Source organism: Symbiopectobacterium purcellii (assembly GCF_019797845.1).
GTDB classification, from domain to species: domain Bacteria; phylum Pseudomonadota; class Gammaproteobacteria; order Enterobacterales; family Enterobacteriaceae; genus Symbiopectobacterium; species Symbiopectobacterium purcellii.
Genome location: NZ_CP081864.1, coordinates 4,602,458 through 4,660,128, shown reverse-complemented (window position 1 = coordinate 4,660,128; position 57,671 = coordinate 4,602,458). Strand labels below are relative to the sequence as shown.

General features: G+C 52.5%; 51 protein-coding genes and 4 pseudogenes (2 of these 55 running past the window's edge). 37 read left to right on the top strand and 18 right to left on the bottom strand.

Annotation, left to right across the window (positions count from 1 at the left end; genetic code table 11):
- The 6 genes from K6K13_RS21735 to K6K13_RS21710 all read left to right on the top strand — a co-directional run.
- On the top strand, positions 1-24 hold the 3' end of the coding sequence (locus K6K13_RS21735; protein WP_222158805.1) for an alkaline phosphatase. The gene continues 1,722 nt to the left of window position 1, outside the view; the window shows 24 of its 1,746 coding nt (coding positions 1,723-1,746); the start codon falls outside the window, past its left edge; its stop codon occupies positions 22-24.
- A gap of 9 nt (positions 25-33) precedes the next feature.
- A complete protein-coding gene (locus tag K6K13_RS21730) occupies positions 34-522 on the top strand; it encodes a hypothetical protein (RefSeq protein ID WP_252120376.1) in 489 nt (162 codons plus the stop codon).
- 8 nt (positions 523-530) lie between these two features.
- Positions 531-1,220, top strand: coding sequence for an ABC transporter ATP-binding protein (locus tag K6K13_RS21725; protein ID WP_222158804.1), 690 nt, complete (start codon positions 531-533; stop codon positions 1,218-1,220).
- Positions 1,217-2,479, top strand: a complete 1,263-nt coding sequence (locus K6K13_RS21720; RefSeq protein WP_222158803.1) for an FtsX-like permease family protein — start codon at positions 1,217-1,219, stop codon at positions 2,477-2,479. Before K6K13_RS21725 ends, K6K13_RS21720 begins: the two co-directional genes overlap by 4 nt.
- Before the next feature lie 402 nt (positions 2,480-2,881).
- Complete coding sequence (locus K6K13_RS21715) at positions 2,882-3,742, top strand: omptin family outer membrane protease (RefSeq protein ID WP_222158802.1); 861 nt, start codon at positions 2,882-2,884, stop codon at positions 3,740-3,742.
- Positions 3,743-3,923: 181 nt separating this feature from the next.
- Positions 3,924-4,151: a YdgH/BhsA/McbA-like domain containing protein gene (locus tag K6K13_RS21710; protein WP_222158801.1), complete on the top strand. Its 228-nt coding sequence runs from the start codon at positions 3,924-3,926 to the stop codon at positions 4,149-4,151.
- Between the two features lie 255 nt (positions 4,152-4,406).
- Here K6K13_RS21710 and K6K13_RS21705 read toward each other — a convergent pair whose 3' ends face one another.
- Positions 4,407-6,731, bottom strand: a complete 2,325-nt coding sequence (locus tag K6K13_RS21705; protein ID WP_222158800.1) for a Tex family protein — start codon at positions 6,729-6,731, stop codon at positions 4,407-4,409.
- A 272-nt stretch (positions 6,732-7,003) separates the two neighbouring features.
- On the opposite strand from K6K13_RS21705, the pseudogene K6K13_RS21700 reads away from it, so the two are divergent.
- Positions 7,004-8,273: pseudogene (locus K6K13_RS21700) on the top strand (citrate synthase).
- A 56-nt stretch (positions 8,274-8,329) separates the two neighbouring features.
- On the opposite strand, the gene K6K13_RS23670 reads toward K6K13_RS21700, so the two are convergent.
- Complete coding sequence (locus K6K13_RS23670) at positions 8,330-8,656, bottom strand: hypothetical protein (RefSeq protein ID WP_350338164.1); 327 nt, start codon at positions 8,654-8,656, stop codon at positions 8,330-8,332.
- A 201-nt stretch (positions 8,657-8,857) separates the two neighbouring features.
- Positions 8,858-9,963, bottom strand: a pseudogene (locus K6K13_RS23665) (1-acyl-sn-glycerol-3-phosphate acyltransferase); the annotation flags it as partial.
- A gap of 1,030 nt (positions 9,964-10,993) precedes the next feature.
- Between K6K13_RS23665 and K6K13_RS21690 the strand changes: the two are divergent.
- Positions 10,994-11,746 (top strand): winged helix-turn-helix domain-containing protein, encoded by a 753-nt coding sequence (locus K6K13_RS21690; protein WP_222158799.1) that lies wholly within the window; start codon positions 10,994-10,996, stop codon positions 11,744-11,746.
- On the top strand, positions 11,733-12,206 hold the full coding sequence (locus K6K13_RS21685; protein WP_252120375.1) for a FidL: 474 nt from the start codon (positions 11,733-11,735) through the stop codon (positions 12,204-12,206). The genes K6K13_RS21690 and K6K13_RS21685 overlap by 14 nt, the downstream gene beginning before the upstream one ends.
- A gap of 60 nt (positions 12,207-12,266) precedes the next feature.
- Here the strand turns inward: K6K13_RS21685 and greB are convergent, their stop codons facing one another.
- Positions 12,267-12,749 carry a transcription elongation factor GreB gene (gene greB, locus K6K13_RS21680; protein WP_222158798.1) on the bottom strand — a complete coding sequence of 161 codons (483 nt, stop codon included), beginning with the start codon at positions 12,747-12,749 and terminating at the stop codon, positions 12,267-12,269.
- A 247-nt stretch (positions 12,750-12,996) separates the two neighbouring features.
- Here greB and ompR point away from each other — a divergent pair, with 247 nt between their 5' ends.
- Both ompR and envZ read left to right on the top strand, forming a co-directional pair.
- Positions 12,997-13,716, top strand: coding sequence for an osmolarity response regulator transcription factor OmpR (gene ompR / locus K6K13_RS21675; RefSeq protein WP_222158797.1), 720 nt, complete (start codon positions 12,997-12,999; stop codon positions 13,714-13,716).
- On the top strand, positions 13,713-15,086 hold the full coding sequence (envZ, locus tag K6K13_RS21670; protein WP_222158796.1) for a two-component system sensor histidine kinase EnvZ: 1,374 nt from the start codon (positions 13,713-13,715) through the stop codon (positions 15,084-15,086). The genes ompR and envZ overlap by 4 nt, the downstream gene beginning before the upstream one ends.
- A gap of 56 nt (positions 15,087-15,142) precedes the next feature.
- Here the strand turns inward: envZ and pckA are convergent, their stop codons facing one another.
- From pckA to K6K13_RS21645, 5 genes and pseudogenes are all read right to left on the bottom strand, one after another.
- Positions 15,143-16,780 carry a phosphoenolpyruvate carboxykinase (ATP) gene (pckA, locus tag K6K13_RS21665; protein ID WP_222158795.1) on the bottom strand — a complete coding sequence of 546 codons (1,638 nt, stop codon included), beginning with the start codon at positions 16,778-16,780 and terminating at the stop codon, positions 15,143-15,145.
- A gap of 215 nt (positions 16,781-16,995) precedes the next feature.
- On the bottom strand, positions 16,996-17,868 hold the full coding sequence (hslO, locus tag K6K13_RS21660) for an Hsp33 family molecular chaperone HslO (protein ID WP_222158794.1): 873 nt from the start codon (positions 17,866-17,868) through the stop codon (positions 16,996-16,998).
- 176 nt (positions 17,869-18,044) lie between these two features.
- Positions 18,045-18,446 (bottom strand): annotated as a pseudogene (gene hslR / locus K6K13_RS21655) (ribosome-associated heat shock protein Hsp15).
- A gap of 42 nt (positions 18,447-18,488) precedes the next feature.
- Positions 18,489-19,175, bottom strand: a complete 687-nt coding sequence (gene yrfG / locus K6K13_RS21650) for a GMP/IMP nucleotidase (RefSeq protein ID WP_222158793.1) — start codon at positions 19,173-19,175, stop codon at positions 18,489-18,491.
- A 107-nt stretch (positions 19,176-19,282) separates the two neighbouring features.
- Positions 19,283-21,433 carry an IgaA/UmoB family intracellular growth attenuator gene (locus K6K13_RS21645; RefSeq protein WP_222158792.1) on the bottom strand — a complete coding sequence of 717 codons (2,151 nt, stop codon included), beginning with the start codon at positions 21,431-21,433 and terminating at the stop codon, positions 19,283-19,285.
- A 452-nt stretch (positions 21,434-21,885) separates the two neighbouring features.
- Between K6K13_RS21645 and nudE the strand changes: the two genes are divergently transcribed.
- Entirely contained in the window at positions 21,886-22,458 is a 573-nt protein-coding gene (gene nudE / locus K6K13_RS21640; protein ID WP_222158791.1) for an ADP compounds hydrolase NudE, read from the top strand.
- A gap of 93 nt (positions 22,459-22,551) precedes the next feature.
- Here nudE and mrcA read toward each other — a convergent pair whose 3' ends face one another.
- Complete coding sequence (gene mrcA, locus K6K13_RS21635; RefSeq protein ID WP_222158790.1) at positions 22,552-25,101, bottom strand: peptidoglycan glycosyltransferase/peptidoglycan DD-transpeptidase MrcA; 2,550 nt, start codon at positions 25,099-25,101, stop codon at positions 22,552-22,554.
- 153 nt (positions 25,102-25,254) lie between these two features.
- Here mrcA and pilM point away from each other — a divergent pair, with 153 nt between their 5' ends.
- The 13 genes from pilM (at position 25,255) to K6K13_RS21570 (ending at position 36,261) form a co-directional block, all read left to right on the top strand.
- Positions 25,255-26,106, top strand: a complete 852-nt coding sequence (gene pilM / locus K6K13_RS21630; RefSeq protein ID WP_222158789.1) for a type IV pilus biogenesis protein PilM — start codon at positions 25,255-25,257, stop codon at positions 26,104-26,106.
- Positions 26,106-26,699: a PilN domain-containing protein gene (locus K6K13_RS21625; RefSeq protein WP_222158788.1), complete on the top strand. Its 594-nt coding sequence runs from the start codon at positions 26,106-26,108 to the stop codon at positions 26,697-26,699. Before pilM ends, K6K13_RS21625 begins: the two co-directional genes overlap by 1 nt.
- Positions 26,689-27,234: a hypothetical protein gene (locus K6K13_RS21620; RefSeq protein WP_222158787.1), complete on the top strand. Its 546-nt coding sequence runs from the start codon at positions 26,689-26,691 to the stop codon at positions 27,232-27,234. The genes K6K13_RS21625 and K6K13_RS21620 overlap by 11 nt, the downstream gene beginning before the upstream one ends.
- Entirely contained in the window at positions 27,231-27,608 is a 378-nt protein-coding gene (locus tag K6K13_RS21615; protein ID WP_222158786.1) for a HofP DNA utilization family protein, read from the top strand. The genes K6K13_RS21620 and K6K13_RS21615 overlap by 4 nt, the downstream gene beginning before the upstream one ends.
- 32 nt (positions 27,609-27,640) lie before the next feature.
- Positions 27,641-28,879: a DNA uptake porin HofQ gene (gene hofQ, locus K6K13_RS21610; RefSeq protein WP_434064588.1), complete on the top strand. Its 1,239-nt coding sequence runs from the start codon at positions 27,641-27,643 to the stop codon at positions 28,877-28,879.
- 336 nt (positions 28,880-29,215) lie between these two features.
- Positions 29,216-29,737 carry a shikimate kinase AroK gene (gene aroK / locus K6K13_RS21605; RefSeq protein ID WP_222158785.1) on the top strand — a complete coding sequence of 174 codons (522 nt, stop codon included), beginning with the start codon at positions 29,216-29,218 and terminating at the stop codon, positions 29,735-29,737.
- Positions 29,738-29,785: 48 nt separating this feature from the next.
- Positions 29,786-30,871: a 3-dehydroquinate synthase gene (gene aroB / locus K6K13_RS21600; RefSeq protein ID WP_222158784.1), complete on the top strand. Its 1,086-nt coding sequence runs from the start codon at positions 29,786-29,788 to the stop codon at positions 30,869-30,871.
- Between the two features lie 136 nt (positions 30,872-31,007).
- Positions 31,008-32,009, top strand: coding sequence for an SPOR domain-containing protein (locus K6K13_RS21595; RefSeq protein WP_222158783.1), 1,002 nt, complete (start codon positions 31,008-31,010; stop codon positions 32,007-32,009).
- Positions 32,010-32,089: 80 nt separating this feature from the next.
- Complete coding sequence (gene dam, locus K6K13_RS21590; RefSeq protein ID WP_222158782.1) at positions 32,090-32,914, top strand: adenine-specific DNA-methyltransferase; 825 nt, start codon at positions 32,090-32,092, stop codon at positions 32,912-32,914.
- Positions 32,915-32,968: 54 nt separating this feature from the next.
- Positions 32,969-33,646 carry a ribulose-phosphate 3-epimerase gene (rpe, locus tag K6K13_RS21585; protein WP_222158781.1) on the top strand — a complete coding sequence of 226 codons (678 nt, stop codon included), beginning with the start codon at positions 32,969-32,971 and terminating at the stop codon, positions 33,644-33,646.
- Positions 33,639-34,343 (top strand): phosphoglycolate phosphatase, encoded by a 705-nt coding sequence (locus K6K13_RS21580; protein ID WP_222158780.1) that lies wholly within the window; start codon positions 33,639-33,641, stop codon positions 34,341-34,343. Before rpe ends, K6K13_RS21580 begins: the two co-directional genes overlap by 8 nt.
- The gene (trpS, locus tag K6K13_RS21575; protein WP_222158779.1) at positions 34,340-35,344 is read left to right on the top strand and encodes a tryptophan--tRNA ligase; all 1,005 of its coding nucleotides are present in this window, start codon (positions 34,340-34,342) and stop codon (positions 35,342-35,344) included. The genes K6K13_RS21580 and trpS overlap by 4 nt, the downstream gene beginning before the upstream one ends.
- Positions 35,345-35,628: 284 nt before the next feature.
- The gene (locus K6K13_RS21570) at positions 35,629-36,261 is read left to right on the top strand and encodes a LysE family translocator (RefSeq protein WP_222158778.1); all 633 of its coding nucleotides are present in this window, start codon (positions 35,629-35,631) and stop codon (positions 36,259-36,261) included.
- A 59-nt stretch (positions 36,262-36,320) separates the two neighbouring features.
- Here the strand turns inward: K6K13_RS21570 and K6K13_RS21565 are convergent, their stop codons facing one another.
- The 5 genes from K6K13_RS21565 to K6K13_RS21545 all read right to left on the bottom strand — a co-directional run bounded on the left by K6K13_RS21565 (position 36,321) and on the right by K6K13_RS21545 (position 41,019).
- Positions 36,321-37,769: a M20 family metallopeptidase gene (locus K6K13_RS21565; RefSeq protein ID WP_222158777.1), complete on the bottom strand. Its 1,449-nt coding sequence runs from the start codon at positions 37,767-37,769 to the stop codon at positions 36,321-36,323.
- A gap of 109 nt (positions 37,770-37,878) precedes the next feature.
- Entirely contained in the window at positions 37,879-38,745 is an 867-nt protein-coding gene (locus K6K13_RS21560) for a transporter substrate-binding domain-containing protein (RefSeq protein ID WP_222158776.1), read from the bottom strand.
- A 68-nt stretch (positions 38,746-38,813) separates the two neighbouring features.
- On the bottom strand, positions 38,814-39,578 hold the full coding sequence (locus K6K13_RS21555; RefSeq protein ID WP_222158775.1) for an ABC transporter ATP-binding protein: 765 nt from the start codon (positions 39,576-39,578) through the stop codon (positions 38,814-38,816).
- Complete coding sequence (locus K6K13_RS21550) at positions 39,575-40,303, bottom strand: ABC transporter permease (RefSeq protein WP_222158774.1); 729 nt, start codon at positions 40,301-40,303, stop codon at positions 39,575-39,577. The genes K6K13_RS21555 and K6K13_RS21550 overlap by 4 nt, the downstream gene beginning before the upstream one ends.
- Positions 40,303-41,019: an ABC transporter permease gene (locus tag K6K13_RS21545; protein ID WP_350338143.1), complete on the bottom strand. Its 717-nt coding sequence runs from the start codon at positions 41,017-41,019 to the stop codon at positions 40,303-40,305. The genes K6K13_RS21550 and K6K13_RS21545 overlap by 1 nt, the downstream gene beginning before the upstream one ends.
- Before the next feature lie 724 nt (positions 41,020-41,743).
- On the opposite strand from K6K13_RS21545, the gene K6K13_RS21540 reads away from it, so the two are divergent.
- The 7 genes and pseudogenes from K6K13_RS21540 to ppiA all read left to right on the top strand — a co-directional run bounded on the left by K6K13_RS21540 (position 41,744) and on the right by ppiA (position 49,251).
- Positions 41,744-42,898: a mandelate racemase family protein gene (locus K6K13_RS21540; RefSeq protein WP_222158773.1), complete on the top strand. Its 1,155-nt coding sequence runs from the start codon at positions 41,744-41,746 to the stop codon at positions 42,896-42,898.
- Positions 42,899-43,122: 224 nt separating this feature from the next.
- A complete protein-coding gene (locus tag K6K13_RS21535; protein ID WP_222158772.1) occupies positions 43,123-44,733 on the top strand; it encodes an ABC transporter substrate-binding protein in 1,611 nt (536 codons plus the stop codon).
- 113 nt (positions 44,734-44,846) lie between these two features.
- A pseudogene (locus K6K13_RS21530) lies at positions 44,847-45,882 on the top strand (ABC transporter permease).
- On the top strand, positions 45,879-46,784 hold the full coding sequence (locus K6K13_RS21525) for an ABC transporter permease (protein ID WP_222158771.1): 906 nt from the start codon (positions 45,879-45,881) through the stop codon (positions 46,782-46,784). Before K6K13_RS21530 ends, K6K13_RS21525 begins: the two are co-directional and overlap by 4 nt.
- Entirely contained in the window at positions 46,756-47,634 is an 879-nt protein-coding gene (locus K6K13_RS21520; protein WP_222158770.1) for an ABC transporter ATP-binding protein, read from the top strand. The genes K6K13_RS21525 and K6K13_RS21520 overlap by 29 nt, the downstream gene beginning before the upstream one ends.
- Before the next feature lie 33 nt (positions 47,635-47,667).
- Positions 47,668-48,444, top strand: coding sequence for an ABC transporter ATP-binding protein (locus K6K13_RS21515; protein ID WP_222161217.1), 777 nt, complete (start codon positions 47,668-47,670; stop codon positions 48,442-48,444).
- A gap of 264 nt (positions 48,445-48,708) precedes the next feature.
- Positions 48,709-49,251, top strand: coding sequence for a peptidylprolyl isomerase A (gene ppiA, locus K6K13_RS21510; protein ID WP_434064624.1), 543 nt, complete (start codon positions 48,709-48,711; stop codon positions 49,249-49,251).
- Between the two features lie 74 nt (positions 49,252-49,325).
- On the opposite strand, the gene K6K13_RS21505 is transcribed toward ppiA, so the two are convergent.
- Positions 49,326-50,450: a polysaccharide lyase gene (locus K6K13_RS21505; RefSeq protein WP_222158768.1), complete on the bottom strand. Its 1,125-nt coding sequence runs from the start codon at positions 50,448-50,450 to the stop codon at positions 49,326-49,328.
- 1,022 nt (positions 50,451-51,472) lie between these two features.
- Between K6K13_RS21505 and K6K13_RS21500 the strand changes: the two genes are divergently transcribed.
- The 4 genes from K6K13_RS21500 (at position 51,473) to argD (ending at position 55,902) form a co-directional block, all read left to right on the top strand.
- The gene (locus K6K13_RS21500) at positions 51,473-52,252 is read left to right on the top strand and encodes a lytic polysaccharide monooxygenase auxiliary activity family 9 protein (protein WP_222158767.1); all 780 of its coding nucleotides are present in this window, start codon (positions 51,473-51,475) and stop codon (positions 52,250-52,252) included.
- 494 nt (positions 52,253-52,746) lie between these two features.
- The gene (locus K6K13_RS21495) at positions 52,747-53,682 is read left to right on the top strand and encodes a lytic polysaccharide monooxygenase auxiliary activity family 9 protein (RefSeq protein WP_222158766.1); all 936 of its coding nucleotides are present in this window, start codon (positions 52,747-52,749) and stop codon (positions 53,680-53,682) included.
- A gap of 296 nt (positions 53,683-53,978) precedes the next feature.
- Positions 53,979-54,554: an aminodeoxychorismate synthase component II gene (locus tag K6K13_RS21490; RefSeq protein ID WP_222158765.1), complete on the top strand. Its 576-nt coding sequence runs from the start codon at positions 53,979-53,981 to the stop codon at positions 54,552-54,554.
- A 124-nt stretch (positions 54,555-54,678) separates the two neighbouring features.
- Complete coding sequence (gene argD / locus K6K13_RS21485) at positions 54,679-55,902, top strand: bifunctional acetylornithine/succinyldiaminopimelate transaminase (RefSeq protein WP_222158764.1); 1,224 nt, start codon at positions 54,679-54,681, stop codon at positions 55,900-55,902.
- A 66-nt stretch (positions 55,903-55,968) separates the two neighbouring features.
- On the opposite strand, the gene crp is transcribed toward argD, so the two are convergent.
- A complete protein-coding gene (crp, locus tag K6K13_RS21480) occupies positions 55,969-56,601 on the bottom strand; it encodes a cAMP-activated global transcriptional regulator CRP (protein ID WP_012764006.1) in 633 nt (210 codons plus the stop codon).
- Between the two features lie 316 nt (positions 56,602-56,917).
- Here crp and K6K13_RS21475 point away from each other — a divergent pair, with 316 nt between their 5' ends.
- The gene (locus K6K13_RS21475) at positions 56,918-57,325 is read left to right on the top strand and encodes an OsmC family protein (protein ID WP_222158763.1); all 408 of its coding nucleotides are present in this window, start codon (positions 56,918-56,920) and stop codon (positions 57,323-57,325) included.
- A gap of 67 nt (positions 57,326-57,392) precedes the next feature.
- Here the strand turns inward: K6K13_RS21475 and K6K13_RS21470 are convergent, their stop codons facing one another.
- A protein-coding gene (locus tag K6K13_RS21470; RefSeq protein WP_222158762.1) for a phosphoribulokinase crosses the window boundary here: on the bottom strand, positions 57,393-57,671 show its end. It continues 591 nt past the right edge of the window; the window shows 279 of its 870 coding nt (coding positions 592-870); its start codon lies off the right edge, out of view; the stop codon is at positions 57,393-57,395.

Here is a 57,671-nt window from a genome sequence, read left to right as displayed (position 1 = left end):
CTGAAACCACAAGCCACCAAGTAACGCGCTGTAATGAAGAGCCTTACTTTACGTCCGGCGGGGGAGACCCCGCCGTTATTCTTCTCGGCGCTGTGGCGCATGGTCGGCGTCGGCGTATTGGTGCTTAGCCTGATCGGCACCGCGCGTGCCGCATTGCCCACACTCTCTTTCGATAAACTCTATGCCTCGTATGGCGTGCTGGGGTTGGAATTTTCCGATGAGGTAAAACAACTCTCGGGAAAACGCGTCAAAATGCGCGGCTTTATGGCCCCACCGCTCAAGGCTGAATCCCAATTCTTTGTCTTGACCAAAATGCCGATGGCACTCTGCCCGTTCTGCTCTTCCGACGCCGACTGGCCGGAGGATATCGTGGTGGTCTATCTGTCAAAACGGCAAACCTTTGTACAGAACAACACCATTATCGACGTGGAAGGCGTGCTGGAGTTTGGCTCATGGACGGACCCGGAAACCGGATTTGTCAGCCTGTTACGCCTGCGCGATGCCCGCTTTGATACGCCTTAGGAGCCGCTGTGGCTGATTTGCATATTGAAAATTTAACGGTCTCTTTTCCTGATATGCCCAGCGCCGTGCTGGACATCGCCCAATTGCAGATTGCTGCGGGAAGCTGCGTGGCGGTAATGGGGCCATCAGGCTCGGGTAAAACCACGTTAGTCAATGCTATTACTGGTATGGAGTGTGAGGGCTCTGGCCGTGTACGTTGGGGCGATCAGGATATCCGCCAATTGTCAGAAGCCGAGCGCGATCGCTGGCGGGCCCGCCATGTTGGTCTGATTATGCAAGATTTTCATTTATTTCCCGGCCTTGATGCGCTGGAGAACGTACTGCTGCCAGCGCGTTTTCACCATTGGCGTCTGCCGGCGTCATTGGTGGCGCGGGGGAACATGTTGCTGGAGCGCGTCGGCGTGAACACCGGTAATCGACCGATTGAAGTGCTATCGCGCGGTGAGAAACAGCGTGTGGCCGTAGCGCGTGCTCTTTTGGCGACGCCGGAAATTATCGTTGCCGATGAGCCTACGGCCAGTCTGGATGCCCACAACGGTGAGCAGATCGCCGATCTCCTTGTCACGTTGGCTTGGGAACAGCGCAGTACGCTGATTGCCATTACACACGACAAACGGCTGGCTGCATTGATGTCGCGCCGTATTCAGTTGGAAAAAGGACAGCAAGTGGCGGATGACTCTCAGGAGGTGCAGGGATGATCCCATGGCGTTTGATTATCGCGGACTGGCGTCGACTGTGGCCGGGCGTAGTGGTGGTGGTGATACTGATTGCGTTGGCGACCGCGCTGAGCATTTCTATGAGTTTACAGGAGCGTGCTCTGCGCATGGGCAGCGCCAAGGCGGCGGATCGTTTCGATTTGGTGATTGGTGCTCCGGGGAGCGAAACGCAGCTGGTGCTCTCGTCAGTCTTTCTCCAGCCCTCTGCATTGACGCTGATTCCGGCGCAGGTGCTGGATGAGGTACAGAAAAATCCGCTGGTGGCCTGGGCGGCACCGGTGGCGTTTGGTGATTTCTTTCAAGGTATGCCGATCGTGGGGACTAACGCGGCATTGGTGACGGAGGGGGGGAAACGCCCGTTACTGGCCGGTCGGGTGTTTAACGATGGATTTGAAGCCGTAGTGGGCGCAGGGACCGGACTGTCAGTTGGCAGTACCTTTAGTCCGGTGCACGGTCAGGTTGGGGAAGAGGGAGCCCATGCCCATGCAGAAGTGCGCTATACCGTGGTTGGTGTGCTGCCCGCCGACGGCAGCGCCTGGGATAAAGCCATTCTGGTGCCGGTCAACGCGGTGTGGCGTGTGCACGGCATCCATGCACCCGGCGATCATGACGATGAGCACGAGCATCATGATGATGAGGGGCATGAGCATGCCGAGGGTGATACGCATGAACACCATGATGACAGTGAAGCACATCACCATGAGGCGGGGGTTCCGGCCATCGTAGTAAAACCCTTAAGCATTGCAGGCGCTTACCAACTGCGCTCACTTTATCGCAGCACGGCGACGCAGGCGGTATTCCCAGGAGAGGTGCTGGTGAAGCTCTATTCCATCCTCGGTGATATTCGTGCGTTGTTGATGTATATCGCGATGGGTACACAAGGATTGGTGGGGATGGCGGTGGCGCTGGTGGCGGTGATGCATTTACGCCAACGTCAGAAGCAAATCGGTGCGTTACGTGCTTTCGGCGCGCCGCGCACCGGTATTTTCCTGCTGATCTGGAGCGGATTGATGTCACTGGTATTTGCCGGTGTGGCGATCGGTGTGGGGTTGGGCTATGTCGCTGCTCAGGCTGTGGCGATCATCATGAGCGAAAAGAGCGGTTTTGTCTTGCCCATTGCGCTGGGTGAAGACGATCTGTGGTTCGTATTGCTACTGCTGGCCGTGGCTGCGGTGGTGCTGACGCTTCCTGCCGTGCTCTCCTATCGACAGTCTCCTGCGGCGGCATTACGCGGGGAATAATGGATATATGCTCTACATAATTCGAGTTTCAGGAAGGCGGTAAGCGAGGGACAACGTTGTCTGGAGCAGATTTGAACGCCGCATGAGGTGGCCTCGTAAGAGGTGAGGCCCAGGGATGGGCCGAATAACGAACGCCGCCAACGCGTCTGCAACTTGAAATACGATAGGTATAGCAAGGGGTCGTTTGGCCTCTTGTTATGATCTGACAATATGTTTTCTCTGCGATGACCAATGATTGAATAAGGTGATAGTGCCTTGTTTTAGTAAATCATTTTCTGAATGCATTCCCTCTCATCTCACCGTTATATTCAGATTCCATTAATGACGTTAATATTTGGCCTCTGCATTCTTATTAATTGTCCAATAAAATACTGTTATTAATTAGGTTTTTTCTGTTTTTTTATGCGGATGCTGTTTCCTATAAAAATCATTTACGCAATCATTAAGGAATTGTTCATGCAGCAACGATACGTAATTCTCTGCTGTGTTGCCGGGGTGATGACGCTATTTTTAGCTCAGGCCGAAAACACCGTTACCACCGCAACAACCAGTGGGGCGTTGGGATGGATAGAGGGAAAATCACACGAAAATGTTTACATGGAAAATGGCGATAAACTCAGTCAGCGGGATTGGAAAATAAAGCAAACGCCGATCGTGACAATGGCGGTTAATTGGGATATGTCTCCATATATCACATTAATTGCTCATGGCTGGACAACGCTCGCTGAGCGAAGTGCAATAATGGATGACTATGATTGGCTCTATGACGATCAAACGCACTGGAGTGAATGGTCTCATCATCTCAATAGTCGCCTGAACCACGCCAATGCGTTTGATATAGAGGCTCAGGGTTGGGTTGTGAGCCAGCCTTTTTATCGGCTGGGAGGGATTGCAGGTTATCAACAGACGCGTTTTAGCTGGACGGCGCTGGGGGGGCTTTATCAGTATGATAATGATGAGCACTATTCTCGCCAACTGACCTTTCGCGATGAAGGTAATGATGGGCGTTATTATTCCGTGTTGGTGGATATTGGCTATTATCTGGCATCTTGCGCCAAGGTATTTACCGCGCTGAGTTGGAATAAATATGATGAGAGCCGGGGACGGACGCAAATTACCGATCAGATTTCCGGGGAACAGGGATATATTGGCGGCCACGCGTTGGGTATTGCCAACGGGTATTATAGGGTGACAGCAGGCCTGACCTACCATTTTTACTCATCACCAAGGGTTACCCGCGGGGTTGGTATCGTAGTGGGGTAGCCAGGCATCATCCGCAGACAGCATCAGAAGAACAAATCGAAATCAGTAATGATATTTGTTCAAAAAAATTGACTTACCACAGCAAATCACTTAGCTATCCATTACCGAGCAGTGGCGCTATTCTTCTCTCCATCGAAAGCACTTCGCTTTCAACCTAACCACAGAGATAAGGATTAGCATCATGAAAAACATCAAAACTTTTGCAGCAGTATTGGCCCTGACTTCTCTCTCTTTCGGCACCTTCGCCGCAGAGCAGATCGGTACCGTTTCCGTCAGTGGCGCTAAAACGCTGAGCGGTTTCGAATCGCAAGTTGCCGCTAAAGCACAGGCAGCAGGTGCCTCTTCTTACCGTATCGTTTCTGCTACCGGTGACAACCAACTGCGCGGCACGGCAGTTCTGTATAAATAAGTGAAGTCCAGCAAACGTTACAAGGGGAGCCAATGGCTCCCTTTGCTTATCCCGTCATACTTCAAGTGACATGTGCGTTGGCTACACGCATTCACACGAATCACTTACCTAAGTAAGCGCATCGGGGTGAATGCATCTCATCCCTGAGATTCACCCTTCGGGCCAGCGCAAGCGCTGTTCAAATTTGCTCAAGACAAATTTGCCCCTCGCTTGACGCCTTCCTATAACTCGAAGTATGTAGGGTATACCAAAAACCTAACGTTTTTTAAATGCGGCGGCCAGTGCATCGCTCATGGCGCTATTGCCTGTTGCGCTCTGCGGCTGTTTTGCACGCGGTGTATGATTAGCAGGGCGAGATCCGGTGTTGCGTTGAGCACCGCTAGCGCTACGGCGTGACGTGGTGTCACCCGGCTGTTCATCGAGACGTAGGGTCAGCGCGATGCGCTTACGTTGCAGATCGACCTCCAACACTTTGACCTTCACGATATCCCCGGCTTTCACCACCTTGTGTGGATCGTCGACATAGCGATCGGACAGCGACGAGATGTGCACCAAACCATCCTGATGTACGCCAATATCCACGAAAGCGCCAAAGTTGGTGACGTTGGTGACCGCACCTTCTAACACCATACCCGGCAACAGATCGTTGAGCGTTTCCACCCCTTCGGCGAACGCAGCGGTTTTAAACTCCGGCCGCGGATCGCGCCCAGGTTTTTCCAGCTCTTTCACGATATCCGTCACCGTGGGTAAACCGAAGCGTGCGTCGGTGAAATCCACGGCCTTGAGTTTGCGCAGCTCGCTTGTATCACCCATCAGATCGCGCAGCGTCTGGCGTGTGGCTTCCAGAATGCGTTCAACCACCGGGTAGGCCTCCGGGTGAACCGTCGAGGCATCCAGTGGGTTATCACCCTGGTTTATACGCAGGAATCCGGCGCACTGTTCGAACGCTTTTGGCCCCAGGCGACTGACCTTGAGCAACTGCTGACGGTTGTCAAAGCGCCCGTTCTCATCACGCCAGTTGACGATATTCTGCGCCATCATTTTACTGAGGCCGGCAACACGCGTCAGCAGCGCCACCGAGGCCGTATTCAGATCGACACCCACGGCGTTAACGCAGTCTTCTACCACTGCATCGAGCTTTTTCGCCAGTTGAATCTGGCTCACATCGTGTTGGTATTGGCCGACACCGATGGATTTGGGATCGATCTTCACCAGCTCTGCCAGTGGATCTTGCAAGCGACGGGCAATAGAAACCGCACCGCGCAGGGAAACATCCAGACTGGGGAATTCCAGCGCTGCCAGCTCGGAGGCTGAATACACTGAAGCACCCGCTTCACTGACAATCACTTTCTGAGCCTTAATTGCCGGGAACTGTTTTTGCGTATCAAGGAAGAAACGTTCGGTTTCACGTGATGCGGTGCCATTGCCGATCGCCACCAGCTCTACCTGATGTTTGACGCACAGTGCCGCAATGATCGGCGCAGCCTTAGCGGCCTGTCCGGTATGCGGATAAATCGTATCCGTGGCAACCAGTTTTCCGGTGGCATCCACCACCGCAACTTTCACGCCGGTGCGCAGGCCCGGATCGAGCCCCATGGTAGCTCGCATTCCGGCCGGTGCGGCCATCAGCAGATCGTGCAGGTTGCGCGCAAACACATTGATGGCTTCTTCTTCGGCCTTTTCACGCACAGTACCCATCAGCTCGGTTTCCAGATGCAACAGCACCTTGATACGCCAGGTCCAGTTGATCACCGCACGGCGCCAGTTGTCGGCAGGGGCGTTGTTTAGCTGCAAATTCAGGTGTGAAAGGATGATCTGTTCACCGTGGCTTTCGCGCGGTGGCTCGTCAAACTGTGGGTCGGCGTTCAGGGCGAGTTGCAGCACCCCTTCGTTGCGGCCACGAAACATCGCCAATGCACGGTGCGAGGGCACGCTGGCGATCGGTTCTTGGTGGGCAAAGTAGTCGCGGAACTTCGCGCCTTCATCTTCTTTACCTTCGACCACGCGTGCCACCAAATGAGCATTTTTCCACAAGTAGTCACGCACCTTGGCCAGCAAGACGGCATCTTCGGCGAAACGCTCCATCAGAATGTAGCGTGCACCGTCCAGCGCGGCTTTGACATCGGCAACGCCTTTGTCTTCGGCGACATAGGCCAGTGCCGCCTCTTCGGGCACCTGGCTCGGGTCTTGCCACAGACTGTCTGCCAGCGGCTCCAGCCCGGCTTCGATGGCAATTTGTCCACGAGTACGACGTTTGGGTTTGTACGGCAGGTAGAGATCTTCCAGTTCAGTCTTACTCAGGGTGCCATTAATCGCCAAAACTAACGGTGGTGTTAATTTTCCTTGCTCTTCGATCGATTTCAGAATGGTCTGACGCCGTTCTTCCAATTCGCGCAAGTAACCGAGGCGGGTTTCCAACTGGCGCAGTTGGGTATCATCCAACCCGCCAGTCACTTCCTTACGGTAACGAGCGATGAACGGTACGGTGTTCCCTTCGTCCAGCAGGCGTACAGCGGCGTCAACCTGCTCCTTTCGCGCCTGCAATTCGCTGGCGATAATCTGGCTCAATGCATCATTCATAATCGGAATTCAATCATCATCAAGGGGTGAGTTAACTAATCGGGGACAGTTATACTGATTGCGTAGCAAAAATGCCAGTCGGCATTATGGCCTCTCAGAAAATTTACCTATGTCAATTTTTCAGCGAATTGTTCGAATTTAAAGCCTTTTTTCGCGTATTAAGGAAAGGTGCGGTACGGAGTGTGCTCTGGCTGTGTTACGGTAATGCGGCGCAGATTCGCGTTATGGGGTGTCATGTTGGTGAAAGGCGCATTCGGACGGGAGAAAGAATAATGACAGTCAAGAAATCCATCCTGACGATGGAAGGAAAAAAGAACATTGCGCTCAACGTGCGCGCGGGCGTGTTGGGCAAAGAGGCCGTAGACGTACGTCCTTTAGGTGCGCAGGGGCTGTGCAGCTACGATCCGGGGTTCAATAACACAGCCGGGTGTGAATCCGCCATCACCTACATTGACGCTGCCAATAGCGTGCTGCTGCATCGCGGGTTCCCGGTGGAGCAACTGGCTGAGAAGTGTGATTTTACCGAAGTGTGTTACATCATGCTGCACGGTGATGCGCCGAATCGTGAACAGTACGATCAGTTTGTCAACAGCATCACACGGCATACCATGATTCATGAGCAAATCTCGCGTATGGTCAGCGGGTTTCGTCGCGACTCGCACCCGATGGCGCTGATGTGCGCCGTGGTTGGGGCGCTGGCGGCGTTTTATCACGACGTGCTGGATATTCACAACGAAGAGCACCGCGAGCTGGCGGCGCTGCGCCTGTTGTCGAAGATGCCGACGCTGGCCGCCATGAGCTATAAATTCTCCATTGAGCAACCAGCGGCTTATCCGCGCAACAGCCTCTCTTATACTGGCAGTTTCCTGCATATGCTGTTTTCCGTTCCGGCAGAAAAGTATGAAGTCAACCCGGTGCTGGAACGTGCAATGAACCGGGTGCTGATTCTGCACGCCGATCACGGCCAATGTCCCTCTACCACCGCAGTGAGAGCATCCGGTTCCTCCGGCGCTAACCCCTTTGCGCGCATTGCTGCCGGGCTGGCAACCATGTGGGGACCCAACCATGGCGGTGCTAATGAAGCCTGTATGCGCATGCTCGAAGAGATCAATACCGTTGAGCGTGTTCCCGCGGGCTAAAGATCGCCGCGACTCGTTCCGTTTGCTGGGCTTTGGTAACTCGGTGTATCACCATTTTGACCCGCGTGCGGCCGTGCTGCGAAAAACCTGCCATGAAGTGCTCAATGAGATGGGGCCGAAAGATAATCTGATGCAAGTGGCGATGGAACTGGAACATATCGCCATGACCGATCCCTATTTCCTTGAGCACCGGCTCTATCCGAGCGTGGATTTCTACACGGCGGTGATCCTGAAAGCCATGGGCCTGCCGCCCTCCATGTTCCCGGTTATTTCTGCGGTAGGCCGCACTATCGGCTGGATTGCCCACTGGAAGGAACTGCATACTCAGGAACCCAAAATCTATCGTCCCTGCCAGATTTATACCGGCCAACCGCGTCGGGACTACGCATCTCAGTTGAAATAGTGCGTCAGCCATCCTCCGTGAAAACGGAGGATGGCGGTAACAAAGAAGAACGATGGCTACGCGTGCTCTTGCGGAATCTGCTGCGGCTCCGGTAGGAAGGGAGCCACATAGCGCTGGTAGCGAGACGGTTTGAGCTGTGTCATATCCACCAGCACCAGGCCATCGATGCAGTTGTTAAAATCAGGGTCGATACCGAAATCGATAAACTGTACACCGCCGGTTTCACAGACCTCAGAATATTGCTTGTACAGTGTGGGAATCGCACATCCCATGTTGTTGAGCATGCTTTTTAGCCGCGTCAGATCTTGTTGATAGTCGGTGCCTTCAAACTGTTTTAACACATCGGGCAACGAGGCCGGATAAGGCCGACGTGAGGTAGCCATTGGCTGACTCGGTGAGAAGTACAGGCGATAAAAGGCAACCAGCAGATCCCGCGCGTGCGGTGGCAGGGTGCCGGAAAGCGACACCGGACCGAACAGATAGCGATATTGCGGGTAACGGGCCAGATAGGCGCCAATCCCCAGCCACAGATAGTCGAGCCCACGTTTTCCCCAATATTTGGGCTGAATAAAGCTTCGTCCCAATTCAATGCCCTGAGCCAGAATCGGATCCATCTCTGCCCCATACTGAAACAAGCTGTGGCTATAAAGACCGTTAACGCCTTTATGGGCAATTTGCTGCGCGGTAGGCTGAAACGGTAGGCTCCGACAATTTCCAACTCCTTTTCATCCCATAAAATCAGATGCAGGTAGTCGTCGTCATAGCTGTCCAGATCGCGCCGCTGGCCTGAGCCTTCTCCGACGGCGCGGAACGCGATTTCTCGCAACCGCCCCAGTTCGCGCAGAATCGGCACATATCCCTCCTCACCGCGCCGATAGAGGTAAACGACCTTACCGTCAGGGGTGGTGCCTAAGGTTTCACACACGGTTAACGCGTGCTTCAGCGCGGCGCGATCTTCCGCCAGAGCAATCGGTTTTTCTCCCAGGAAAGTACCGGGTTTACCCAGGCCCAGTCGATAGACATGGCGGCGGAAACGGGCTGCAACATCGTTGGCATTCCACTCTCCGTGGCTCCAGGTGGCATAGGGAATGCGCGCGCCAATGCGGATTTTGAGCTTCTGGCTGCGTTGTTGAAACATTTCTCGGACCAACAGCAGCGTTGAGAGTGGCCGGTAGAGTAAAGAAGAGAGGTAGAACAAGATGCTGTTGCGCCCGCTGATGTGAATGGGAACGACGGGCGCACGGGCTTTGCTTGCCATGCGAATAAAACCGCTGTGCCAATGCCCATCGCGAATCCCTCGTAGGCTAACGCGTGACACTTCGCCTGCCGGAAACAGAATGATGGCACCCTCCTGACTGAGGTGCTGCTGTATCGCATTGATTTGTGAACGCTTGGTGCGGTTGTTAACGTTATCGACGGCGAGCAGCACCCCTTTTAACGGGGTAATGTAGGAGAGTACTTGGCTGGCTAAAATACGCACGTCAGGGCGAACGCTCGCCACCGCGCGCAGCAGCGCCAGACCATCCAGTGAGCCGATCGGATGGTTGGCGACCAGCACCACCGGCCCTTGGCTAGGGATGTTTTCTAAATCTCCCTCCACCATTTCACAGGTGAAATTGAAATAGTCCAGAATTTGTTCGACCAGATCCAGGCCTTTCAGATGGGGGTAACGTTCGGCGAATTGTTGCATTTCGCGCTCAAACAGCAGTGCGCGTAGAAGAGAGCGCTGCCAGGATGGCGTTTGACGGTGTGGTGCAAGGTCTTGCAGGATGGCATCTACGCTGAACATATTCGAGTCTCCCGTGACACTTCGAGGCCAAATTAAGCGATCGAAGTGACACATTTATGTCAACACAAAAATAATCTTATCCCCGCCACGTTTTCATTTTTATTGGCGTGGGCCGCGCTTCTGCACCTTCTCCCTATAACGTGAAGTCTTTAAGCCGATAACACATAAGGAAAGGTTTTCGGGGAGGGGGAATCCCGCGATGGCGTGCATCATGCGTAATAAGCACATCGTATTGGCAACCAGGTCATGATAATTGCGAAATTATTCGCAATTATCATGTTCAATCGGCGATCGGACAGCAGAATAAACCTTAGGCAAGGCGATCAACCGCAACGATGATTTCATCTCTCGGGGATTTACCCGCGCTTGTATTGTTTTTTGAATAATCTTCCTGACTATAGTTTACTTATGTTATTATTTGTCGCAGTATTTACAGGTAACCTCTTTTTTCAAATCGTAAAATTTGTTTTTATTATTTATAGGCTAAAGCTTGAATTGATATGATTTTAATAGGTTTAATGTATCACCTTACGGCGAAGAGCGTGGCCCTATTCATTTTCGATGTTCACTATGTTCAAGAGGTTAGTGTTTTTTTATTTTTTTTGTTTATCTTCGATTGGCATAGGGTTACTCGTATTTTCTTTCAAAAAACGTGCTTGTATTTTTTATGGGAAATAACAATCTAAAACAGCTTTAAATAATCTTTGACAATAAACGAGCAAATTTTTATGCTACGGCTCAACTCTTTTTATGTCGTCGTGTAAAGGTATGGCGTAAAGGTATTGTTTAAACCAATATTCTCATGGGCGTTAATGAGCGATCTAAGATATATATCGCAGGATTTCCATTTCCTATGCTTCGTGTAAATAAACATATCATCAATAGGGTTAGGTTATTTTTAAAATAATACTTGCTTATCCCAGAGGTTTTTATGGCCTACTTGATTAATCAAACCATCATTTTCAATGATGGAGAGGGAACTTTATCTTGGCGCGATCGTGAAGGTGAAGCTATTTCATTGAGCGCGCCTATTGCACGCATACTCGCTACTCTGATTGATAATCCGGGGGTTACATTAAGCCGTGAATTGTTGCTGCGAGAGGCACTAGAAAAGTATTCACTTTCTCCTTCCATTAGTAATCTCAATAATTATATCTCATTGCTTAGAAAGGTATTACGTAATTTTGGCTTGGCGGAAGCTATTGTCACTGTCCCGAAATCAGGTATTGTTTTTCATGTCGACAGCATTGAAGCCTATTCCAAACAACAAACAGATGTTCGCACGACGGGGAAGACATCGATGAACGAACCGGCCCGTGGTGTAAATCCCCGATTGGCTGCGCCAGAAAATACGTCTCATCGGTTCCAGATAGGCTATACGACCAAGATTATTTTTATCATCGGCATGATTCTGCTATTTATTTTGATTATGGTGTCATTTTCTGGTCGTTTCCCTTATCGACCTTTTGTCAGAGTCAATATGATTAATAAATGTGATGTTTTTGCATTACAGGATGAGGTCAACCGCGACTCGATCGCGGGTTATCAGGAACTCTGTGAGGATCATGTTTTGTTTATTTCATCAAAGACGATACCGTTGCACAGTTTAGGAATGAAAAAAAATCGCATCATCATTGCATGTAGCAAACGCGGAAAAGGATGTACGACCTATGTTGAAAAATAATCTTGGCAATAAAATGGTATGGTTTAGCCTGTTATTATTGGTGGTGGTTCTATTAGTGGGGCCCTATTATTTTAAACGTCAGTCTTTTCACAAGCCGGTGATTTGTTGTGGCGAGGTGAGGGTCAGTGAGGGGAATGAAAAATATAAAATAAGGAAAGAATATGATGTCAATGTTTATTTAAGCGATAAAAATCGTGCATTAATTTTTATTGATGGTGTGTTTATCGGTGAAGATGATATTCCCCGGACCATACAGCGCACGTTCAGTTTTGACTCCGTCTGGAATGAAAATCGCCTGTTGGTCAAGAATGTCGCACTGGATAAAAACCCGGAGGACAATGCACCCGATGATGCTTTCTCGATGATCGGAGAAAATGATATTCTGGAGTTCGAAATGCTGACGCGTGATGTCTACCTTATCAGCACCGCGTGGTCAAAATTGGCCTGCAATATCCGTTGATGTCACCCCTGCAACCTGTAACACCGTGGTGACGGTGTGGGTAAATACGCGGCCGGGCGATCACTCGGCGGGTGCATTATAGGTTATCTGGTTTACGTACCACGTTTTTTCGCCCGAAGGTGTTTTTACTTTCACCTCTTCGTCGCGTTCTTTTTTCAGCAATGCCCGCGCCATGGGGGCGTCGATTGAAATATAGTCTTTACGCCCATAGATCTCATCAGGGCCAACGATGCGAAAGCGCATCTGGTCGCCTTGCTCGTTTTCTACTTCAACCCAGGCACCGAAGAACACTTTGCCTTCTTGCTGAGGGGAGTAATCGACGACACGAACGATTTCCAGACGTTTGCGCAAGTAGCGTACCCGGCGGTCTATTTCGCGCAACAGCCGCTTGTTATATTGGTAGTCGGCATTTTCACTGCGATCGCCTAAACTTGCCGCCCAAGCCACTTTTTCTGTAATTTCTGGACGACGTTCTTTCCAAAGATAGTTAAGCTCTTTGTAGAGCATGTCGTAACCTTCACGGGTGATAAGATCGGTTTTCATCGTTTGCAGCCATCATCGGTTATTACGAGTACGCATAGCGCGGCGTTGATACACTGTGAGCAGTATAGGCGTTGCTACATCCTAAGGCGATTGCGCTTGTAAAATGAAGGAAATGATTGATTAATCCCTATTTTATTATGCTTTGTAACAATTTTGCCTGCAATATATACCAGAAACGACTGTCAGTAATTCATAGGTTTTTGAACAATACGGGCATCGGCAGCGATTACGCTTTTGGAGAATGAAAATGCAAGAAAATTATAAAATTCTGGTAGTAGATGATGATATGCGCCTGCGCGCACTGCTGGAGCGTTACCTGACGGAGCAAGGTTTTCAAGTACGTAGCGTAGCCAATGCTGAACAGATGGATCGTTTACTGACGCGTGAGTCCTTTCACCTGATGGTGCTGGACCTGATGTTGCCGGGCGAAGATGGCCTCTCGATTTGCCGCCGCCTGCGCAGCCAAAGCAACCCGATGCCCATCATTATGGTGACGGCGAAAGGGGAAGAGGTGGATCGTATCGTTGGCCTGGAAATTGGCGCTGATGACTACATTCCTAAACCGTTTAACCCGCGTGAGCTGCTGGCGCGCATCCGAGCTGTGCTGCGCCGTCAGGCGAACGAGTTGCCGGGGGCGCCCTCACAGGAAGAAGCGGTGATCGCCTTTGGCAGGTTCAAGCTTAACCTTGGCACGCGCGAAATGTTTCGCGATGACGAGCCGATGCCGTTGACCAGCGGGGAGTTTGCGGTGTTGAAAGCATTGGTCAGCCACCCGCGTGAACCATTATCTCGCGATAAACTGATGAACCTGGCGCGTGGTCGTGAATACAGCGCCATGGAACGCTCCATCGACGTGCAGATCTCGCGGCTGCGTCGCATGGTGGAGGAAGATCCGGCGCATCCGCGCTATATCCAAACCGTCTGGGGCCTGGGATACGTCTTTGTGCCGGACGGCAGTAAAGCATGAGACGATGGCGCTTTTCTCCGCGCAGTTCGTTTGCCCGGACGCTGTTGCTGATTGTTACCCTGTTGTTTGTCAGCCTGGTCACCACCTATCTGGTGGTGCTCAACTTCGCCATTTTGCCAAGCTTGCAGCAGTTCAACAAAGTCTTGGCCTACGAAGTGCGTATGCTGATGACCGACAGGCTGCAACTGGAGGATGGCTCTTCGCTGGAAGTGCCACCGGCGTTCCGGCGTGAAATCTATCGCGAGCTGGGGATTTCCCTGTATACCAATGCCGCGGCGGAGGAAAGTGGCCTGCGTTGGGCGCAGCACTACAAGTTTTTGAGCCAGCAAATGGCGCAGCAGCTTGGCGGCCCGACGGATGTACGCGTTGAAGTCAGCAAAAATACCCCCGTGGTGTGGTTGAAAACCTGGCTTTCACCCGATATCTGGGTAAGGGTGCCCCTGACGGAAATCCATCAGGGCGATTTTTCTCCGCTATTCAGGTACACGCTGGCGATTATGCTGCTCGTCATCGGCGGGGCGTGGCTGTTTATTCGTTTGCAAAACCGGCCGCTGGTGGAGCTGGAGTATGCTGCGCTGCAAGTGGGGAAAGGCATTATTCCGCCCGCGTTGCGTGAATATGGTGCTTCCGAGGTGCGCTCGGTAACGTGCGCTTTTAACCAGATGGCGTCGGGAGTCAAACTGCTGGCTGACGATCGTACGCTATTGATGGCGGGCGTCAGCCACGATTTACGCACGCCGTTAACACGTATCCGGCTGGCGACCGAGATGATGAGCAAGGATGATGACTACCTGGCTGAGTCCATCAACAAGGATATTGAAGAGTGTAATGCCATTATCGAACAGTTTATCGACTATCTGCGTACCGGTCAGGAGATGCAGATGGAAGCGGCGGATCTCAACAGTATTCTGGGCGAAGTTGTGGCGGCTGAGAGCGGCTATGAGCGCCAGATTGACAGCGATTTCTCCGACGGTGAACTGATGGTTCGTATCAGCCCGCTCTCCATCAAACGCGCGGCGCTGAATCTGGTGGTCAATGCTACGCGCTATGGTAATGGTTGGATCAAGGTGAGCAGCGGACGAGAACTGCAACGCGTCTGGTTCCAGGTGGAGGATGATGGTCCCGGTATCGATCCTGCTCAGTTGGCGCATCTATTCCAACCGTTTGTGCGCGGCGACAGCGCGCGTACTACCAGCGGTACAGGATTAGGGCTGGCAATCGTGCAGCGTATCATTGATGCGCATGACGGAGCGTTAGACGTGGGCACCAGCGAGCGTGGAGGGCTGTGCGTGCGCGCTTATTTGCCTTTACCCTACGAGCAGTCTAAAGAAGGGCCGTCAACGGTTGAAAAAGAGACGTCAGAAGGGTGAAACAGGGCGGTTAACGCAGAAGAAAAAAAGCGCGGGCTTGCCCGCGCTTTTGCGTTTTATGGCGTGATTTCCGCCCCAATTTCTGGCCCGGCGCTCACCAGCGCCTGACCGGCAGGGGTATCGGTATATTTGTCGAAGTTGGTGCAGAAACGCTGCGCCAAATCTTCGGCTTTCTCTTGCCACTTCGCCCGGCTGGCGTAAGTGTTGCGTGGATCCAGAATCTGAACATCGACGCCGGGCAGTGAGCGCGGGATAGCCAGATTGAAGATCGGCAACGTATGCATTTCGGCATCATCAATGCTGCCATTCAGAATGGCATCAATGATGGCACGGGTGTCTTTAATTGAGATGCGTTTTCCCGAACCGTTCCAGCCAGTGTTGACCAGATAGGCCTGTGCACCCGCGGCTTTCATGCGTTTTACCAGCACTTCGGCATAACGTGTGGGATGGAGCGACAGAAACGCCGCACCAAAGCAGGCGGAAAACGTTGGGGTAGGCTCGGTGATCCCGCGCTCTGTGCCTGCCAGTTTGGCGGTGAAGCCGGACAGGAAATGATACTGTGTCTGGTCGGGCGTAAGGCGTGATACCGGCGGCAGCACGCCGAAGGCATCGGCCGTCAGGAAGATCACCTTACGGGCGTGTCCCGCTTTGGAAACCGGTTTGACGATGTTATGAATGTGGTAAATGGGATAGGAGACGCGGGTGTTCTCCGTTTTACTGCCATCGTTGAAATCCACGCTGCCATCTTCCCGTACCGTGACATTCTCCAGCAGCGCATCGCGTTTGATGGCACCGTAAATATCCGGTTCCGCTTCTTTCGACAGCTTGATGGTTTTTGCGTAGCAGCCACCTTCAAAGTTGAACACGCCGTCATCATCCCAGCCGTGCTCGTCGTCGCCAATCAACTGGCGCTTCGGATCGGTGGACAGCGTGGTTTTTCCGGTGCCGGACAGGCCGAAGAAGATGGCCACATCCCCTTTTTCACCGACGTTGGCAGAGCAGTGCATAGAGGCGATGCCTTTGAGCGGCAGCAGGTAGTTCATGATAGAGAACATCCCTTTTTTCATTTCGCCGCCGTACCAGGTGCCGCCGATCAGTTGGATCCGCTCCGTCAGGTTGAACGCGACAAAATTCTCTGAGTTTAGCCCCTGCTCCTGCCATTGCGGATTGGTACATTTCGCCCCGTTCATCACGATGAAATCGGGCTCAAATTGTGTGAGTTCATCCTCTTGTGGGCGAATAAACATGTTTTTGACGAAGTGGGCCTGCCAGGCAACCTCAGTGATAAAACGCACTTTGAGGCGGGTATCGGGGTTGGCACCGCAGAAGGCATCGATGACAAACAGACGTTTGCCAGACAGTTGCTCGGTCACCAACTGTTTCAGGTGACTCCAGACTTCTTGCGTCATGGGGTGGTTATCGTTCTTGCCTTTGCCTTGATCCGACCACCACACGTGTTCACGTGAGGTGTCATCACGAACGATATATTTATCTTTGGGCGAACGACCGGTAAAAACGCCGGTGTCGACGGCGATAGCGCCCAGTTTAGTTTCTCGACCGCGTTCATATCCCTCCAGGTCGGGAGCAACCTCCTCCTGGAAAAGTACTTCATAACTCGGATTGTAGACAATCTCGCTGACATCGCGGATTCCATAAGCGGCGAGGGCTTGTGGTGCAATACCTTTGATCTGCATATCGCTACTCCTCAATAGTTATAGTCATACTAATAATCATTGTACGGAGTAAGCCTATTTTAGCTGGGATAACAATCATAAAATTAAATAATTTAAGACATGGGTTTGTTTAATTTTCGTTAAGTGAAACGATTCTTCTCCTGTGGGGGCGAAAAATGAAAACGGGCACCGAAGTGCCCGTTTAGTCAGTAACATGCTATCAATGTCTTATGCGATCAATGCCTTGTGGCGTCAGCGCTGGCGTGACGAATGTCACTGATTTCGCTGGCGCTGAACAGGTAGTGAGTACCGCAGTAATCGCAATGCATATCGATTTCTTGTTCCTGTTCCAGCATCTCATGCAGATCGGCATCCGACAGCGTCATTAATGCATCTGCGCAACGTTCACGCGAACAGTGACAGTGAAACGATACGGCCTGCGGCTCGTAAAGCGTCACCGATTCCTGATGGTAAAGGCGGTACAACACCTCGTTCGCAGGCAGGGTAAACAACTCTTCGTTTTTGATGGTTGTTGTCAATTGCACCAGATGATCAAAATCGTCGTGGCCGACGTGCTGCGCCGGCAGCACTTGCAGCAGCATGCCTGCAGCAACCGGGCGGCCTTCATGCTCCCCGCTGCGAATAAACAGCCGGGTAGGCAACTGCTCGGATTGTAGGAAATAGTTCTCCAGACAACTGGCAACCGAATCCCCTTCCAGACCGACCACCCCTTGATAACGCTCGCCTTCCTCGGGGGTAATGGTGATCACCAGATAACCATTGCCGACCATGCCACGCAGCGTCGCGTCGGGTGTAATCTCACCTTGCAAACGGGCAACACCGCGCATTTGCTGCTGGTTATTACCGTTAATGACGGCGAGTTTCAGCGGACCGTCGCCCTGAAGCTGTACGGTGATATCGCCATTGAACTTCAACGTCGCCGTCAGCAGGCTGGTGGCGGCAAGCATATCACCCAGAATCAGGCGCACAGGCGCCGGGTAGTCGTGGTTATCCAGAATCTGTTGGTAGGTATTACTGACCGTCACCAACTCGCCGCGAACGGCATGATTTTCAAACAGATAACGGTGCAGTTGGTCATGGTTGGACATGGTTTCTCTCTTCATGGTCAGGAACTACTCTGAATTGCTGCGCCCGTCATATTTTACGTGGCTGCATGCGGTCACCCAAATCACTTACCCAAGTAAGCTCATCGGGATTAATGACACTCATCCCTGAGATTCACCCTTCGGGCCAGCGCTTGCCGCCTTCCTGCAACTCGAATTATTTAGGGCGTATATTTAAATTTTATCAGATCGCGCCGTTCTTTTTTATCGGGACGACGATCCGGGTGCGGCATCGTCAGGGCGTTCATCTTGCGTGCCAAGGAGATCTTTTCGCGTTTTTCGACGCTTTGCTCGGTCTCCCGATACAGCAATTGCGCTTCAGGTGCCGACCGACGTTGTGAACTGAGGGCTCAGACCAGCACGGTGCGTTCGTCGTTGCCCTGACGCAGTTTGATTTCAGCATCCAGTTCTACCAGCTTGCTGGGCTTGGCCCGTTGCCCATTGTAATGCACCTTACCGCCATCGATGGCTTCGCGCGCGATAGCCCGGGTTTTGTAGAATCGAGCGGCCCAGAGCCATTTGTCCAGGCGAATACTGTCATCTGACTCGGTCTTCTCTTTCATAGCAACCTCTTGTTCATAAACGCCTTGAACATAGACACATTATCAGGACGTGCGTTGTGCCATGCGTAAGGCGGGCAGGAACGCCAGATAATCATTCATGGCCGGATGGCGATCAAAAGATTTCTCCTGCTGGCCTGAGTCCGGGTTGGTGACCCCCAGACAGTAACGCAGGCCAAACGCTTTGGCCGCATCCAGAATCGGTTCGCTGTCATCGATAAACAACGTGCGTTCTGGATCAAACCCTACCTGCGCGTGCACCTGTTGCCACAGTTGCTGATGTTCCTTCGGATACCCATACGTATGGGTGGAAAGTAATAAATCAAGGTGTCTGTCGAGCCCGGTATGCGCCATTTTTACTGCCAGACCGTGCGGATGGGCGTTGGTGAGCAATACGCGCTGTTTGCCACTGGCGGCCAATGCGGTGAGAAACGGCTCGGTATCGGCTCGCAAACGGGCGCGTGCGCCTATCTCACTGGTCATCTGATAGATATCAAAACCGAGGCGTTCACTCCAGTAATCAAAGCAGTACCAGTTCAATGTGTGTTGAACGGCGTGATACTCTTTCTCTATCACTTTTTTGGCTTCACTCAGGGAAATCTTTCTCTCTACGCTGAGTTGTTCTGGCACCCGTTGCAGCCAGAAGTAGCTGTCAAAGGCCAGGTCCAGCAGGGTGCCATCCATGTCCAGGATAACGGTATCGATATCATTCCAATTGAGATTTTGCGGCATCGGTACTCCGGTAGGGCGGTGGGGCATGGTGCAAGAAAACACCGTATCGCATGGCGTCGGTGGCATGTTCTCTGCGGTCGTCAGCAACGGGGCGTGTTTAGACGCGCCTAGTCATTCATCCGGTAGGCGCGGCCTTCCATCAAGATAGGCGTAGCGAGTCGGGTTGAAAAGCAGGTATCGTAGTACTGCTTGATATCGCGTTCGCGCTGCTGGCTTTTGCGCATTTTTACCAGCATCAACGCCAAATTGGCAACCAGTACTACCGAGAGCACCAGCATCAATAAACCGGTGCCGAAGTAGCGCCACAGCGTGATAGCGTCGGGATCGCTGCGTAAATTGATGTGCTGCGTTCCGTTGGCATCGGTGGAGAGTTGCGTGATGACCCCTTTAGCGCTAAAGGGCGTGTGCAGCAGCATGGCGGAAAGCCGTTGCAACTCTTGCCATTGCTCTGTTGCATGATATTCATTAAACGGTTTGGGCGGCAGCGGGTAGTTTACGAGCTGGCGACCTTCGTCACTGCGGATAAGAAAGCCGCTGGGTGGCGGGCTATTTAGCAAATCGGTGGCGGCGTTAATCTCTTGATAGAAAAATGACTCCGTGGCGCTGACCACCAACGTTTCCAGGGATTCAGCATTAACCGAGCGCAGCAGTACGTTCATCCCCTTAAGCGATCCTGATTTTGCGCGTCTGACCAAGGCATCCCAGGTTTTCACATTGCCCAGATTGACCAGCGCATTTTTCAGCCGAGTACAATCCTCTTCACGCGTACACAGCTCCTGGGTTTTCAGCACAATATCAGAGAAATTGTTGAGCAGTACCATGCCTGATTTCTGAATGGCGGACGCGAGCTGCGTGCTGACTTTGCCTTCATCGTTGGTCACGGGATGCAACTGTGCGTTCACCACGGACAGTAACGCTGAGGCTTTTTCGATCACGTCTGATTCAGGTAGCGGTAACGACCCGGCCTTGTTCCAGTAGATGGCAGAGCAATCAAACGGGGTAAAGGCATAAGGCTTTACGTTGCCCGGATAGCGGTTGCCCGCAGGCACATCGCACATGCCGGTGCTCTGAATATCCAATTTATCGCCGATTTTCAGGTGAGCGTTTTGTAATTCGTCAACCTGCACCACTTTGATATTCTGCGCGCCTTGCAGCCAGCTCATGCTCAGGTTGAGCGGTAATTCCAACGGCAAGAAACTGAGCAGCAGGATAAGCGGAAGTAGCGCACCCGCAGAGAGAATCAGGTTTTTTCCAAAGCGCTGGAGCGGGAAGCGACTGACTTCCTCATGGAGCGAGAGAAATTCGCCCTGACGAACCACCTGACGATTCAGATAGATATCGACCTGAGTCTTCTGCGCCAGATCGTAGGCGATATAAGGTTGCCAATGGGGCGGATAGATAAGATCGATATTGCCCAGGGAAATATTGCCAATCTGCTCCTGGTTCGATTCACCGAACAGGCCGAGGCACTGTGGCGTACCATTAAGACAATGTACTTCTTGCAGTTCACGCTCAGAGGGCGCGCGAAACAGCTGCCAGCCGCTCCAGGCCGCCAACAGCACAGCGGCGGCAGCAAGCCAGGGCATCACCGTCAACGGCGTCATCAGGCTGATAAACAGCAGCAAAAAAGCCAGTGAGATCAACAGCGCTTCCCGAATGCCCGACGCGTGATGCACCGCGTACTCTTCTCGCGTCTCCTTGCGAACGGCAACCAGCTCGGCGCGTTCATTCCCCTCTTCACGAATTGAGGCATTACGCTCAGGTATTAACGGCGGCGGTAAAATACTCTGATCGCTGTGCTCAACGCATTCACTCAAGGAATGTCCGTTGAGCGCAACGACCAGCGGAATTGAGCGGGTGCTAATCAGCTCAATATGGTTGTTTTCGGTGATGTACTTTTCCCAGTCAGCCGGTAGGTGTATCTCTTGTGTATCAATGAAATAACGCCACTTATTTGCGGCGCTGGTAGTGAGGCTATAACGCGTAATGCTGTGGGTGAGCACATAGACGCGCGGATCCTGTCGCGCCCGTTGTAACACGGGCAATGCGCTGGATGCTGACAGTTGCAGATTAGCGAGTGTCAAATAGCGCTCAAGGGCGGCACGCTCATCGTGCGTTAATGTGCGTTCTCGCGCGTGCATGACGGCGAAGGACGGTTTTGTAAAGGGCAAATGGCGACGCATACGGTATCCAGTGTAACTTCCGATGACGATAAGACAGGCAAACAATAGGGATAAAAGAATAACTATTGTGCTCATGCCATCCTCATTCCAACGCTGATAATTCGGATACTAGCAAACTTATCCCGAGAGTGATAATCCGTATGTCATTGTTAATCAGCTTGAATCACTCATTAACGCAATAAATTTTTCCTATATTTCGTCGATCTTACCAAGAGAAAATCATAAGAAAACATGGGGAAAATCTGAATTTATTGTGATGTGTTGACTTTTATTTTTATCGGGGAAAAACCGTAATGTTTGTTATTTGTTGCGATTGCATAAATTGAGTCGTATCGGAGTTGCGGTAAGATAGCCTGTTAACTCACAATGTGAGCAATATCAAAAAAGAAAATTAACGTTTTTTTTGCATTCTGCGGCGTTCCCGTTACGGAAAAGTGGTGTCAGTGCTTTGCGTTCCTCATCGCTTTTCTTTAACGGGTCTCAGATTTTTTGTTGCCACAGGAATGCCTCGTAGGGCGAATAGAGTTATGAATAATAATCTGAAAAAACCGAAAATTTTGAACGTGGAGACGGTGGCCCGCTCGCGCCTGTTTAACGTGGAATCGGTTGATCTTGAGTTCAGTAACGGCGTGCGCCGGGTGTATGAACGGATGCGTCCCTCGGGGCGAGAAGCGGTGATGATTGTGCCGATTATCGACAATCAGCTGGTGTTGGTGCGTGAATACGCCGTCGGTATCGAGCAGTATGAATTGGGGTTCCCCAAAGGGCTCATCGATCCGGGGGAAAGCGTTTTTGAAGCAGCGAATCGCGAATTGATGGAAGAAGCGGGATTCGGCGCACACCAGATGTCGCTGCTGGCGACGCTGACCTTGGCGCCGTCCTATTTCTCCAGCCGCATGAATATCGTTGTCGCGCGTGACCTTTATCCGCAGACGCGAGAAGGGGATGAGCCTGAGCCGCTGATTCCGGTGCGCTGGCCGTTGGATAATCTGCTGGGCCTGTTGCAGGAGCCGGATTTTCGCGAAGCGCGTAACGTTAGTGCACTGTTTTTAACGCGCGAGTGGCTGGCCGGACAGACACCTCCGGCGTCCCCGGCGTAGGCCGGGGATTTCTTGCAGAAATAACACGTTTCGTCTGTAAGCGATTCCCGCCTGCGCGGGAATGACGTGAAGGTGCTCGTCCGTGGCGACGTGTTAGAACAGTTCTTCGCTCTGACCGTTTTCCATCAAGGTGGTGCCTGCCTCATGGACCTCGAATTCCGTAGGCTGCGTGCCATCGATAAAATATTCCGCACGGCTGTTGCTGCCGCCGCTGGAGAGTTTACCGGTGTAGCGATCGATGGTGACGGTCACAACGCCCGGCGGCGGCGTCAGCGGCTGTTCTGCTACGCCTTGCAGGGCGACTTTCATATAATCATCCCACGCAGGTTGGGCGCTTTTTGCCCCTCCCTCATAACCCGAGATCTGATCCTTAATCGCACCAGAAACCGTGCTGCGCCCCAGATCGCGACGATGGTCATCAAAGCCAATCCACACCGAGGTGACAAGGTTGGGTCCGTAGCCAGAGAACCAGGCATCTTTGGAACTGTTGGTGGTGCCGGTTTTGCCGCCGATGTCATGGCGCTGCAAATCTTTACCAGCACGCCAGCCCGTTCCCATCCAGCCGGGTTCGCCAAACACGTTACTGTTGAGCGCACTTTTCATCAAAAATGACAACGGCGTACTGATGACATGCGGTGCATACGGTAGTGTACTTACCTGCGCTTCGGTCGGCGTGACGGCATCAATCTGTGGCTGAGGCACCGTACCTTGCTGCTCTAGCGAAGTGGCAACGTTTTCCATGTTATCCGTGGAGAGTACGGCAGAACGCGGTGTTTCACCATAAACCAGCGGCAGATTGCAGGTGTCGCACACGGTTTTCGGCGTTGCGTTAAAAAGCGTGTTGCCCGTGTCATTCTCGATACGGGAAATGAAGTAAGGGTCAACCAGGTAGCCCCCGTTGGCCATCACCGCATAGCCTCTGACCACTTGGAGCGGCGTGAAGGACGCGGCGCCCAGCGCCAGCGATTCAGTGCGCACAATATTTTGCTGCGGGAAACCGAAACGCTGTAGGTAATCAGCCGCATAATCAACGCCCATCGCGCGCATCGCACGCACCATCACCACGTTTTTAGACTGACCCAGCCCTTGACGTAAGCGAATCGGACCGTCGTAGGTTGCCGGAGAGTTCTTCGGACTCCAGTCTGAGCCTGCACCTGCATCCCAACGCGTGATCGGCACGTCGTTAAGGATAGTGGCCAGCGTCAGTCCCTTATCCATGGCGGCGGTATACAGGAAAGGTTTGATATTGGAACCAATCTGGCGCAGCGCTTGCGTGGCACGGTTGAACTTGCTCTGATTGAAATCAAAGCCGCCCACCAGCGCTTCAATGGCACCGTTGGTCGGGTTCATGGACACCAGCGCGGAGTTGACATCCGGCGCTTGTCCCAGCCACCAGTCGTTGCCTACCTTACGCACCCATACCTGCTGGCCGGTTTGCACCACATCGGTGACGCGGCGCGGCATCGCCCCTTGCAGTACGTCGGATTTAAACGGACGCGCCCATTTCATACCCACCAGCGGCAGAACAACGCTGCTGCCATCGGCCATCAACGCGGTGGCTTTGTCGGCATCGCTTTGGGTGATAACGGCGGGGTTTAGCGGGCCGTAACTGGGCGTATTTTTCAGTTCATTGATGATGCGCGTTTGGTCCCAGGCGCTTTCACCCACTTTCCACAGCACTTTTTCCGGGCCGCGGTAGCCATGGCGCATATCATAGGCCATGACGTTATTGCGCAGCGCCTCTTCCGCGGCGAGCTGACGTTTCTTGGTGATAGTGGTGTAGACCTTGTAGCCATCGTTATAAGCGTCTTCACCGTAGCGTTTCACCATCTCCTGACGCACCATTTCGGCCAGATATGACGCGGAGAAGGCAATCTCCGGTGCGTGGTAGTCGGCCACCAGCTTCTCGTTACGCGCCTGATCGTACTGGGCCTGCGTGATGTAATTTTCATCGCGCATACGAGCCAGTACCACATTGCGGCGCGCGACGGCGCGATCGTAGGAGTAGAGCGGGTTAAAGGTGGACGGGGCTTTAGGTAAACCGGCGATAGTGGCCATTTGGCTTAGCGTCAGTTGTTCAACTGAGCGGCCAAAGTAAACGTGCGCGGCAGCCCCCACCCCGTAGGCGCGATACCCGAGATAAATCTTGTTGAGATACAGCTCAAGGATCTCGTCTTTGGTCAGCAACTGCTCGATACGGATCGCCAGAAACACTTCTTTGATCTTACGGATCAGCGTGCGTTCCGGGCTTAGAAAGAAGTTACGCGCCAACTGCTGCGTGATGGTGCTCGCCCCTTGCGATGCCTGTCCAGAGGTCAACGCGATAGTTGCGGCACGCACAATCCCTATCGGATCGACGCCGTGGTGCTCGTAGAAGCGGCTGTCTTCAGTCGCGATAAACGCGTGGACCATTTCAGGCGGAATCTGGCCCAACTTTAGCGGAATGCGGCGTTTCTCACCGAACTGGGCAATCAGCTCACCGTCGGCGCTGAGCACCTGCATCGGCGTTTGTAAACGGACATCTTTCAACGTTGCGACATCGGGCAACTGAGGCTCGATATAACGATATAGCCCATATATCGATGCGGCTCCAAGCAGAATGCAAGTCACTGCAAGGATGAATAAATACTTTACGAACTTCACCGGGAATTTTCCATTCAGTAGCGTGTGGACAGTTTCTAAACAATTGCCCGCTAGTATAAAGGTAAGCCTGCACTGTGGATACGTTCTTTTATTCAGCACACGTTTTCAGCAACGCGTGCTCTTCTTAACGACGAGGGAGAGGTCGCATTGAACATGGCTTATCACCATTGGCAGGTCGGATTAGATATACAAAACGGATGTCTGCGTGCCCTGGCCGTACAGCGCCGCCGCCGTGGCTGGCAGCTGCGTCAGTGGTGGCAAATCCCACTGCCTGCGGACACATTAAGGGAGGGGAGTTTACAGCATTCCGACGCATTGTGCGATGTCCTGACGCAATGGCGACGGGTGCTACCGCGCCGAATATCGCTGCGCGTTGGCTTTCCGGCCCAGCGCGTGTTGCAGCAGCTTATGGTGGCCCCTGACAGCCGTCTGCGGGAGCCGGATCGCGGCTGGTATATTGACCATCAGGCGGCGCGCCAGTTTCCCATTGGCCGCGAATCGTTGGTGCTCGACTATCGCAGTGAGCCCCAGTCACCGGGTTTCTTGCTGATCACCGCGGCCAAACGTGAAGAGGTGGCGCAGTGGCAACGCTGCCTGCATCGTGCTGGGCTAACGCCTGATGTGCTGGATATCGTGCCTTGCGCGTTGCGTACCATGGGCCAACTGGCGGGGGTAGCTTCCGGTGCTCTGCTGCTGCATCGCCTTGATACCGATCACTGGCTGTGGGTGTCGCCGCTATCCCAGCCGCTGTCGTTTGGTGTTATCTCGCAAGAGGTGGTGACACAGTGTGGCGATATCGTTACCTGTGTGAGTAATCACTACCCGGGTCAACGCGGTGAAATCACGTATTACAGTGGTGAATGCGGTGAGGACATCCCGCGCTCTGTGCACCCGCTGGCATCGTGGTCGCCGTTTGATATTTTGCATCAAGCCTATCCGCCGCTGCCGCTTAATCCGTCCCAGTTTGTGGTGGCGGGTGGTTTGGCCCTGCGGGCGGACGATTAATGCACAGCTTTCACGTCAATCTGTTGCCATGGCGTCAACGGCGATGGGTACGAGATACTCGCCGCTGGTGGCTGTGGCTGTTGTTTTTCTCGGTTGGCTTGTTGATCGCACTGGGGGTGTGCCGTGGGAGGCTTGACCAACAGCGTGGCGTGATGGAGGAAACGCTGCGCACATTGCAACTAAAGCACCTCGCTGACAGCACACAATTGCGCGAGGTTCAACGGTTGATGGGCACCCTGCAACAATGGCATGCCCAGCAGCAGGCAGACAATGACACGCGAGCGCACAACCGGGGTTATGAACAGTTGTTAAAGCAACTGGCGCAGTGGGTGCCTGGTGGGCTGTGGCTTACCGCTATCACCGTGCAGGATGGCGAGGTCCATCTCACGGGCAGAAGCCATGATTACGCCGACATTGTGCACTTCAGTTCCCGGCTCGAAACCGAAACGGCGCTGACATCAGTACGCCTGATGCAAACACGGCAGGAAATCATGGCGTCACCGGAGGGGGACGTGCCGGTGTTGACGTTTCTCCTTCAGGCTGATTGGCGCGTTGAGCGGCTCTCTTTGCAGGACGTTCCCGATGATGAGTAGTGTGCGCTCCCTGTGGTTGACGTTTATGGCGACCTCGCGCTGGGTGCAGTGGTCAGTGCAAGGTCTGGTGATGGGGATGCTCGCCGCGTTGGGATATACCACCGTGCTGCAACCGGAACGTGCCGCCGTGGAGCGCTTGCGACAACACCTTGTGCACTCGAGCGAGGCGCACGCTGCGCTGGTACAGCGTTTAGATGATTTCCCGGCGTTAGCAACGTTGCAACAAGAGTGGAACACCTTGCCGGATAAACCGGTTCATCACACGGCGGTGGCAGTGACAGAGCGCCTGCTGTTGCCGCTCTCTGCGTCGAATGCCGCGTTAATGGCATTGCAACCACCGATTCCCTCCCACCGACAACCGTGGAAAATGATAGTGAGCACTGACTTTTCTGGTGCGTTGACGCTCATTCAACACATCACCGCATCCATGCAGCCACTGCATATTCACTCGCTCTCGATTGATGTGCAACACGAGGTATTGCATTTGGAAATGCAGCTTGCCGTTCCTGACTCGGGTAAGGAGACGCAGCGGTGAAAGTGACTCATGGCTGGATGCTGGTGCTGGCGTTGTACTCACCGGTAGCTCTCAGCGATATTGCACGCGCAGGGCGCGATCCCTTTCAGCCAGCCGCCAGGCACGCAGCCGGTGGGGATGACATTACGCGATGGCGACTGGAAGGTGTGATTGGGGATAGCGCAGGGTGGTCTGGCTGGCTTTCTGTGCCAGGGGAGCGTTGGCTCATGGTGAGCGTGGGCGATGCACTGGTCTCTTCGGGTTGGACGGTTAGCGCCATCGACGAGCAAGGTGTTCAGGTGGAAAAATCGGTAGTGGATGCAACTGGACAAGCGCGCCGCTGGGTGAGGATGCTGCCTGCGACGCGGTCATCGCGCAGTGGCGCGATACGCTGAGTTTTGCCGCGCTACATACGGAGGAAAGCAGGATGACAAGGCCAGGGAAGCTGAAAGAGGTGGGGGTGTTACTGTGTGCCTTACTGGGTGGGCATACGGTATTTGCCAAGGTGCCGATGTCGACCATTTCATTAGCGTTTGACGATGCGCCCGTGCAGAAAATCGTGCAGGCGCTCGCTGAGCACCAACGGTTGAATGTGGTGATTGCGCCGGAGGTTAGCGGTGTAATGAGCCTGCGTTTGCATCAGGTTCCCTGGCAGCAGGCGTTAGACATCGTTGCGCGTCAAGGCGCGCTGTTGATTGAGCGTAAAGACAATGTGTTGCTGGTGTCTTCACCGGTGACAGACACTCGCCAAACGGCGTTGGAAAATCGTTTTTTTACCCTGCAATACGCCGATGCGCAAGAGGTTGCCACCAGCGTGCTGGCACAGCGCAGTACGTTGTTATCGGAACAGGGGAGCGTGAGTGCGGATACGCGCACCAATACCCTCTTGGTACGCGACGTCCCGGCGATAGTGCAGCCGCTACAGACATGGATTGATACCCTGGATAGGCCTGTTGCTCAAGTGCAATTAGCCGCACACATTGTCACCATCAGCAGCGACAGTTTACGGGAATTGGGAGTGAGCTGGGGCATGGGCGAACCGACGCAACCGGGTCGAACGCTGCACCTGAATGACTTCAACGTTAATCTGCCGGTGGAATCGCCTGCGGGCAGCGTTGGGTTCAATCTGGCCCGCTTAAATGGCCGACTGCTCGATTTAGAATTGTCAGCGCTTGAGCATGAGAACCAAGTTGAGATCATCGCCAGTCCACGTCTTTTCACCGCACACAAGCAGATGGCCAGCATCAAGCAGGGCACAGAAATTCCCTATCAGGTATCCAGCGGTAACCGCGGTGCGACCGCCATCCAGTTCAAAGAAGCCGTATTGGGGATGGAGGTGACGCCTACGGTGCTGCGTGAGGGCAAAATTACGCTTAATTTAAAAATCAGCCAAAACATGCCAGGGCTGGTGATTAAACAAAGCAACAATGGCGAAACACTCGCGATCGATAAACAAGAAATTCAAACCCAGGTTACGGTGTCTGATGGTGAGACCATTGTGTTGGGCGGGATTTTTCAACAACAAAAAAATCGAGGGGAACGAAAAGTGCCGCTGTTGGGGGATGTGCCGCTATTGGGTTCACTGTTTCAACACCAAAGAACGGAGCGTAAGCGGCGTGAACTGGTGATTTTTATCACTCCAACCTTAGTCTCCGCCTCGTCGTAAGAGGCCTATAACGGTGTGCTTGGCGATCCACGTTTTACCCGTTTCCGCTTTCTCAGTTTGACGCTGCGCTGGATTTAGCATACAAGGTTAGCCCATTGAGCGCTGCGGTCTGTCGAAGCGGAATTATCTTACCGGAAGATGCCTAATTTATACGCTTTTTGCTGTTTGACGCGGGGCGAGACATTTTATTCGGTTGCCAAATGCCCCTGAGTATTGAGATAATTTTCTGTCTGATTCTCGAACTATCGCTCATGAGGTTTCAGTTTAGGTCCCGCCGCTGGGTTGATTGGCGGGGCGGGTTATCATTAACGAATAGTCTTAGTAACACCAAAAAACATGGCAGAGAAACGCAATATCTTTCTGGTTGGGCCTATGGGTGCCGGCAAAAGCACTATTGGCCGTCAGTTAGCTCAGCAACTCAATATGGAGTTTTTCGACTCCGATCAAGAAATTGAGCGACGCACCGGGGCTGATGTGGGCTGGGTTTTTGATCTCGAAGGCGAAGAAGGTTTTCGCGAACGCGAAGAAAAAGTCATCAACGAATTGACCGAAAAACAGGGTATCGTACTGGCTACCGGAGGTGGCTCAGTAAAATCACGCGAGACGCGCAATCGCCTGTCTGCGCGCGGCGTTGTGGTCTATTTGGAAACCACCATTGAAAAACAGTTGGCGCGCACGCAGCGTGATAAAAAGCGTCCTTTGCTTCAGGTAGAGGATCCGCCGCGCGAAGTGTTGGAGGCGTTAGCAAGAGAGCGTAACCCGCTGTACGAAGAAATTGCTGATGTCACCATTCGTACGGATGAGCAGAGCGCCAAGGTGGTTGCCAACCAGATTATCAGTATGTTGGATGGCAACTGAGTAACAACATCGCCCTGAGCTCCGGGGCCAAGCGGATGAACCACGCGCATGGAAAGAATTACCGTAACATTAGGGGAACGTAGCTATCCCATTACGATAGCCGCTGGGTTGTTTGCTGACCCGGCTTCTTTTATGCCGCTGACCGCGGGCGAACAGGTGATGTTAGTGACCAACCAGACGTTGGCCCCGCTCTATCTTGAGGCGGTGAGCCGTGTGCTGGAGCAGGCTGGCGTAAAAGTCGACCATGTCATATTGCCAGACGGCGAGCAGTATAAATCGCTAACGGTATTGGACGACGTCTTTACCGCATTGCTGCAAAAACCCCATGGACGAGACACGACGATCGTTGCTCTGGGTGGTGGTGTGATTGGCGATCTGGCGGGCTTTGCTGCCGCCAGCTATCAGCGTGGCGTGCGCTTTATTCAGGTACCCACAACGTTGCTATCGCAGGTTGACTCTTCTGTCGGCGGGAAGACGGCGGTCAATCATCCGCTCGGTAAAAACATGATTGGCGCGTTCTATCAACCTGCTTGTGTGATTATCGATTTGGATTGTCTTCGCACCTTACCGGCCCGGGAGTTCTCCTCCGGCCTGGCCGAGGTGATCAAATATGGGATTATTCTTGATGGCGAGTTCTTCGTTTGGTTGGAGAATAATCTTGACGCTGTCCGGGCGCTGGAGCCTGCGGCGCTCTCTTACTGCATTCGCCGTTGCTGTGAACTGAAAGCCGAGGTAGTGGCTGCGGATGAACGCGAAAGCGGGGTGCGTGCGCTGCTTAACCTGGGTCATACTTATGGTCATGCTATCGAAGCTGAAATGGGGTATGGCAACTGGTTACACGGTGAAGCGGTGGCGGCGGGTATGATGATGGCTGCACATGCGGCGAGAAGGCTCGGTCAGTTCAGCGTGTCGGACATCGATCGTATTCGCGCATTACTGACGCGTGCAGGGTTGCCGGTTCAGGGCCCGGATGCGATGTCACCAGAATCTTATCTTCCTCATATGATGCGTGATAAAAAGGTGCATGCAGGCCAGCTGCGCCTGGTTTTACCCACTGCGATTGGGCGCTCGGAAGTACGTGGCGGCGTATCACACGATATTGTGTTGGCGTCGATCGCCGATTGCCGGGCGTGAGAGCAGTTTTTCGGGTATTTGCAGACATATTCACGCTGATGGTTTATGGTTAATAGAAGATAATGTCTTATAATTCAACAATTCGCTTCGCTTACTGCGCAGCGAGTATGTGTTTTTTATAGTTGGAGGGGTTTAAATGGACGAATTTAAACCAGAAGATGCGTTAAAACCGGATACCAGCGATCGGCGGCCACAACGTCAGCAACGCAGTCCCCGTCTTTCTGCGCCGCAGTTAGCGCTCTCTCGTCAACATTTGATGATTGGCATCGGGATCGTGGTGCTGGTGTTGTTGATAATCGGTGTGGGTTCCGCCTTGCAATCACCGTCTAAATCGACGGAAGCTGTGCCAACGGCTGCATCGGGTAATGGTGAGAAGAGTATCGATTTATCCTCTTCTTCCTCAATGACGCAGGGGGCTTCCGCTCAGGGGGACGCAGCATCAGTAAATGCTACCGCGCCAGGGCAGCCTCAAACCTTGAATGCGCCGCCGGTTGCAAGTTCACCGACACAAGCGCAAGTTACGCCTCCGCCTGCCGGGCAGCAGCGTGTTGAACTGCCGGGTAACATGACAGATGCGCTTTCGACGCAGCAAGAAAAGGTTAACGCCTTCTCGCAAGGGGCGACATCGGGCTCCGCGCCGGTAACCACGTTGCCGATTGCGCCTGCTACGGTGGCTCCTTCAGCGAAAAATCCGCCGCACGTCTCAGAGAAGACGGTGCAGGAGAAAGCTGCACATGCTAAAAACGTTCAAGATAAGGCCGCTCAGAGCAAATCAACCCTAACGCCAGCGCAAAAAGTGCCGATGACATCAGGCAAGCCGACATCCTCTGGGGACAAGGCGACGGTTTCAGGGCAGGGGGGATCGATTCAGAATGCGCCCGCCAGCCATTTCACACTGCAATTAAGCAGTGCATCACGTTCAGATACGCTGAAAGCTTACGCCACACAGCACAACCTACCCAACGCTTGGGTTTATGAAACCAAGCGAGACGGTAAGCCCTGGTATGTATTGGTGAACGGTGTTTACGCTTCGTCCGCAGAAGCGAAGCAGGCGGCGTCATCGCTTCCTGCGGCCGTGCAGGCACAAAAACCATGGGTTAAGCCGATCCGTCAGGTGAAGCAGGACTTGAGTAAGTAACACCAATTTTAGCCCTGATGTGCTGTCTGACACAGAGTACAATCCGCGGCTCTGAAATGTAATGAGTAACTAACGACGGCATGAAGAAGAACCGCGCTTTTTTAAAATGGGCTGGTGGGAAGTACCCGCTGGTAGAAGAGATTCGCCGCTATCTACCAGAAGGAGACTGCTTGATTGAGCCGTTTGTCGGGGCCGGTTCGGTGTTTTTGAATACGGAATACGACCGTTACATCCTGGCCGACATTAACAGTGATCTCATCAATCTCTACGATATCGTTAAGACGCAAACCGACGATTTCATTCGTGACGCGCGTGAATTGTTCACTGGCGAATACAACGTGGCTGAAGTGTTTTATCAGCTGCGTGATGAATTTAATCTTTGTGCGGTGCCCTATCGTCGTGCGGTACTGTTTTTGTATCTGAATCGCCACTGTTATAACGGATTATGCCGCTATAACATGCGGGGCGAATTCAACGTGCCCTTTGGCCGTTACAAAAAGCCGTATTTTCCCGAAGAAGAGTTACGCTGGTTCGCGCTCAAAGCGCGTAATGCCACTTTTGTTTGTGAGCATTATCAGCAGACGTTACTCAAAGCAACGCAAGGTGCAGTGGTCTATTGCGATCCTCCTTATGCTCCGCTTTCCGCAACGGCGAATTTTACGGCGTATCACACGAATAATTTCAACAACATCGATCAACAGAGCCTGGCGACGCTGGCGTATCGGTTGTCGATGGAGAGTGCCATTCCCGTGCTGATATCCAACCATGATACCGAGCTGACTCGAGCCTGGTATCAGGATGCGGCGCTGTATGTGGTGAGGGCGAGACGCACCATCAGCCGCAATATCATGGGGCGGAGCAAGGTTAATGAGCTGTTGGCGCTCTACGGTGCGCCGCTGCGTTAATTCCTGATGCGCGCGCATAGCGCTGGTTATCCTACAAACTGTTTGGAGATACGAATGAAGCCTTTCTTGATCGCTCCGTCCATCTTATCGGCCGACTTTGCCCGGTTGGGGGAAGACACCGCCAGTGTGCTGGCAGCCGGAGCCGATGTGGTTCACTTCGACGTCATGGATAACCACTATGTTCCTAACCTGACCATCGGGCCGCTGGTGCTTAAAGCACTGCGCAACTACGGCATTACCGCCCCTATCGATGTTCATCTGATGGTGAAACCGGTAGACCGTCTTATTCCCGATTTTGCCGAAGCCGGTGCCAGCTTTATCACCTTCCATCCGGAAGCATCCGAGCATGTCGATCGTTCGCTGCAACTGATCAAGGATCACGGCTGTAAAGCCGGGCTGGTGCTGAACCCAGCGACGCCGCTCAGTTGCCTTGATTACGTGATGGATAAGCTGGATATCATTCTGCTGATGTCGGTCAATCCTGGCTTTGGTGGGCAATCTTTTATTCCCGGCACCTTAGATAAGCTGCGTCAGGTGCGCCAACGCATCGATGAGAGCGGCTATGACATTCGGCTGGAAGTGGATGGCGGTGTGAAAGTCGACAACATTGCCCAAATTGCGCAAGCCGGCGCAGATATGTTTGTGGCGGGTTCTGCCATTTTCGGTCACCCCGATTACCGCGCTGTTATTGATAACATGCGCAGTGAATTGAGTAAGATATCTCATGGCTAACATCAGTACGGTTCGTGGGGTGGCGTTCGATCTGGATGGTACGCTGGTCGACAGCGCACCGGGGTTGGCGGACGCCGTTGATATGGCGCTGCAAGCGCTGAATCTGCCTGCGGCGGGTAAAGCGCGCGTTGCTACCTGGATCGGCAACGGTGCTGACGTGCTGGTAGAGCGGGCGCTGCGCTGGGCGGGAATGACGCCTACGGCGCAAGATACCCGCACAGCGCGCGAGCTGTTTGACAGCTACTATGCGCAAACGGTGGACAGCGGCAGTACGTTGTTTCCTGAGGTGCATGCCACTCTGACCCAACTGGCTGACTGGGGCTACCCATTGGCGCTGGTCACCAATAAGCCGACGCCTTTTGTCGCGCCGCTGCTCGAGACGTTGGGTATTGCCGGGTTGTTTAGCCAGATTGTCGGCGGTGATGATGTCAAAATGAAAAAGCCGCATCCTGCGCCGCTCTATCTGGTATTGGCTCAACAGGGACTGCTGGCATCAGAATTGCTGTTTGTCGGCGATTCGCGCAACGATATTCAGGCGGCACAGGCCGCAGGTTGTCCGAACGTGGGCATGACTTACGGCTATAACTACGGAGAAGCCATTGCGCTGAGTCAACCTGACGTGGTGCTTGAGCGCTTCTCACAACTTTTGCCCCTGGTGGGGCCACTTACGTCAAAAAATCAGGAAGCGTCAGCATGACTAAGCCCATTGTTTTTAGCGGCGCACAGCCGTCCGGTGAACTTACCATTGGTAACTACATGGGTGCATTACGTCAGTGGGTGAACATGCAGGATGATTACGATTGCATATACTGCATCGTTGACCTGCATGCTATCACCGTGCGTCAGGATCCCCAGCAGTTGCGTAAAGCAACGCTGGATACGCTGGCGCTTTATCTGGCCTGCGGTATTGATCCGCAGAAAAGCACCATCTTCGTTCAGTCTCATGTGCCAGAGCACACGCAGCTGAGCTGGGTGCTAAACTGCTACTCCTACTTCGGTGAACTGAGCCGCATGACGCAGTTCAAAGACAAATCAGCGCGCTATTCCGACAACATCACTGCCGGTTTGTTTGACTATCCGGTGCTGATGGCGGCCGATATCCTGCTGTATCAAACCCATCAGGTGCCGGTGGGCGAAGATCAGAAACAGCATCTGGAATTGAGCCGCGATATCGCTCAGCGCTTCAATGCGCTTTACGGCGACGTTTTCAAAGTGCCAGAGCCGTTTATTCCCAAATCTGGCGCGCGCGTGATGTCACTGCTGGACCCCAGCAAAAAAATGTCCAAGTCAGATGACAACCGCAATAACGTGATTGGATTGCTGGAAGATCCGAAAGCCGTCGTGAAAAAGATCAAACGCGCGGTGACGGATTCCGATGAGCCGCCAGTGGTGCGTTATGACATTGCCAATAAGGCGGGGGTATCCAACCTGTTGGATATTCTGTCCGGGGTGACGGGAAAACCGATTCCTGAACTGGAAAAAGCCTTTGAAGGCCAGATGTATGGTCACCTTAAGGGCGCGGTCGCCGACGCCGTTTCCGGCATGCTGACCGAGTTGCAGGCGCGCTATCATCATTTCCGTAACGATGAAGCTTTCTTGCAGCAGGTGATGCGTGACGGTGCTGAAAAAGCGCGTCTCAAAGCCACTGCGACGCTGAAAAAAGTGTACGACGCGGTAGGCTTCGTCGCGCATCCGTAATCGGTAAGCCGGGCGGGTTTATCCGCTCGGCTGCATTATTCCTCTCTTTTATCTGCCATCCCTGCGAGTGCAAGAACTGCTCTTTTTCTGCTTTATTGTGCGTGGCATTATTTAATGTACCGGTCTCAAGTGGTTTCTGTTATTTATAAACAAAGATATAAAGTAATGTTTATTCATTTACCCATGCGTTGAATCGCAGGGTTATGCATTTAAAACACAATGTTTTTATTGTTAAAGCAATCCAATAATCAATATTCACTGAATCAATAGATGATGAATAACAGATGCCTCAACTCTATCTCTATATTTTATTATCAAGCTTGACCATTGCCAGTCCAGGTCCGGGGGTGTTGCTGACAATCACCAATACGCTCAACTATAACTTAAAGAATGCTATCGCCGGTATAGTGGGCATAGCTACGGGCATGGGGGTTATCTCGGTGGTTGCGGCAAGCAGTGTTGGTGTGCTTATTGTGTCATCCGCCTATTCTCTGATTATTGTCAAAGTGGTTGGGGCTGCGTATCTCGCCTATCTGGGTGTTAAATTGTATCAATCTGCACCTAAGTTAGTAGATGAAAATCGGAGGGGGGATATCAATGAAATACCATCTACGATCGCCCGATTCAGACAGGGTTTTTTGCTTTCGCTGTTAAACCCTAAGCCGATTGTTTTCTTTATGGCACTGTTCCCCCAATTTATTACTAATAACGACCCCTACATTTTTCAATTTCTCGTCCTTTCATTAACTTTTTGTCTGTTAGTTATCGTTATCCATTGTGTTTATGGTGTTTTTGCCAGTACCATAAAAAGAGGCATTTCGTCTCACCGTCTTTTTTCTGTACTCAATAAAGTCGGCGGAGTCATTTTTATACTTTTCTCTGCCGGATTGTTCATTTCATCATTGCTGCCGTTCTGACAGTAGTGAAACGCTGTTGTGAGAACAGGGCGGGAAATGTACCCGCCCATAGACTGACGTTATACCTGAGGAATGGGTGGAACCACGCCGTCGGGAATCGGGTTCTCAAACGGTGTAACGCTCAGTTTCTCGGCCAGTTCCGCTTTGGCTTGTGCCGGGTTTTGTAGCAAATCCACGGTTAATGACGCCATGGCTTCGGCCGCATAGGCGGTGCCTTTGTGCGCCGCAGGGGCTTTGCCCTGCGCTACCAACTGCCAGGAGTGGGCAGGTGTGCCGATGGCGTAGGTAGCAGCACGAATTTGTACGGTCGGAACCACCCAGCTTACCGTGCCGACGTCGGTAGAGCCGATAAAACTGTCATCGGGGCTGTAAAGCGGATAGATACCTTCATGCAGCGATTCGCCTGCTTTAGGTTTTACGCCAAAACGCGCGTAGGAGTTGGCAATATCTTCTGCACTCATGGCGGTTTGGAATTTGGCGGCAAAAGCGCGGTCCGCATCATCGAACTGGATGGGGCCAAGCGCCAGCAGGTGTTCATGCATGCGCTGCTCCAACGGGGCGTTGCCCAGCAAGTTGGCATCGCCGCTGATCACTTCCCAACTCACTTCTGTTTCGGTCATCAGCGCTGCGCCTTGTGCGATTTTCTTCACACGTTTCACTAACTGGTGGAGTTCAGGTAACTGACGCGCCCGCACCAGATAGCGTACCGTTGCGTTGGCCTGAACCACGTTCGGTGCGTGACCACCGCTGTCGGTGATGGCGTAGTGTACACGCGCCGATGACGGCATGTGTTCTCGCATGTAGTTAACACCAACGTTCATCAGCTCTACGGCATCGAGCGCACTGCGCCCCAGATGTGGGCTGCTGGCGGCGTGCGAAGCGCGGCCTTTGAAGTAAAAATTCAGTTCGTTGCAAGCCAGGGAATCCGGGCTGTTAACGCCGGTAAAGGTGGCCGGGTGCCAGCAGATAGCAATATCCACATCGTCAAACACACCTTCTTTGACCATAAAACCTTTGGAGGAACCGCCCTCTTCTGCCGGGCAACCGTAAAAGCGCACGGTACCGGGCAACTGGTGCTGTTGCAGGTAATCTTTTACCGCCGTGGCGGCCTGCAATGCGGCGGTGCCAAGCAAATTGTGGCCGCAGCCGTGACCGTTACCACCCGCATCGATGGGGCAAGGCTCAGCGATGCCCGCTTGCTGGCTCAGGCCCGGCAGCGCATCGTATTCACCCAGTAAGGCAATTACCGGTTTACCGGACCCAAACTCACCCAGCAAGGCGGTTGGCATCCCGGCAATACCCGTTGTCAGGCGAAAGCCTTCCTGCTTGAGTACCGCTTCATGCAGTGCGGCGGAGCGGATTTCTTCATAGTTAAGTTCCGGCACATCCCAGATGCTGTCGCTAAGCGCGGTGAACTGCGGGTTTTTCGCGGCAATCAGTTCGCGCAGGGCGCTAACGGTGTGTGTGTCTACGGCGGGTAAGGCGTGTTGTTCTGATGGCGAAGTCATGAATCAGGCGCTCCTGCGGTTATAACAGTGAATTTGGTGGGGAATGAAGAAGACGTGGCGTCAATCAGACGCCACGTTCGTGGTTCAGGTTAGGGTCGCGAGAGGGCGATCAGAGCGGGGTGGTATCCATGCCAAACCATTTTTCACTCAGCGTCTTGATGGTGCCGTCTGCTTTAGCCTGGTCGATGGCTTTATCGAACATGGCTTTCAATTCAGGATCGCTTTTACGCAGGCCGATGGACGAACCGCTGCCCAAAATGCCGCCGATAAACTGCGGGCCAGCCATTACGATTTCGCCGTTTGATTTGTCAGCAGTATTTTTCATGTAAGGCGCAGAACCGATAACCAGATCGACGCGACCGGCTTTCAGATCCAGATCGTGCTCCTGCATGGTTTTGTATTCGCGTACCGTCATCATGCCTTTGAAGTATTTATCCAGCAGCGTGCTGGCGATCGAGGCAGACTGAACGCCAATGGTTTTGCCTTTCAGCAGCGGGCGCAATTTTTCCACTTCAGCGATGGCAGTGGCTTCATCTTTCTCATTGAGGGAGAAGCGAGTGCCCAGATCCGGCAGCGATGCCAGCGGGCTGGATTTCAGTACGGCAAAGGTTTGCCCTGCCTGCGTGTAGGGCTGGCTGAAATCGATCACTTCACGGCGCTTCGGCGTGGCGGACATGCCGGAGATGATGGCATCAAACTTACCGGCGTTCAGCGCCGGAATGCTGCTGGCAAACGGCTGCACCATGATCTCGCATTTTACTTTCATGTTGTCGCACAGCACTTTGTACAGCTCAATTTCCATGCCATCCAGCGTACCGTCTGGCTTGGTGAAGTTGTACGGGTGGTATGCGCCTTCAGTGGCGATGCGCACGGTGCTCCAGGTTTTACCGGCTTCTGCCGCAGCATTGAATGAGGTAGAGAGTGCGCCAGCCAGACAAAGCGCATAGGCGGCGGCAGCGAGTTTGGTTTTTAGCATCGAGGTATCTCCTGGTGGTTGTCTGTTGTGTTCTTAAGCCTGGCATTGTGTTGATAAACGTCGTTCTGTTACCAACTGGCAATAAACTGGCGGAAACGGGCTGACTGGCTGGCAGTAAACATCTGTTCCGGCGTGCCTTGTTCTTCGATCTCACCCTGATGTAGGAACACCACGCGGTTAGAGACTTCACGCGCAAAGTCCATTTCATGGGTGACGACCAGCATGGTCATCCCTTCATCGGCTAACTGACGCATCACGCGCAGCACCTCTCCGACCAACTCCGGGTCCAGTGCTGAGGTGGGTTCATCAAACAGCATCACCTTGGGTGACATGGCCAGCGCACGCGCAATCGCGGCACGCTGTCGCTGCCCGCCGGAAAGGTGGGAAGGGTAGTAATGGCGTTTATCGGCCAACCCAACTTTCTCAAGCAGTTGCTCTGCGTGTTCTTTGGCGTCCTGCGGCGTGCGTTTGAGCACGTGGATCGGCGCTTCAATCACGTTTTCCAGTAAGGTTTTGTGCGACCACAGATTGAAGTTTTGAAACACCATGCCGAGCTGGGTACGGATACGGTCGATCTGTTTCGCGCTGGCTGGGCGATTTTGCCCTTGGCGATTCACTTTCATCGCGATGGCTTCGCCGCACACAATAATCTCGCCCTGATCGGGGATTTCAAGCAGGTTGGTGCAGCGCAGCAGGGTGGATTTGCCCGAACCGGAAGACCCCAGAATCGAAACGACCTCGCCCTGACTGGCTTCAAATGAGATCCCTTTCAGGACTTCCAGTGAGCCGAAACGCTTGTGAATGTTGCGCAGGCTGATAGCGGCGGTACTCATGATGGGTTTCCTTTCATATTCTTAACTTCAGCCAGCGACTGCGGTGCGCGCAGATACGGCGTCATACGGTGTTCGACAAAAGCCAGCAGGCGGGTGAGCACCAGATTGATCAACAGGTAAATGGCGCCCGCCACCAGAAACACTTCCAGCGCGCGGTAGGTTTCCGCAATCAAGCGTGCTGCAATGCCGGTGATTTCCATCAGCGTGATGATGGACGCAAGCGAGGTGGATTTGATCATGGAAATCAGTTCGTTGCCATAGGCAGGCAGTGCCTGGCGAATGGCAAGCGGAAACACGATACGGGTAAATATTTTCCATGATGGCATGCCACAGGCGCGCGCTGCCTCGATCTGACCGGAGGGCACCGATTGCAAACCCCCGCGAATGATTTCGCTGGCATAGGCACCCGTGCAAAGTGTCAACGACAGTAGCGCACACCAGTAAGGTTCACGCAGTATTGGCCACAGAACGCTTTCACGCACCCAACTGAATTGTCCCAATCCGTAGTAGATAAGGAACAGCTGTACCAGTAGCGGCGTGCCACGGAAGAACAACACATACAGGCGAGCGACCGATTGCAGCAGTTGGCTGCCAGAAAGCTGCATCGCAGCCAGTGCCAGGGCTAAAAAGAAGCCGATCAGCACTGAACCCACCGCGAGTTGGAGTGTTAGCGGCACACCGGGAATAATCTCCAGGAAGGTTTCGTAGAAAAAAGTCAGGTCCATTACCGTCTTACACCTCGCGAATAGTGTGCCTCCGCGCGGCGCATCAGCCAGCCGGAAAACATCGAAATCACCAGATAAATCATGGCGGCAGCCATGTAGAAATCAAACGGTTTGCCAGTAGAGCCTGCACCGGTCTGTGACTGGGTCAACAGCTCTGCCACGCCAGTTACCGACACCAGCGCTGAGGCTTTCAGCACCAGTTGCCAGACGTTGCCGAGCGCGGGAATGGCATGGCGCAGTAGCAGCGGAATAATAATGCGGCGCAGGCGCAGCAGGGTGGGCATGCCGCAGGCTTTAGCGGCTTCTATCTCACCTTTGGCTACGGCGTAGAAGGCGCCACGAAACACTTCCGTTTGCTGTGCTCCTGAGGCGATGCCGACGGCAATGACCCCGGCGATATAACCGGGAAAACCGATAAAGCCGTTATGTCCAAACAGGCTTGCCAGCAGCGTCAGTGCAGAGCTACCGCCAAAGTAGAGCAGGAAAATAATCAGCAGATCGGGAATGCCGCGCGTTACCGTGGTGTAGCATTCTGCCACAAAGCGAAGTGGCCGATTACCCGCTATTTTTGACCAGGCACCGAGGGTGCCGATAAGTGCGCCTAATAAAAAACCGCCTACTGCCAATGCCAGGGTCATTCCTGTCCCCATCAGCAGCAATCTTCCCCAGCCGTTCTCACCAAAACTGATGAGCTGCCAAAATGTCATTTGTTCCACGTATTACTCCAATTTTCTTTTTGCAGGCATAGCTCCGCGCGCGGCCTGAACGCTGCGGGTGCCCTTGACCGGACTCCCCCGCATTAAGCAGAGAACGTAGTCATCAAAGCAATATTCAGGCCACGTTTTTATTATTGTTGAAACGATTAATTATGCATATAAATTGCTTATTAATCAGTATTTCATTTTATTGTTTTGGTGACGACTCACACTTTAGAGGGCGGTCGCGGCTGAAAACGCCGCGCAAGCACCAATGTGGTGCATTAAATCGCACTTAATTGGTGCGTTGAGTGATTTTGGTGCGACCTTGCGCTTGGCTGTTATGTACTGAGCCTCTTGCGCAGGATTACCGCTTTAACGGTGATCGTCAAACTGAAGCGGGTGACCGTTGTGCAGCACACCAAAATTAGCGGCATTATCCTCGCGTTTTATGCGGGTAATCCTAACCGTTGGTGATGTTGTTCACAGGTTTATAGGCATTTGCACAAATATTTGCGCCGTTTTTTCTGCATTTGAAAGAAATTGCCTAATGACTCACCAGGTTGTAACACCAATAATTACAAATAATAAAACGATATTTTTATTTAATTAATACATCATTTCTTTTGTGATCGCTGTCTCAATCGCACTGGTTGGGCGGCGATAGTACAAATCGGGTTTGTCGTTTACCGGCATCTCGACTGTTTTTTATTCTATGTTATTGAATTTCAAGGTAGGTATTCGCGTGAAAATAGAATCCATTGATGTCACCGTTTTTACGTATCCCACTCGTCGCGTGTCCGACAGTGCGGGACATTCGCATCCAGGAGAAGAGAATCAGGCCAAGATGGCCCTCTTGACGCTGACCACCGACGATGGACATCAGGGCTATGCATTTGCACCACCCGAAGTGGTTCGTCCCCATATTATCAATGCTTTCTTCCGCAAGGTGCTGATCGGGCAGAACCCGTTTGACAGAGAACGTCTGTGGCAAGATCTGGTGCATTGGCAGCGCGGCAGCGCCAACCAACTGACCGATCGTGCCATCTCTATCGTGGAATCTGCGCTGTGGGATTTGCAAGGTCGCTTCCTGAATATGCCGGTACACAAACTGCTGGGCGGTTTTCGTGAGAAAGTGCCTGCTTACGGCAGCACCATGTGTGGTGATGAATTGAAAGGTGGTCTTTCGACGCCGGAAGAGTACGGCCAGTTTGCCGAGAAACTGGTGGCACGCGGCTACAAGGCGATCAAGCTGCACACCTGGATGCCGCCGGTGTCCTTCGCACCCAGCCCGCAGATGGACGTTAAAGCCTGTGCTGCCGTGCGTGAAGCCGTCGGTCCGGATGTCTGCCTGATGCTGGATGGCTACCACTGGTACAGCCGCAGCGACGCGCTCTACATTGGCCGTGAATTGCAAAAACTGAACTTCACCTGGTTTGAAGAACCGATGGAAGAGCAGAGCATGGCGTCTTACAGCTGGCTGACCAAAAGCCTGGATATCGACGTTATTGGGCCTGAAAGCCTGTCAGGTAAATACTTCAGCCGTGCCGATTGGGTGAAAGAGGGAGCCTGTGACATTCTGCGCGCGGGCGTGCAGGGCGTTGGGGGGCTTTCTCCGACCATGAAGGTCGCCGCATTGGCGGAAGCCTTTGGTATGGATTGTGAAATCCACGGTAACGGTGCGCCGAATCTCAACGTGGTGTGTGCGATTAAAAACTGCCGTTGGTATGAACGCGGTCTGCTGCATCCTTTCCTGAACTATGAAGAGCCTGCCGCTTACCTCAACAGTATCATCGACCCGATGGATGACGACGGTTTTGTTCACCTGCCGCAGCGTCCGGGCCTGGGTGAGGATATCAATTTTGATTGGATCGAGGAGCATACGCTGAGTAAAGAATAACCGCAGTAATAATAAATAGCAGTAATAACAAAGCAGTATTGAAAGAAAGAGCCCTTACAAATAGCCCCTAGATAGTTCGAGTTGTAGCAAGGCGGCAAGTGAATGAATCCCGATGAGCTTACATAAGTAAGTGATTCGGGTGATCGCAGCCAACGCAGATACAGCTCGAAATATAACGGGGATAAAACGTTTCGTCTTCCATTCTTCACACCTGGAGAAGCTAAATGAAAGCACGAGCAATAATCCGTACCCTGCTACTGAGCTGTTTCTGTATGGCCGCAACACCGGCCTTGCTGTCTGCAAAAACGCCCGACGATCAACTGATCGTCGGGATGAACATGAACAACATGCTGTCCCTCGATCCCGCCGCGATGACCGGCAACGAGGTGGTCGGCATTATCGTTAACCTTTACGACTCGCTGGTCGAACTCGATCCTGAAAACCTCAGCCGTGTGCTGCCTTCGCTGGCGAAAAGCTGGGAGATCAGCCCAGACAACAACCTGATCACCTTCCATTTGGTGGATAACGCCAAATTCCACTCCGGCAATCCGGTCACCGCCCATGATTTTGCCTGGTCGATGAAACGGTTGCTGACCCTCAACATGGCGCAGGCCACTACCTGGAAATCCTACGGCTTTACGGCGGAGAATGTCGACAAGCTGATCCGCGCCAAAGATGACAAAACGATAGAGATCGAACTGCCCAAACCGAACGATCCCAAATTGGTGATCTATTCCCTTGCCACGCTCGGCAGCGGATCGGTACTGGACAGTAAGACCGTGATGAAGCATGAGAAAAACGGTGACTGGGGCAACGGTTGGTTGACCACCAATGAAGCCGGTTCCGGTCCGTTCAAGCTGGACGTGTGGCAGGCAAAAGACGTGCTGCGCGTCAACCGTGCCGACGGTTATTGGCGCGGTGATGCCAAAATGCGCCGGGTGATCTTCCGTCATATGACCGAATCTCAGGCGTTGCGTCTGATGATCGAAAAAGGGGATATTGATGTGGCGACCGGTATGTCGGTGCCGGACATCAACGCCCTGAAAGCCAACCCGGATGTGAAAGTCGAAGAGGTGAAGAAAGGCACGCTCTATTACGTTGCCATGAGCCTGAAGAACGACGAGTTCGCCAAGCCAAAAGTGCGTGAAGCGGTGCGCTACCTCATCGATTACGACGGCCTTAACAAAACCGTGATGCCGGGCTACGGCTTCTATCACCAACGCCCGATTCAGGCAGGAATGGATGCCACGCTGCCTAACCCCGGTTACACGCTGGACGTGCCGAAGGCGAAGGCGCTGCTGGCGGAAGCGGGTTATCCGAACGGCTTTGAAACCACGCTGCGGGTACTGTCCGATCAACCGTTCCTCAACTTGGCGACCTCGGTGCAATCCACGCTGGCGCAAGCCGGTATTCGTGCCAAGATCATTTCCGGCACCGGCAATCAGGTTTACGGTGCGATGCGCGATCGTAAATTCGACATGCTGGTCGGGCGCGGTGGCGGTGGGGTCGATCCCCATCCACACTCCAGCCTGCGCTCCGTGGTGTATAACCCGGATAACAGTGATGAAGCCAAACTCACCAACTTCCAGGGGTGGAGAACCTCTTTCTACGATGCACAACTGAACGAAATGATCGATCAGGCGCTGCTGGAGAAAGATCCCGCCAGGCAAAAGCAGCGCTATGCCGAGATACAGGACCGCTATGAGACGCTTTATCCCGCTATCATTCCAGTCTCGCAAATGGTTGATTCCGTGGTGCAACGCAAAGATGTTATAGACTTTGTGTCACATCCGTCATCGACCACCCGCTTGTATCTGGTGCACAAGCAACGCTGAAGCCTGAGTAAAGCGTGGGGGGCGTTTCCCCTCATGCCTTCATCCTATGAGGTAAGTCACGGCATCAGCGGCGCTGAAGGTAGCGGCGCGGGTGTCGGACGGGGAGAAAGAACATGGTTTTCTCTGATTGGCTCAAACCGGGGTCGTTACCCTATCGCGTAGCCAAACGGCTGTTACAGGTTGCCTTCACGCTGTTTGGGTTGCTGATTTTGACTTTTATTATCGGCCGGGTCATGCCGATCGATCCGGTATTGGCGATCGTCGGTCAGGATGCTGACCAAAGTACCTATCAGCAGGTCTATCAGCAACTAGGCCTGGATAAGCCGCTGTATGTTCAATTCGGTATCTACTTTAATTCACTGCTGCACGGCGATTTGGGCAATGCGATGCTCACCGGTCGTCCGGTGGTGGATGACATTATCCGCGTGTTCCCTGCCACGGTTGAACTGGCGACGATGGCGATTATTGTCGGTGCCGGGCTGGGCGTGCCGCTCGGCGTGATGGCGGCGGCGCGGTAAGCTGGCGGACTATATCGTGCGCTTTATCAGCCTGGCGGGTTATTCCACGCCGATTTTCTGGGTCGGCATGATTGGGCTGTTGGTGTTTTACGCCTGGCTCAACTGGGTCGGGGGCGCAGGGCGCGTGGATATGGCGTGGGACGGTATGGTGGAAAACCGCACTGGCTTACTGCTGGTGGATTCCTTACTGGCGCGCGAATGGGCGGTGTTCTTCAGTGCACTGAACCACCTGGTGTTACCTGCAACCATTCTTGGCTTCCATTCGCTGGCCTATATCAGCCGTATGACGCGCAGCTTTATGCTGGCACAACTGTCGCAAGAGTACATCATCACCGCACGGGTCAAAGGGTTGTCTGAGTTTCGGGTGGTTTGGGCGCATGCGTTTCGTAATATTTTGGTGCAACTGCTGACGGTAGTTGCGCTGGCGTATGGCTCACTGTTGGAAGGGGCGGTGCTGATTGAAACCGTGTTCTCCTGGCCGGGCTTTGGTTCCTATCTGACGGGTAGCCTGCTGCTGGGGGATATGAATGCGGTGATGGGCTGCGTGCTGCTGGTCGGGCTGATTTTCGTCACCCTTAACCTACTCTCCGATATGTTGTATCAAATCTTCGATCCGAGGACCCGCGTATGAGTATGTCTTCTGAACCGGTAATCGGCTCCTCGCCGGCCGCCAAAAATGGGCCAATTCGAGTGCGTGGTGCGCGTCTGTTCAATTTCCTGCGCCTGCTGGCGAAAAACCCCCTGACGGCCATTGGTTCGCTGATTGTGCTGTCGCTGATTGTCATCGCCATTTTCGCCCCTTGGCTTGCAACGCACGACCCATTGGTACAAGACCTGGCAAATGCCCTGCAAGCGCCGGGGGCTGCCCATTGGTTTGGTACCGATGAGTTCGGACGCGATGTGTATAGCCGTCTGGTGTATGGCTCACGCATCACGCTGTACATTGTGGCACTGGTGTCGGTAACCGTCGGCCCCATCGGCTTGATGCTCGGCGTGGTGGCAGGCTACTACGGCGGCATCGTCGATACCATTCTGATGCGCATCACCGATATCTTTATCTCCTTCCCCAGTCTGGTGTTGGCACTGGCGTTTGTTGCCGCTTTGGGGCCGGGGTTAGAGCATGTGGTGATTGCCATTACCCTCACCGCCTGGCCGCCTATCGCACGTCTGGCGCGTGCTGAAACATTGTCACTGCGTCAGGCGGATTTCGTTTCTGCGGTAAAACTGCAAGGCGCATCGTCGCTGCGCATTCTGGTGCATCACATTGTGCCGCTCTGTCTGCCTTCGGTGATTATCCGTATCACCATGAACATGGCGGGCATCATTCTGACGGCTGCCGGGCTTGGCTTCCTGGGGTTGGGCGCTCAGCCGCCCGATCCTGAATGGGGTGTCATGATCTCTGCCGGCCGTCGCTACATGATGGAGTGCTGGTGGTTAGTCACTATTCCTGGGTTGGCTATTCTGATGAACAGCCTGGCGTTTAACTTTCTCGGAGACGGCCTACGTGACATCCTCGATCCCCGCACCGAATAAGGGTGCAACTCAGGGCGCACCGCTGCTCGAGGTGGAAAACCTCAAGGTGAGCTTCGTTAACCACGGCGCAGTGACAGATGCTGTGCGCGGTGTTTCCTTTAACCTCGGTTGTGAGAAGCTGGCCATTGTCGGCGAATCCGGCTCAGGTAAATCAACGGTCGGGCGTGCGCTGCTGCATCTGCACCCGCGCAGCGCCCGGGTGACGGCCGACAGACTGCGCTTTGGCCAGACCGACTTGCTGACTATTTCTGAAGCGCAGATGCGCCAGATCCGCGGTAAGCGTATTTCCATGATCATGCAGGATCCGAAGTATTCGCTGAATCCAGTGGTATGCGTGGTCGATCAGATTGCTGAAGCCTATCTGGCGCACCACAAGGTGTCAGCGCGCGTGGCGAAAGAGAAAGTCATGGCGATGCTGGATGTGGTGCGCATTCGCCAGCCGGAGCGCGTGTACGCACTCTATCCGCACGAAGTCTCCGGCGGTCAGGGACAGCGCATCATGATCGCCATGATGTTGATCACTGAGCCGGAAATCGTCATCGCCGACGAACCAACCTCGGCGCTCGATGTGTCGGTGCGTTTGCAAGTGCTTTCGATGCTGGATGATTTGGTGTCGGAGCGCGGATTGGGGCTGATCTTTATCAGCCACGATATCAATCTGGTGCGCAGCTTCTGCGACCGGGTGCTGGTGATGTACGCCGGACGCGTCGTAGAGTCCATCGCAGCGCGCGATCTTGATAACGCGCAGCATCCTTACACGCGTGGGCTGCTCAATGCGTTGCCGGACATCGATCACCCTCGCGTGCGTCTGCCGGTCATGCAGCGCGATCCTGCTTGGCTGAGTGAATAAGGAGTGACTATGGGCACACAAAATAGCGCAGCGATGATCGAGGTGAAAAATCTCAACCTCTCCTTTGGTCAGGGGAACCAGCACAACCAGGTGCTGTTTGATGTCAATCTGGCGGTGCGCAACGGCGAGATTTTTGGCCTGGTGGGTGAATCTGGCTCGGGCAAAACCACGGTGCTGAAATGTTTGGCAGGGTTATTCAACCACTGGCAGGGTGAGCTGTGCATCGATGGTCAACCGCTGGCGCACCGTATCGACAGAGCACGCTGCCGTCAGGTACAGATGGTGTTTCAGGATCCCTACGGATCGCTGCATCCACGCCATACGGTGGAGACCATTTTGGAGGAGCCGTTGCTGATCCACCGCATTGAGCAGCGCGATCGGCGTATTAATGCCTTGCTGGAGAAAGTGGGGCTGGGGCCGCAGTTTCGTCGCCGTTACCCGCACCAACTTTCCGGTGGACAGCGCCAACGCGTCGCTATCGCGCGTGCGTTGATTCTCGAACCGCGAGTTCTGTTGTTGGATGAACCGACTTCAGCACTGGACGTATCGGTGCAGGCAGAAATCCTCAATCTGCTGGCTGAACTGCAACAGCAGGACAACCTGACCTACCTGATGGTGACGCACGATTTGGGGGTGATTGCCCACTTATGCCACCGCGTAGCGGTGATGCAGTATGGTCGTATTCTGGAAACGCTGGAGACGGCGGAACTGACGCGTTCGATGGAGAAAACGGCCTATACCACCATGCTGGTGGATGCCAGCCGACAATACAGCCGCGATTTGGCCGTGCGTTCGGAGCGAATGGGATAATAGTTCGGGTAAAAGCTACATGATGTGCTAACAAGACGGGTTTTTTACCCGTCTTTTTTTACGATCGTCGCCGATACCGCACTGGTATGCTATACCTAATGGCCGTAACGTTGTGGCATACCCTTAAGTAAAAAAAAGTAAAAGGGTAGCGTTAAGGAGTGCGGGTATTTACAATCGTTACGCTTTCTTGTAGCCCCCGATCAAAAAGGAATTCTCATGTTCAAACGTACTCTGGTTGCTGCGGCAGCCCTGGTTTCACTGACAATGTTTTCATCTTCGGTCATGGTGTCATCGGCGTTCGCTGCCCCTGCCGCCACCACGCGCGTTTTGCTAACCACGTCTGAAGGCAACATCGAGTTAGCGCTGGATAACCAGAAAGCGCCGGTGTCAGTGAAAAATTTCGTCGAGTACGTTAATAGTGGCTTCTACAACGGCACCACCTTTCACCGCGTGATCCCTGGTTTTATGGTTCAGGGCGGCGGCTTTGTGGATGAGATGAAGCAAAAAGCCACTAACCCACCGATCAAGAACGAAGCAGACAACGGTTTGCGCAACGTGCGTGGCACTATCGCCATGGCGCGCACCGCTGAAAAAGACAGCGCCACCAGCCAGTTCTTTATTAATGTCGCAGATAATGCTTTCCTCGATCACGGTCAGCGCGATTTTGGCTATGCGGTGTTTGGTAAAGTGGTAAAAGGGATGGATGTTGCAGACAAAATCTCTCAAGTGCAAACCAGCAACGTTGGCCCTTACCAGAATGTGCCAAGCAAACCGATCGTGATTAAATCGGCTAAAGTGCTGCCATAAACGTTGTTGAGAATTTCTGGGATTGCTTTCAAGGCCACATTGTGTGGCCTTGATGGTTTCTACAGGTAGTAACGTTAGTTACACGCAGCCGTCGTCAGCACCGCCAAGCCTTTTCCCTGACCGGCGAACTGTGCCAGCTTCGCTTTCACGCACTGAGCGTTGACCGGTGAGTAGCTGTAAGGCAGCGAGGGGAAAGTGCCGGTAGAGGTCCAATCCTCAGCGTTAACGTAGGCCTTGGAATCGCTGGTCCAGGTGATGTTATACGTGGCGTTTTGGGCTGCACTGGTGACGTTGTTATCACGCAGAACCCAGGTACCGAAGTTGGAGCCGTCATAGCGCGATGTCACGGGGTTAACGGCATTTTCGAACCAGTTACGTTCGATCAGCGCGAGCCCTTTATGGCGCACGTTTATCCCTGAACTGGTAATACCGGAGTAGAGGTTATTATAGGCATGCACTTGCCCTCCGCGTTGCAACGGCAAGCGGGCGTTCACATCACTGTAGACGTTGTGGTGGTAAGTCAGATTACGGCCTGTATCGCTGCTGCTCGAGCCGCTTAATCCGACTTTTTTGATACCGTGAATATAGTTATAGGAAACCGTCACGTTGGTCGATGCTTTCTTGATATCGACGGCTGATTCAAATGTGGTATCGCCATCCGGTGTGCCGGGGCACTCATAGTTCTTGGCGTAGATCTCGTTATGATCAACCCAGACGTTCGGCGTGTTATCAACGCGAATGGCATCGCCGTCACTGGCGCCGCCCGGCATGTAGCCGAAACGCATATTACGAATCACGACATCGGACGATTTCACTAACCAGATACCAAAGTTGGCGGATGAGCCATTGGTGCCAAGGATGGTTATCCCTTTGGTGAACTCTTTGATTTCAACCCCGCGAGCAGGCTTGCTCCATTGGCTGCAAATATCGGCAGCGGCGGCATTGATCAGTTTATCTTCGTTGCCGTCATAGGTGATAACCAGCGGATACGCGCCGGTTTTGACTTTCTTACCGTTGCTATCCACGCGGGCGGCTTCAATGATATCGACAATATCTTGCATGGAGTGGGCGGTTTTTTTTACGGCACCAGAAATATCGCCGCCGTCGGTGGTGGCATAGCCGCCGGTATTCGCGGCAAACGCACCTTGTACGGTCAATGTCAGCAGCCCTGCGGTTAGTGAAAGTAAAACGTGTTTCATTCCTGTCATCTCCTGAGGGAGTTATGGTTTTGCGCCGGCATCATGTTTGCCATGCCGATGGTAGGGTGTATTATTGTTTCAATAAAAATGAAAAGTGCTTTTACTGTATTGCGATACCATTTAAGCAAAAATTCTGAGAAAAAAAAATAAAAGGTAATAATTGAGAGTGAAATGATTACTCGCCATTTTAATATTTTTTACAACGTGTTCTACTTTTAATGAAAATTAAAAAATCATTTCAATTCAATATATTGTGTATTTTTCGGTGTTAAAGGAGGGGCGGTGGTTCACATTTGACGATGTGTAAATCTACATAACGTTACGCTTTAGTTATTTCTCATTGAGGACGGTGCAATTTAAATTTTAAAAGTTTAATGTGAATCACATTTTCGCATGCATGTTGAAATATCGAATATTAAGCTGATTTGTTAATCATTTATTGTGTAATTAATTACATTGCTAATTGTTTTACTGTGTTCTTTTGAGTTAACAAAGCACATTGTTTTTATTAATAAACTATAATGCTGTTAAAACTTATAGCAATGTTTGAGAATATGATTACATTTGATGGAAAGAGTATAAGGTTACCGTATGAAAACAATTCCTTATACTGTGGTTTGTAAATAACAATGTGCGATCTCGATGCTTTGTTATTTCATAAAAATAACGGCGTTTTTAATTTCTGCTAGTATCACTAATGTGATTTTTCGAGGTTTTGCATAAGTGCTAATCATCAGTTAGCTAATTATTAGTAAAGACATGACTCGATGGGAGTGATGTTTTATCTGCGATTGATTGTTCTTTTTTTAATATTAAACCCCACCAGATTTAATTCTATTGAATAGACCTTTTAATTGAAATTCATCTCATTAAATTATGTTTGATAAATATGAGGTTTTTTGAGGCGTGGGTGAAGAGTTATTTAGCATGCCTCTTTTTAGAAGGAATAGATCGTTAGCTTTTGCTAAAGCGAAATTTGTGCCCCCCAATGTTAATCTATTATTAATAGTAAGGTATATAATATGAATAAGCCTGACGATTATAACCCGCATGGTAATGAGCATAGCCCCGACCCTTGTAATGAGTATCGCCCTGATCCTTGTCCACCTCAACCTTCTCCGCCCAATCCTGAACACCATGACCATTGCTGCTGCGCTCCACAGGATCGGTATTATTACGGTGACCTGTTTCATGGTCAAGTGACTAGCCCACTGTCACGTTCTGCCTTTGCTGCTTCGCAAGGGTGGATAGCAACGTGGGAGGCCAATGAAATGGAAGGAGGAAAAAACTTTCCAGAGAATGTCGGCGGGTCATTCAATCCTCCCTGGGCTAATAACCGATTCTTGACCGATAGTGTGAGCGCCGTTCCTCCAATAGATGGAAGAATCATCAGTGGCGGCCGTACCGGTAGTCGCGATGTTGTGAACTTTACGGATCAGGAATTGATTAACGCACGTGGCAGGGCGTGGCCAAGAACCCGTGTCTCGAGTGGCCAGCAATTTAATGTACAATGGGTTTATACCGCATTACATAGGACACGTGGTTATTCTTGGTGGATTACTACACCTACCTGGAATCCTCAACAGCGGATATCACGTTTCAGTCTTGGTACAAACTCTTTTTATAATGATTATAATACCCTGACGCCGTTTTGGAATTTTTCTATCGCACAGATGGGCCCAACAGTTAACCATAGCGTCACATTGCCTAATAGAACGGGTCACCATGTGCTTCTATTAGTATGGATCGTTGCTGATACAGGGATGGGTTTCTACCAAGCGTTCGATTTGGATTTTGATTAAGCTCAATCTGTAAACCGGGCACCTCAGTGCCCGGCTTTTATTATTGTGCTTTCCAATTATTTATTAAAGATACTAATTGTTAGTCAGTCAACCATTATCATCGCGTAGTGTTTTTTAATGGATGTTTGTCTAGCGCTTGTCCTGCTTTGAGTTTTTTATCCCACCAGAGTGCATTTGTTAATTTTTTTAAATTTCATCTGTGAAACCCTTTTTCTGTAGAAAAAAGGAGGTCTTATCGACTGTACTATATCAACTTTTTGAAAGTCGATTCTTAACTGAATAATTTGATCTTGAATTATGTTTGAGATGGAGCGGTTTTGTCCTTTTTACTCGATCCTAAATATACTCTCGAATTTTCTATTCTATTTATTCAGTTTGAATTTAACTCGGTAATGCTGAAAATAAAATACATACATCGCTATAGACTAGTTATAGCGTTGAGTGCGTTTTATTTGTCAATGTATCGTTATTTTATAAATAATGAGAGGTGAGTTATGGATAAGAAAAACCCGCATGGTCATCACGATCCTGAAAAAGAGGGTTGTAACGATCATACGTCGCCTGATGAATATCACGAACCTCAGAAGGATTATGGCGATTGTTATCCGTCGCCTAATGGGTATCTCGGCCCTGTTGTTGATCCTTGTGATTTACATTCGCCACCTGCAAGCCATTATTGTGAACCTGTCGGTGATCCTTGCTATCAGGGGCCGGTAATAACACCCGCACATGGTTGGCTTTCCTCTCCAGTAAGCCGAACTGGTTTCGCGGTAAGCAGAGGTTGGTTACCGAATGGATGGCCGGCAAGTGAAATGGAGGGGATGAAGAACTTTCCTCTTTTCACCAACGGAAACAGTTCTGCGAATCTTGTCTGGTTTCCTGGTGAAGGCGGGCCATTCCCGGATTCAATCCACATCTTTCCTGGGGTGGCATCGCCCGTGCCTGATGGTCGGATATTTAGTGGTGGCCAAACGGCGAATAATCGTGACATCGTAAACCTCACCGATGATGAATTGGAGATGAGGCACGGGGTGAGATGGCCAAGAACCAACGTTGAATCCGGCCAATATTTACCGATTAGTTGGAATCATACGGTTGTGCATGCCACCCGTGGTTATCGCTATTTCATTACTCGAAATGGCTGGGATCCCACGCGGAGAGCGACACGCGCAGATTTTGAAGATGCACCTTTTGCCAGCGTTATAAATCGGACTCCGCCTCTCAATACTCTGCCGACACAAACCATCAAATTGCCGACAAATAAAACAGGCCATCATATTATTCTCTCCGTATGGATGGTGGCGAACACCGGTGCTGGTTTTATTCTGCCTTCGACGTTAACTTCGGTGGCGGTGGCGGTGGCGGTGGTGGCGGCGGTGGTGGTGGCGGTGGTGGCGGACGGAAAATCCGGCGCCGTGGTCTCCGAATAGCGTGTTTTATCCTGTAGGCGTTTATGTTTCGCACAACGGGGGATTTATCGCTGCCGGAGCGCTCATACATCCAATAGCGGTTGGGCACCAGGAGTTGCCTTTACCCTTTGGGTTTATGTCAGGCCAATGGTTTAGATCATCGCATTTCACACTACACTTGCAAACCGGGCACTGAGGTGTCCGGTTTTTTGTTACTCGCATAATTTATTGAAAAATAATAATAAAAAGTTATTCATTGCCTAAATACCTACAAGCACAGTAGCCTACAGCATCTCTTTTTCGCGTAAACTTGCCCCATGCTACTACTCATCGATAACTACGACTCCTTCACCTACAACCTCTACCAGTACTTTTGTGAACTGGGCGCAGAGGTATTGGTTAAACGCAATGATGCCCTGACGTTGGCGGACATTGAAACGCTGGCTCCTACGCATCTGGTTATTTCCCCCGGTCCTTGTACACCGGATGACGCGGGTATTTCTCTGGCGGCGATTCGCCATTTTGCAGGCAAACTGCCCATTCTGGGCGTGTGTCTCGGTCATCAGGCGATGGGGCAGGCATTTGGTGCGCGCGTAGTGCGGGCGCGTGAGGTGATGCACGGCAAAACCTCCGTGATACAGCACACCGGGAGCGGCGTTTTTAGCGGGCTGGCGCTGCCATTGACGGTGACGCGCTACCACTCTCTGGTGATTGACCCTGCCTCTTTGCCTACTGCGTTTGATGTTACGGCCTGGACGGAGCGTGACGGTGAGCGTGATGAAATCATGGGAATACGCCACCGTACCTTGCCGTTAGAAGGGGTGCAGTTTCACCCGGAGAGCATTCTGAGTGAGCAAGGGCATCAATTGTTGCAGAATTTCCTTAATACCTGAGGTTATCAGCACCGGTTGCGATAAAACGGACTGTCATAACGCGCTATTTTATAACCTTGTGTATTGATTTTTTATGCATATTTGATGATTATATTTTCACTTTAAGCGGTGTGGACGAAAGCAAATGACAACAGATTCAAAGGCGGTAACCCGGGCGACGCATGACAAGGTGATTCTACCCGTATACGCACCGGCGCAATTTGTGCCTGTTAAAGGCAAAGGGAGTCGCGTATGGGATCAGCAAGGGCGCGAGTACATCGACTTTGCTGGTGGGATTGCGGTAACGGCATTAGGTCACTGCCACCCTGCGCTGGTGGCGGCGTTAAAGCAGCAGGGCGAAACGCTGTGGCACACCAGCAATATCTTTACCAATGAGCCCGCGCTGCGTCTGGCCAGCAAATTGATCGACGCCACCTTTGCCGAACGCGTGTTCTTTGTTAACTCTGGAGCTGAAGCCAACGAAGCGGCTTTCAAGCTAGCTCGTCACTATGCGATTAAGCGCCACAGCCCGTATAAAACCAAAATCATTGCGTTCTACAATGCGTTTCACGGTCGCACCTTGTTCACTGTCTCGGTCGGTGGCCAGGCGAAATACGCTGATGGCTTCGGACCAAAACCGGCCGATATCGTGCACGTGCCGTTCAACGATCTGGCCGCAGTAAAAGCGGTGATGGATGACCACACCTGTGCCGTGGTGCTGGAGCCGATTCAGGGTGAAGGTGGCATTACACCGGCCACGCCAGAATTCCTCAAAGGCGTGCGTGAGCTGTGCGATCAGCATCACGCTCTGCTGGTGTTTGATGAAGTGCAAAGCGGCATGGGACGTTCCGGCAAGCTGTTTACCTACATGCACTATGGCGTGACGCCGGATATTCTTACCACGGCGAAAGCGTTGGGCGGCGGTTTCCCCATCAGCGCCATGCTGACCACTGAAGAGGTCGCCTCGGTGATGACCGTTGGCGTACACGGTACTACCTACGGCGGTAACCCGCTGGCTTGTGCGGTGGCTGAAGCCGCATTGGACACCATCAATACCCCACAGGTGCTTTCCGGTGTACAAGCACGCCACGAGCGTTTCGTCTCGATTCTTCAGGCGATTAATGAAGAGCACGGTATTTTTGAACAGATTCGCGGTATGGGCCTGCTGATTGGCGCAGAACTGAAGCCGAAATGGCACGGTCAGGCGGGTAAGTTCCTTGCCGCTGCCGCAGAGCAAGGCGTGATGGTGCTGGTCGCTGGGCCTAACGTGGTGCGTTTTGTGCCGTCGCTGGTGATTGATCTGGAAGATATCGATCAGGGCATGGCGCGGTTCGCGCGGGCGGTCGAAGCGGTGGTGAAAGCGGAGTAGCCTAGACTTGTCAAAAGCACGCTGCGCAGTGCACAACGTGCTTTTGTCTCAACGGCGCTGAGGGTATCAGCGTGTGCCGTATACCACGATAGTTTTGCCGTGTGCCGAGATCAGATTCTGATCTTCCAGCATTTTCAGAATACGGCCTACCGTTTCGCGGGAACAGCCAACAATCTGACCAATTTCCTGACGCGTGATCTTGATTTGCATCCCATCCGGGTGCGTCATGGCATCGGGTTGCTTCGCCAGGTTCAACAACGTCTGTGCAATGCGGCCCGTGACATCCAGGAAGGCCAGATTGCCCACTTTCTGGGAAGTCACCTGGAGGCGACGCGCCATCTGTGAGGAAAGACGCATCAGAATATCCGGGTTGACCTGGATCAGCTGACGGAATTTTTTGTAGGAGATTTCAGCGACTTCACAGGCAGTTTTTGCCCGTACCCATGCACTGCGTTCCTGGCCCTCTTCGAACAGGCCCAGTTCTCCAATAAAATCCCCCTGGTTGAGGTAGGAGAGGATCATTTCCTTGCCTTCTTCATCCTTGATCAGCACAGCTACTGAGCCTTTCACGATGTAGTAAAGCGTTTCTGCCTTTTCACCTTGGTGAATTAGCGTGCTCTTCGATGGATACTTGTGAATATGACAATGAGAAAGGAACCATTCAAGAGTCGGGTCTGTCTGCGGTTTGCCGAGAACCATTCGCTGTTATCCTCTGTTGTAATTCACTGCGCAAATTACAGGGTTCAGAGTTCCCTGTACGGCGTATTAACGTGCTAGTAGTAAAAATTCCGTGTTGGCGGACTGACGTCAGGGAATATACTGGCCTCTGTATGGCGACGTCACGACCCGTTCTGACCGTCAGCTTAAAACTGAAGGAACGGATTCTATTCCTGTTTGTAACACAGCTTGACGAGCCTGTCTTGTGTTGTCTCGCTTCAGCATGATTAAGCTCTAGTTATCGGCGGTTTTTATATATAACAGTGAGTAATTTTCGAATAAATTTGAGGAGTTGTGGATGCAAGCGCGCGTAAAATGGGTCGAAGATCTGACCTTTCTCGGTGAGTCGTCATCCGGGCATCAGATCCTGATGGATGGCAATGCTGGCGATAAAGCGCCCAGTCCGATGGAGATGGTGTTGATGGCGGCAGGAGGCTGTAGCGCCATTGATGTGGTGTCCATTTTGCAAAAGGGCCGCAATACCATTACCGGGTGTGAAGTCAAATTATCCTCCACGCGTCGTGAAGAAACGCCGCGTCTGTTTACCCATATCAACCTGCATTTTGTCGTCACGGGCGTAGGGCTAACGGATAAGGTGGTTGAACGAGCCGTATCGCTGTCGGCGGAGAAGTATTGTTCAGTGGCGCTAATGTTAGAAAAGGCGGTGAAGGTCACGCATAGCCACGAAATCGTCGCTGTCGCCTAGTTTCTTCATAGTCGAATAGCTTTCTTCGTTGTCGCATCGTTTTCTGGCGGGCTGCGTGTGTTTTATCTCAGCCCGCGCTACGCCCTTCTGCCAGCCGTTTTACCAACGGTGCCATGATCAGTTCCATGGCGAGCCCCATTTTTCCCCCCGGCACCACCAAGGTATTGATGTGTGAAATAAACGAGCCTTGCAGCATGGCCAGCAGGTAGGGATAGTCAATATGCTCGACGCCCTGGAAATGGATCACCACAAAGCTCTCGTCCAGCGAAGGGATCGCCTTGGCCGCAAAGGGGTTTGAGGTATCAATCGTCGGTACGCGCTGGAAGTTGATGTGGGTGCGAGAAAA

What these genes read in the sequence shown, in the direction of transcription:
- ppiA (WP_434064624.1), top strand. Translation starts at nt 48,709, where the DNA reads ATGTTTTCATCTTCGGTCATGGTGTCATCGGCGTTCGCTGCCCCTGCC.
- K6K13_RS21690 (WP_222158799.1), top strand. Translation starts at nt 10,994, where the DNA reads ATGGCCTACTTGATTAATCAAACCATCATTTTCAATGATGGAGAGGGA.
- K6K13_RS23670 (WP_350338164.1), bottom strand. Translation starts at nt 8,656, where the DNA reads ATGGCTACCTCACGTCGGCCTTATCCGGCCTCGTTGCCCGATGTGTTA.
- K6K13_RS21720 (WP_222158803.1), top strand. Translation starts at nt 1,217, where the DNA reads ATGATCCCATGGCGTTTGATTATCGCGGACTGGCGTCGACTGTGGCCG.
- aroB (WP_222158784.1), top strand. Translation starts at nt 29,786, where the DNA reads ATGGAAAGAATTACCGTAACATTAGGGGAACGTAGCTATCCCATTACG.
- K6K13_RS21570 (WP_222158778.1), top strand. Translation starts at nt 35,629, where the DNA reads ATGCCTCAACTCTATCTCTATATTTTATTATCAAGCTTGACCATTGCC.
- K6K13_RS21475 (WP_222158763.1), top strand. Translation starts at nt 56,918, where the DNA reads ATGCAAGCGCGCGTAAAATGGGTCGAAGATCTGACCTTTCTCGGTGAG.
- K6K13_RS21715 (WP_222158802.1), top strand. Translation starts at nt 2,882, where the DNA reads ATGCGGATGCTGTTTCCTATAAAAATCATTTACGCAATCATTAAGGAA.
- K6K13_RS21555 (WP_222158775.1), bottom strand. Translation starts at nt 39,578, where the DNA reads ATGAGTACCGCCGCTATCAGCCTGCGCAACATTCACAAGCGTTTCGGC.
- trpS (WP_222158779.1), top strand. Translation starts at nt 34,340, where the DNA reads ATGACTAAGCCCATTGTTTTTAGCGGCGCACAGCCGTCCGGTGAACTT.
- hofQ (WP_434064588.1), top strand. Translation starts at nt 27,641, where the DNA reads ATGACAAGGCCAGGGAAGCTGAAAGAGGTGGGGGTGTTACTGTGTGCC.
- K6K13_RS21495 (WP_222158766.1), top strand. Translation starts at nt 52,747, where the DNA reads ATGGATAAGAAAAACCCGCATGGTCATCACGATCCTGAAAAAGAGGGT.
- K6K13_RS21560 (WP_222158776.1), bottom strand. Translation starts at nt 38,745, where the DNA reads ATGCTAAAAACCAAACTCGCTGCCGCCGCCTATGCGCTTTGTCTGGCT.
- K6K13_RS21525 (WP_222158771.1), top strand. Translation starts at nt 45,879, where the DNA reads ATGAGTATGTCTTCTGAACCGGTAATCGGCTCCTCGCCGGCCGCCAAA.
- K6K13_RS21490 (WP_222158765.1), top strand. Translation starts at nt 53,979, where the DNA reads ATGCTACTACTCATCGATAACTACGACTCCTTCACCTACAACCTCTAC.
- K6K13_RS21625 (WP_222158788.1), top strand. Translation starts at nt 26,106, where the DNA reads ATGCACAGCTTTCACGTCAATCTGTTGCCATGGCGTCAACGGCGATGG.
- greB (WP_222158798.1), bottom strand. Translation starts at nt 12,749, where the DNA reads ATGAAAACCGATCTTATCACCCGTGAAGGTTACGACATGCTCTACAAA.
- crp (WP_012764006.1), bottom strand. Translation starts at nt 56,601, where the DNA reads ATGGTTCTCGGCAAACCGCAGACAGACCCGACTCTTGAATGGTTCCTT.
- ompR (WP_222158797.1), top strand. Translation starts at nt 12,997, where the DNA reads ATGCAAGAAAATTATAAAATTCTGGTAGTAGATGATGATATGCGCCTG.
- yrfG (WP_222158793.1), bottom strand. Translation starts at nt 19,175, where the DNA reads ATGCCGCAAAATCTCAATTGGAATGATATCGATACCGTTATCCTGGAC.
- K6K13_RS21535 (WP_222158772.1), top strand. Translation starts at nt 43,123, where the DNA reads ATGAAAGCACGAGCAATAATCCGTACCCTGCTACTGAGCTGTTTCTGT.
- K6K13_RS21595 (WP_222158783.1), top strand. Translation starts at nt 31,008, where the DNA reads ATGGACGAATTTAAACCAGAAGATGCGTTAAAACCGGATACCAGCGAT.
- K6K13_RS21705 (WP_222158800.1), bottom strand. Translation starts at nt 6,731, where the DNA reads ATGAATGATGCATTGAGCCAGATTATCGCCAGCGAATTGCAGGCGCGA.
- K6K13_RS21565 (WP_222158777.1), bottom strand. Translation starts at nt 37,769, where the DNA reads ATGACTTCGCCATCAGAACAACACGCCTTACCCGCCGTAGACACACAC.
- pilM (WP_222158789.1), top strand. Translation starts at nt 25,255, where the DNA reads ATGGCTTATCACCATTGGCAGGTCGGATTAGATATACAAAACGGATGT.
- K6K13_RS21685 (WP_252120375.1), top strand. Translation starts at nt 11,733, where the DNA reads ATGTTGAAAAATAATCTTGGCAATAAAATGGTATGGTTTAGCCTGTTA.
- K6K13_RS21550 (WP_222158774.1), bottom strand. Translation starts at nt 40,303, where the DNA reads ATGGACCTGACTTTTTTCTACGAAACCTTCCTGGAGATTATTCCCGGT.
- envZ (WP_222158796.1), top strand. Translation starts at nt 13,713, where the DNA reads ATGAGACGATGGCGCTTTTCTCCGCGCAGTTCGTTTGCCCGGACGCTG.
- hslO (WP_222158794.1), bottom strand. Translation starts at nt 17,868, where the DNA reads ATGTCCAACCATGACCAACTGCACCGTTATCTGTTTGAAAATCATGCC.
- K6K13_RS21505 (WP_222158768.1), bottom strand. Translation starts at nt 50,450, where the DNA reads ATGAAACACGTTTTACTTTCACTAACCGCAGGGCTGCTGACATTGACC.
- aroK (WP_222158785.1), top strand. Translation starts at nt 29,216, where the DNA reads ATGGCAGAGAAACGCAATATCTTTCTGGTTGGGCCTATGGGTGCCGGC.
- K6K13_RS21730 (WP_252120376.1), top strand. Translation starts at nt 34, where the DNA reads ATGAAGAGCCTTACTTTACGTCCGGCGGGGGAGACCCCGCCGTTATTC.
- rpe (WP_222158781.1), top strand. Translation starts at nt 32,969, where the DNA reads ATGAAGCCTTTCTTGATCGCTCCGTCCATCTTATCGGCCGACTTTGCC.
- K6K13_RS21500 (WP_222158767.1), top strand. Translation starts at nt 51,473, where the DNA reads ATGAATAAGCCTGACGATTATAACCCGCATGGTAATGAGCATAGCCCC.
- K6K13_RS21580 (WP_222158780.1), top strand. Translation starts at nt 33,639, where the DNA reads ATGGCTAACATCAGTACGGTTCGTGGGGTGGCGTTCGATCTGGATGGT.
- nudE (WP_222158791.1), top strand. Translation starts at nt 21,886, where the DNA reads ATGAATAATAATCTGAAAAAACCGAAAATTTTGAACGTGGAGACGGTG.
- K6K13_RS21710 (WP_222158801.1), top strand. Translation starts at nt 3,924, where the DNA reads ATGAAAAACATCAAAACTTTTGCAGCAGTATTGGCCCTGACTTCTCTC.
- K6K13_RS21645 (WP_222158792.1), bottom strand. Translation starts at nt 21,433, where the DNA reads ATGAGCACAATAGTTATTCTTTTATCCCTATTGTTTGCCTGTCTTATC.
- K6K13_RS21515 (WP_222161217.1), top strand. Translation starts at nt 47,668, where the DNA reads ATGATCGAGGTGAAAAATCTCAACCTCTCCTTTGGTCAGGGGAACCAG.
- argD (WP_222158764.1), top strand. Translation starts at nt 54,679, where the DNA reads ATGACAACAGATTCAAAGGCGGTAACCCGGGCGACGCATGACAAGGTG.
- pckA (WP_222158795.1), bottom strand. Translation starts at nt 16,780, where the DNA reads ATGCAGATCAAAGGTATTGCACCACAAGCCCTCGCCGCTTATGGAATC.
- dam (WP_222158782.1), top strand. Translation starts at nt 32,090, where the DNA reads ATGAAGAAGAACCGCGCTTTTTTAAAATGGGCTGGTGGGAAGTACCCG.
- K6K13_RS21620 (WP_222158787.1), top strand. Translation starts at nt 26,689, where the DNA reads ATGATGAGTAGTGTGCGCTCCCTGTGGTTGACGTTTATGGCGACCTCG.